We start from the raw sequence: 57,671 nt of genomic DNA on the forward strand, positions 1-57,671 counted from the left end.
GCGGTAGTAGTAAATATCAGCATCACTGTCCAGGTGTACCAGGCCAGCAAAAGACGGCGTCAAGTGTTCAACCGGATAGACCTGGTAGCGGAAGCTCATCTCCTCGCCGAATCCGACCTGCAGGTCAATCTGGTCAATACCGACTTCTTCTGCTGGTTCACGGTGCAGCGTCACTTCACCGCCACGTTCCCTGATAGCATCTGCCACCTGTTCAAGTGCGGGCTGCACCACTCGGTCGAGGTAGCGCATGACTGGCTTCTTGCCCGGGAAGGACATGGAGCGGGCAAGTCGATTGCGCCAGTCACCCTGTTGGCCATCCACGGCGCGGCCCGACATCGCCCCGTGGAGGGCTCGACGTGTCGAATCCTGTTGCAACAGCTCCAGTCGCAGCGACTTAAACAGGCCATACATCACCAGATAGATGACAAAGGCAAACGGCAGACCCATCACAATCGTTGCCGACTGCAGCGTCGGAATACCACCGACATAGAGCATGGAGATGGTCAGCACACCGACCACGACAGCCCAGAAAATACGGGTCCACTTCTTACCGTCCTGCTGTGTGTCGGTGATCTTCGAAGTGAAGTTACTCATCACCAGTGCCGCCGAGTCCGCCGAGGTGATGTAGAGCAACAGGCCAATCAGAGATGCGACTGCAGCCACCATCATCGGCGCCGGGTACTGCTCCAGCAGCAGGTAGAAGGCACGCTCCGGGTAATCCAGTGCAGTCTGGCCAAACTCCGAATCGCCATTGATGACCAGGTCCAGCGCCGAGTTACCGAATACCGACACCCACATCAGGACGAAGAGGAATGGAATGGTCAGCGTGCCGACGACAAACTGGCGCAGGCTACGGCCACGGGAAATACGGGCCAGGAACAAACCGACGAACGGTGCCCAGGCCACCCACCAAGCCCAGAAGAACAGGGTCCAGGAATTCAACCATTCCTGCGCTCCGGAGAACGCGTAGGTATCCATAGTCATGGATGGGAACTTGGAGACGTACTCGCCGACGTTCATCACCAGGGCGTCAAACAGGAACGCCGTGCGACCAGTGACCAGGATGTAGAGCATCAAGCAGATGGCCAGGCCAACGTTGAGCTCCGAGAGACGGCGAATCCCCTTGTCAACACCGGAAACCGCGGAGGCGATAGCCACCGATACAGCCACGACGATTAGAGCGATCTGCCAGGACGTACTCTCATCCACCCCGAACAGCACGCGCAGGCCGTAATTCAGCTGGACGACGCCGATACCCAGCGAAGTTGCGACACCGAAAACGGTACCGAGCATCGCTGCGATTTCGACCGCTTCACCAGCGGGGCCGTGGATGCGCTTGCCAATGATTGGGTAGAGCGCCGAGCGAATGGTCAGTGGCATGTTCAGGCGATAGGCGAAGTAGCCGAATGCCATACCCATCAGGGCATAGAGCGCCCAACCGGTCACACCATAGTGGAAGAGCGTGAACACCACTGCCTGACGCGCGGCTTCGATGGTCTCCGCATCTCCGGTCGGCGGGCCATAGTACTGTGCCACCGGCTCTGCTACCGAGAAGAAGAGCAGGTCAATGCCGATACCTGCGGCAAAGAGCATAGAGGCCCAAGAAAACAGGCCGAACTGAGGTTTGGCGTGATCGGGGCCGAGCTTAATCTGCCCCGTTCGCGAGATGGCGATGTAGAGCATGAAGAGCACTGCCACCGTCGCGGTCACGATATAGAACCAACCGAAGTTCTTCGATACCCAGGCGACAATGCCCGCTAGGGTGTCCGCTGCATTGTCCGGGGCAAAAATAGCCCACAGGGCAATGGCGAGAATACCAACGCCTGAAATAATAAATACAGGCCAGTTGACCTCAGGCTCAGAGGTCACACTCGCTTGCGCTTGTTGTGGAGGGACCGACTGCGATCGCTGCATTTCTTGCGACGATCCAGATTTTTCCTCCGTTACCTTCTCAGTTGGCGGAGTATCAGACATAGGAAAATCCTTCAGATTCGGGAACTAACCCAGCATACCTAGTTTGAATAATCCCTCAAGTCTTAGAATCGATTCAGAAGAATTCCTTAACCCCAATTTCAACACCATTACCTGCATCTTTATCTAGTTTTCACGGCGTTTAAAATCATTTCAACTGGAATTGAATGCCAATTGTATGCCATTCTATATATGTGAAGAGGATTTGAGATACGCCTCCGGCCACCTATTCTACTATCAATATATAGGTCCCGCCTTTAAATATCGCTTGAGGCTTATCGCAGTCCTTGAAAACCAGTCCGATATACATCGGCAAACAACCTACGGAGGTACACCAGAACATGGGAGCTTTCCCGGCTGTCTTCAACTTCGGTAAAAAGAATGGCAACACCACAGTCGAACACCGCGACGTCGTCATCGTTGGCGCGGGCTCTGCCGGCTCTGTGCTGGCTAACCGGCTGTCCGCAGACCACACTCAGCAGGTGCTCGTACTCGAGGCCGGCCGCATGGACTCCCTCTGGGACCTTTACATTCACATGCCTTCGGCATTCTCCTTCCCAATCGGCAACAAGTACTACGACTGGAAGTACGAATCCGAGCCGGAACCGGAGATGAACGGTCGCCGTATCTACCACGCCCGCGGCAAGGTCGTCGGCGGTTCCTCCTCCATCAACGGCCAGATCTACCAGCGCGGTAACCCCATGGACTACGACAAGTGGGGCGACACCAAGGGGCTGGAGAACTGGGGCTGGAACCACGTTCTGCCTTACTTCAAGCGCATGGAAAATGCGCTGGGCTCCGACAAGGATGACCCGCGCCGTGGCCACGACGGTCCGCTGCGCATGAAGCGCGGTCCGGCCGATTCTCCGCTGTTCAAGGCTTTCTTTAAGTCTGTGCAGCAGGCAGGCTACAACTACACCCCGGACGTCAATGGCTACCGCCAGGAGGGCTTCGGCCCCTTCGACGCGAACATCGACAAGGGCCGTCGTCTCTCCGCAGCTCGCGCATACCTGCACCCGGCTCTGCAGCGTCCAAATCTGGAGCTTCGCACCCGCGCAGAAGCCACCCGCATTCTCTTCGAGGGCACCAAGGCCGTCGGCGTGGAGTACGCCTGGAAGGGTCGCACACGTCAGGTGCGAGCAGACAAGGTCATCCTCTGCGGTGGCGCTTTCAACTCTCCGCAGCTGCTCGAGGTCTCCGGCATTGGCGATGAGAAGGTCTTGAATGCTGCTGGAGTGAACGTCGTCAAGCACCTGCCTGGCGTCGGCGAGAACCTGCAGGACCACCTGGAGGTCTACATTCAGTACAACGCCACCCAGCCGGTGTCTTCACAGCCGTACCTGGAGAAGTGGCGTTGGCCGTTCATTGGCCTGTGGTGGATGCTCACCCACAAGGGCCCGGTGGCGACGTCGCACTTTGAGGGTGGCGGCTTCGCTCGCTCCAACGACAACGAGCCCTACCCGAACCTGATGTTCCACTTCCTGCCGCTGGCCATGCGTTACGACGGCACAAAGATCGATAGCCCGCACGGTTTCCAGTTCCACGTTGGCCCGATGTACTCGGATGCCCGTGGCCATGTCCACATCACCTCCTCGGACATCAAGGTCAAGCCGTCGATTCTGTTCAACTACCTGTCCACTGATCAGGACCGCCGTGAATGGGTCGAGGCTGTCAAGGTCTCCCGTAAGCTGCTGGACACCCCGGCAATGAAGGAGTACACCGACGGCGAGATTTCCCCGGGCGCAGATGTGCAGACCGACGAGGAAATCCTCGAGTGGGTCCGCAAGGATGCCGAGACCGCACTGCACCCATCCTGCACCTGCAAGATGGGACCGGCCTCCGACGAGATGGCCGTGGTCGATCCGGAAACCATGCAGGTTCACGGCACCGAGGGCCTCTACGTGGTTGACGCTTCGGTCATGCCGGGCATCACCAACGGCAATATCTACGCACCGACCATGATGATTGCCGAAAAGGCCGCTGACCTCATCGCCGACAAGACTCCGCTGGCACCGCAGGACATTCCGTTCTACCGCGCCGGCCAGGGCATGCCGCTGGATCCACCGGAGAACAATAAGTAGTTCTTGAGGCGGTAGCGGGTAGCGCGGCGTCTATTGCGCAACGCCGTTCGTCGGCATTGGCCGGGTTCTCCCACATGGGGGAATCCGGCCTTAGTGTTACTCTCGCCCTATGAGCAGCACAACCTCGCAATCACCCGAAAACCTACGACGCTCATCAATCATCTTGGCTCCGATGGCCGGTGGTCCATCCACGCCCGAACTCGTCGCTGCAGTTTCCAATGCTGGTGGGGTTGGCACGCTTGCCGCCGGCTATCTCACTGTTGAAAAGCTCACTGAACAGGCACGGCAGACGTGCGCACTGCTTGACGACGGCAAAGGTTTCGGCATCAACCTCTTCTGCCCCAACACGGCTGACGCCGGTGGCGGAACCTCCGAGGAGGGGCTTGCGCAGTGGACCACGTTTCGCGGCCACTTAGCACCGGCAGCAGACCACTTCGACATCGACTTGCCCGATGCTCCGACCTGGTCAGATGACTACTTCTCGGCGAAAGTCGAGGCAATTCTCGCTGATGATTTTCTGCCCAACCCCGACGCGCTGGAGTTCGTCTCCTTCACCTTTGGCTATCCAGATAAAGAGGTCATTGCTCGGGTAAAGGAATCTGGCCGCAAAGTGGTGCTGAATGCGACCTCAATTGAGGGGGTGCGGGCGGCGGCTGCAGCCGGCGCTGATCGCATTGTTCTGCAGGGATTAGCTGCGGGTGGACACCGCGCATTCGTGAAGGGCAAGGACTCGTCCGACAACATTGGGGCCTCTGTAGAGAAGCTCGCCCAAGCAGTCACCGAGGCGAGTGCAGTTACCGATGCACCCATCATCGCCGCTGGTGGGGTGGGTAACCGAGAGGACGTCGTCAAGCTTTTGGGTGCTGGTGCGACAGCTATACAAGTTGGCACACGGTTCCTCACCACCGCAGAGGCGGGTACGAAGGAGACGCACCGACGGGCATTGCGTGAGCTCACGGAGCGCGACACCGTTTTGACCCACGCCTTTTCCGGCAAGCCCGCGCGGGCAATTGAGAACACGTTTACCCGGGCGTTTTCTAGGGTCGCGCCGGAACTTTATCCGCAATTGCACTACTTGACCACGCCAATCCGTGGTGCCGCGAATCAGGCCGGTGACCCTGAATATCTCAACTTATGGGCGGGTATTGCTTTTTCTCAGTGCGAGAACCAAACTGCGGGCGAGGTTGTTGCGGAGCTTTCCTGCTCAGCCGAGTAATACGAAGCCACCGAAGCTACAAACAGCACAATGACCAGCCACGGGCATATATCGCGGCTGGTCATTTGGCTTTATTTGTGACGATGGATTTTATGCCGACGGCGCAGTTGTGGCGTTAGGCGTCGAGCAGCCAATCGTTCGGGCTGAACAGCTCGAAGTGAATGTTATTGCGATTGACGCCACGCTTGGCAAGCTGATCACGCACGGCCTGCAAGAAGCCATTGCCACCGCAGAGGTAGAACTGCGCCCCCTCCGGCAGGTCAACATCGGTCAAATCCATCAGATCCGGCTCGTACCACACCTGCTGGCGGGCATTGACCAGTGCAGAGACTGCGTTATTGCGTTCTGCGCGCAGTGCGTCGGTGTTCTCGGCGCGGTCCGCGTGGAGGACGACAACATCACGCTTAGAGTCGGCGGCCACCAGGGCATCCAGCATGCCGATCATGGGGGTGGCGCCAATACCTGCGGAAATGAGCACTACCGGGTCATCGGACTTTGTATCCAACACCAGGTCACCTGCAGGCAGAGAAATTTCGATGGCATCGCCCGGCTGCACCTTTTCCCACAGCTGTGTGGAAACTTCGCCAGCCGGCAGGTCCTCGGAGGCATCGACACGACGAACCGCGAAGGTCAGAACACCTTCCTCGCCGCCGACCAGAGAGTATTGCCGTAGCTGGCCGGCGCCGTCCGGCATGGTCTGGCGCACAGAGATGTACTGTCCTGGGAGGTAGGAAACGGGGGTTTCGTCGTCAAGCTTGACGGAGAACACTGCGACGTCATCACCGCGCTCTTCACGGGAGACGACGTGAGCGGCGCGGAAGACATCGCCTGCTTCGACACCGAGGTCGTCATAGAGCCCCTTCTCGAAGTTGATGAGAACACGCTCCATCTCCAGGTAGACGGCATCCCACGCATCGCGGACAGCTCCCTGAAAGACCTCTGGGGTGAGGATTTCCTCGATGGCATCGAAGAGGTGCTTGTGTACGATTGGGTACTGCTCCGGCTTGATACCAACGGAGATGTGCTTGTGGCCGATGCGGGAAAGCAGTTCTTCCGGGGCGGGAGCATCTGGGTCGACCAGGGTAGCTGCGAAGGTAGCGACGGATGCCGCCAGCGCCTTCTGCTGAGCACCCTGCTTCTGGTTGCCGCGGTTGAAGGTATCGGCAATGAGCTCCGGGTGAGCAGCGAACATCCGGTTATAGAAGTTCGGCGTGATTTTCTCGATGTTGGCACCGACAACGGGCAGGGTTTGGGTGATGACTTCAGCCTGCTCTGGGGTCAGGCCGTTCTTGTTGACATTCAGGTTTGGCATGACTTCACAATAACACCATATTGCGCATTCCGTTTGCGTATTATCACCCAATGGTGTCCCTAACTACTCTATGCGGTTGAGTTTTACCCGTCTTGAACTGCACAAATGGCAATGTCGAAAACTTCACCAGAAAACTTCGACAGCACCATTTTTAGCTTTTTCAACCCGCGGTCAGGCCTTCAGCTCTGCACCTAAACCGGACGAATATTGAGCTGGGTACTCCCCTGCGGACCGCCTCCCTCGGGGCGATTGGCATCCACACCATTAGCCGATTTGGGCGGAATGAGATCAGCAATCAACACTGGATCCAGTGCGGCAAAGAACGCCTCCTGCGCAGCCGCTAACTTGCCACGCAACAGGCACGTCGGCAGTAATGGGCAGTCAGTGCCGACACAATCGACGACCTCGTTGTTTTCCAAAGTGCGCAGCAGCTTGCCGACGGATTTTTCCGTAGCCGACTCGCGCAGATAGATGCCACCATTGCGCCCCTTGACCGCCTCCAAGAAGCCGAGCTCCACAAGTCGTGAGACAACCTTGGAAACATGCGCGCGAGACGCATTGAGAGACTCCGCCACCTCGGCAGCGGTGTACTTGCGCCCCGGCTCCCCCATCGCCATCAAAGTGATGACACGCAGGCTCAAATCAGAGAAAAGCGTTAATTGCATTGCGTGTCACCCTTCATCGTTGTACTGCACAAACCACCCCCTTGCCAGCCACTTCGGGCAACAAGGGGGTGGTTCTATGTTCTAGCTTTTAGCAAGGCTAGCTAGCAAGATCTTAGTCCTGCAGGCTCTTCTCGATACGAGCCTTCAGAGCCTCGAACTCGTCCCAGACTTCCTGCGGAACGCGGTCGCCGAGGAACTTCAGCCACTCCTCGTTGTCCGGCAGGTCACCCTGCCACTTAGCAGCCGGTGCCTTCAGGGCTTCCTTGACATCTTCAAAGTCGATGTCCAGGCCAGTCAGGTCCAGGTCCTCTGCCTTAGCGGTGTGACCAACAACGGTCTCCTTGGCGCCAACACGGCCCTCAATGCGGTCGATGATCCACTTGAGAACGCGAGAGTTGTCACCGAAGCCCGGCCACAGGAAGCGGCCGTCTTCGCCACGGCGGAACCAGTTGACCAGGAAGACCTCTGGCATCTTGTCGCCGCCCTTGGCGCCCATGTCGATCCAGTGCTGCAGGTAGTCACCGACGTTGTAGCCAATGAACGGCAGCATTGCCATCGGGTCGTGACGCAGGGAGCCGACCTTGGCCTCAGCGGAAGCAGCGGTCTGGCCGGAAGCCAGGGTTGCACCGATGAAGGTTGCGTGGTTCCAGGACAGTGCCTGGGTTACCAGCGGCACAGTGTCCGGGCGGCGGCCACCGAACAGGATGGCGTCGATCGGGACACCCTGCGGGTCGTCGTACTCCGGTGCGGCGACCGGGCACTGCGAAATCGGGGTGCAGTAACGGGAGTTCGGGTGCGAGGACAGCTCGTCGGAATCCGGAGTCCAGTCATTGCCCTTCCAGTCAATGAGGTGATCCGGCTTGCCTTCCATGCCTTCCCACCAGACGTCACCATCGTCGGTCAGTGCGACGTTGGTGAACAGGGTGTTACCGGCCTCCATGGTCTTCATGGCGTTCGGGTTGGAGGAGTAGTTGGTGCCCGGCGCAACACCGAAGAAGCCGTTCTCCGGGTTAACAGCGTACAGGCGACCGTCCTCACCGAACTTCAGCCATGCAATGTCGTCGCCGACGACCTCGGCCTTCCAGCCCTCGATGGTCGGAGTCAGCATAGCCAGGTTGGTCTTACCACATGCAGACGGGAATGCAGCGGCGATGTGGTAGGCCTTGCCCTCCGGATTAGTGAGCTTCAGGATGAGCATGTGCTCAGCCATCCAGCCCTCTTCCTTGGCCATGACCGAAGCGATACGCAGTGCGTAGCACTTCTTGGCCAGGATGGCGTTTCCGCCGTAGCCGGAACCGTAGGACCAAATCTCCTTGGTCTCCGGGAACTGGGTGATGTACTTCTCATCGTTGCACGGCCATGCAACGTCCTCCTGGCCCTCCTCCAGCGGAGCGCCAACGGAGTGCAGAGCGTGGACGAAGTCTCCGTCCGGGCCAATCTTGTCCAGGGCATCCTGACCCATGCGGGTCATGATTCGCATAGAGAGAACCACGTATTCCGAGTCGGTCAGCTGAACACCCAGCTTCGGCTCCGGGTCGGTGATCGGACCCATGCAGAACGGAACGACGAACATGGTGCGGCCCTTCATGGAACCGCGGTAGTGCTCGGTCATTTCCTTCTTCAGCTCGACCGGATCCGCCCAGTTGTTGGTCGGGCCAGCGTCCTCTTCCTTTTCAGAAGCGATGAACGTGCGGGACTCCACACGAGCAACGTCCTTCGGGTTAGAGCGGGCAAGGAAAGAGTTCGGGCGCTTTTCCTCATTCAGCTTGATAAGAGTTCCCTTATCAACCAGGTCCTGGGTAAGGCGGTTCCACTCTTCTTCCGAGCCATCAGCAAAGACAACCTTGTCTGGCTGGGTCAGTTCTACGACCTCAGCAATCCAGCGCAGCAGTTCGGCGTTCTCGGTCGGGGCCTGGCCCTCGAGACCAGGAATAGAAGGTGCGGACATCAGTTCTCCTGACTCATTGATTCGCGTCTTAATTTAAGGCTACCGGGGGATACCGAAAGTTGCCGGGCCCCACATCGACAATCGGCTTGTTCCCGCATTTGCAAGCCGTTACATCACAGCTTTACAACAAATAATTTTCCTCGCCCCATTCTTGCGACCTGTTCATTTACGGCCATAACCAGTGAATAAGGCCAGCCTCACCACATAAATTTACAACCATTAACCCTTTGGGTGCAGTTACCCCCATTTGTAAGCAACCGAGACACGGGTACCCCCGCGCACCGTGGTTCCAAAGTCGTTAGTCCCAGCTGCCCCGAGCGGATTGCTCCCATGAGTACGCATCCCACTTCCCCGCGGCTGATGCCGGTTCCACTGCTGCTTCGCCCATCGCGTCAGCAGCCCTCACATCATCACTGCTCCAAGACTCCCAAGTGCCGTCAAAACGGACCGTCGTAACGTGATCCACCGTGCCGTCACCGTCCAGATCTGAATAGATTGACAACCCGGAATCGTCGGCAAGCGTAATTGACCCCTCGTCGTCGCCGAGGTCGTAGAGCTGCCCATCGACCTCCACAACCAGCCCGGCGCCACCAACGTCCGCCGACTGCCCATCAATCGGTGTCGCCGCCTCCAAACCACACGGCGTAGCGGGCGAACGCGCCTCCACCCCGCCATCGGACGCGGGTTGATCGGAAAAGTACTGCAGTAAAGAAAACTCATCCATCGTGATATCCCCCTATTTCTTTTCGCTGTCACAGCTATCGTGCAGGCGTTCCGGTGTACTCCGCCAGCTGCTCTATTCGCCATCCCGGACCCCGCGCACCAATGGCTTCACGCACCGTCATCTCCACGGACTGTGTCCATTTTCGCCGCAGATGGGCAAGATAATTTGCCCGCCACTGCGCGGTGCGTTGGCGTGCGTTACGACGAATCGTTGCGCCCACCGCCGCCACCGCAACACCGAGGCCTATTGCAAGTGCGACCAGCTGCGCCGCAGGCGTCGGCACCCCAATCCACATCAGCAATCCGTGGACGATCCGCACTGCACCGACCGCCACGCCAAGCGATGCCACCGCCACCAGAGCGTCCATGGCATAACTGGGGCGAGCCGGGCTTGCTGGAGCGGGCACTGAGACTTCCACACGAAGACCCAATTCGTCGCCACACCGCTGTTGCAGCCACGTCGCTGCGACCTCGGCACGACCCTGAAGTTCCGCCTGATCACCTGCGGGGCCGTCAGCCACTTCCTGGAGTGCATCCTGCACTGCACTCTCAGCTGCCAACTGCATCTTCCGCTGCAATCGCGCCGCCGCCCCGGCTCCGCGCGATCGCTCCTGTGCCAGCTGAGCTCGCACATTTCGAGCCCGGCGCGCACTCAGTGTTTCCCCCGGGTTTCTGGGCGGGCCTTCTGCCAGCAGAACCAGGGTTCTGGCCATCCTCTCGTCCAGCGCTCCCATCGGGATTGTGCTGTCGATTTCCTGACGCCAGGCCTCGGCATACTCACCATTGCCAATCAGGCCAACTGCAACACGGCCGGTGGCTTGGCTAATGGCTGCAACCGTGCTGACGCACTCCCGCGTGGGCTGCACCTCGCTGTCTGCAACATAGAGCACGACGGCGCTGCGTTTATCCACAAACTCCAGGCGACGTGGCGGAGTCGCAGTATCGACAATCTGCGAGAAGTCCGCGCGGTCCGCTGCGTCCCCGGCTTTGGTGACAAGAAGCGGTGGCTGCTCCGGCCCCTCGGCCGAGACCGGGAGTGGCTCAACTACGTCCGGTGCTGCCATAACAGCTCCTCCAGGCTGTCTCTAGCCGCGGGAAAGGCCGCCGCAATCTCAGTCAACTGCACTGCGAGTAGCCCGTCATCATTGTGTGATCCGCCTTTCGCCCCGTGGCGTTCAGCAATCTTCCGCAACGCGGAGCTGAACAAAAAGGTGTGTTCAGCTGTCTCGTTTGTGGCGATGTCGCAATACTCGTCGGCAAGCGAATGGCGAATCGGTTGTTGCTCGATGACCAGCGCGACAGAGACGGACAGCTTGTCGGTCAGCTCCGCGTGACATTGCGAAAACGCCTCGCGCACAGCGGTTTCGCGCACGCCCCTGCGCAATCGCGCGCAGATTATCGATGGCCGTTTCTCACGCTCAAGCGCCTTGGCGACGCATACCTCCGCACCGCTCGTGTGTGTGGTGTCCGAGTGCGTGACCTGCCGTTCTGACAGCCAGTCCACCACAGCGGCGCGCAACGACGACGATGTAGATCCTGTTGACGGCTGTGTTGTTTCCGTGACGTCAGTTGCGGAAATAAGGTCCATCCGGCCTAGTCCCCTCCCATAAATCCCCTGCGTGGTTTAGTTAAAAACCTGCGTAACCCCCATACGGCCCGTGGGCCAGAATCCGCGCCCTGAAACACTGCACTAGGCAGCCCCCAAGCACCGCTTCAACCAACGAATAAGCGCGGCTTCGCGTTCAGCCTACAGCGGACCGCGGATTCGGCAAGTCGACAAAACAACTTGCCCCGCCGTGCCGCCAGTTCGGGACAACGCGGCATCGTCAACCGAAGTGAAACCGCCAGGACAACAACAAAAATCCTAGGGGCAATGATTGGATAGTTGGCCGATGTCGTGGACAATAGGGAACGTGACTACTTCTGATTTTTCTGAAAATATCGAACAGCCTGCGGTTTCGCAGGAATCTGAACCATTGCCAACTCGCGGAGACGAGCAGACAGTACAGCCGCATGAGCGCCAGCCGAAGAAGGGCGAATTGCCTGCAGGTCGTCCGGAAAAGACCCAATTCGACGACGGTCTTGACTACCCGCGCATCGGCAATCTGTCCTTCCGCCGCGGCACTTTGACCCCCAACCAGGAAAAAATCTGGGAAGACAACTGGGACACTTACGGCAAGGTCCTCTCCGACGAAGTCATTGACGTGGAGGAATGGTTCGGCCGCAAGGGCCCGACCATCGTCGAGATTGGCTGCGGCACCGGCACATCCACCGTGGCTATGGCTCCGCAAGAACCGGACCACAACATCATCGCAGTTGAACTTTACCGCCCTGGCCTGGCGAAACTGCTCTCTGCCACCGTGCGCAATGAGGTGTCGAACATCCGCATGGTCCGCGGCGACGGCGTCGAGGTTTTGCAGCGCATGATCGAGCCGGAGTCGCTGGCCGGCGTGCGCCTGTTCTTCCCGGACCCGTGGCCGAAGGCACGCCATCACAAGCGCCGCATTGTGCAGTCCGGCACGTTGCGCCTGATTTCTTCGCGTCTGAAGCCCGGCGGCATTTTCCACGCTGCCACCGACCACGCGGACTACGCGGAATGGATTGAGGAACTCCGCGAGGTCGAGCCGACGCTCGAGCCCATCGCCTGGCCGTGGCCGGAATCCCCCATGCTTCTCGACCGACCGACGACCAAGTTCGAAGCCCGCGGCCTGAACCTCGACCACGACATCCACGAGTTCATCTGGCGCAAGAAAGAGGCATAGGAACATGAGCACTACCCAGAACACCTCTGCCAGCTACAACACCACCGAGACGCACCCCACCGCACTGCTCGTATGGGACGCCCCGAACTTGGACATGGGGCTCGGCGCTATCCTTGGCTCCCGCCCGACCGCCGCGCACCGCCCGCGCTTCGACGCCGTGGGTAAATGGCTTATCGACGAAGCCGAGCGCGTATCCAAGAAAATCGGCTCCGATGTCCTCCCCGAAGCCACGGTCTTCACCAACGTCAACCCGGGCTCTGCGGAGATTGTCCGCCCCTGGGTCGAGGCCCTGCGCAATGTCGGTTTCGCGGTCTTCGCAAAGCCGAAGATCGAAGAGGACACCGACGTTGACCCCGACATGATTGCGCACATCCAACGGCGTTACGACGAGGGCGTGTTGCGCAGCGTCGTCGTTGCGTCCGCCGATGGCCAGAACTTCCAGGAGCTGCTGGAAAAGCTCGCCTCCGAAGGGATTCCGGTAACCGTCATCGGTTTTCACGAGCATGCTTCCTGGGCGCTGACCTCCGATGCGATTCGCTTCGTTGACCTGGAGGAAATCAAGGGCGTCTTCCGCGAGCCGCTACCGCGTATCGACCTCGACCGCCTGCCAGATGGCGGTGCGTGGCTGCAGCCGTTCCGTCCGCTCACGTCGTTGCTCAAGGAGCGCGACGGTAAGAACGACGACTAGGGAGACCACCGCGACGACGAACAGGAAGACGAACAGGCTTCTTTTTTATGTCACGACTTAAAAATGTCCTCAAAACCGGCAATTCGAGCTGGCTACGATCGATAATCCTCGTAGCCCTCGTGATTGCCGGTATCGTCCTGACGGTAAGAAACTGGGACAGTGTCGTCCAAGGGCTGCAAATCCTTGCGGATGTTGACGCTAAGTGGCTGTTCATCTCCATTTTTTCCGTGGCTTTTTCGCTCTACGCGATGGCGGAAGTGATGCGTCTGCTGTTGCGAGCTGGAGACGTCAAAGCAGCCACTCGCCGTAGCACCAATGCGTTAACCCTCGCATCCAACGCGTGGGCGGTCACCGTTCCCGGTGGTGCTGCATTTTCCACGGCGCTGCAGATTAAGCGCATGATGCAGTGGGGCGCATCCGCGGTCCTTGTCAGCTGGTTCGTGCTTTTTTCGGGTGCGTTGTCGTTTTTAGGTCTGGCATTTCTAGGGCTTGGCAGCCTCTTCTTCGTAGGACAGGGCGGCACGACCGCAGTGCTCATCGCTATGGCAATTGTGGTGTTACTAGCCACCATTTTGCTGTGGCGGATTTCGCAGAACCCAGCTTTCCTCAACAAGGCGGGTGCATGGTGTCTACGTGTCTTTAACAAGATTCGAAAGAAGCCCGCAGACACCGATGTCGACCGACTTGAAGAGTCCATCAAACAGCTGACCAGCGTGAAGTTGCCCGTGCAAACTTTAGCTCTTTCCTTCACCTGGTCCTTTATCAACTGGGTGGCGGAAATTGTCTGTCTCTACGCCGCCATCCGGGCCGTTGGTGTCGATGACATCTCCGCTACGAAGGTGCTGCTGGCCTTCGTAACCGGCAAGCTCGCGGGTTTCATCCAGGCCACACCGGGCGGCATCGGCACTGTCGAGGCCGCTTTGACTGCGGCTCTCATCGCAGGCGGCACCACCGGCGCCGAGGCTTTTGCAGCGGTGCTGGTCTACCGCATCGTTTCCTTCGTCCTGGTGGCAATTGTGGGCTGGATTATCTACGCCCTCGGCTTCGACCATAAAGATCAGTCCGAGCATCAGCCTGTCGCTGACCGCTAATGGCTTCCTCGCCGCTGGTCGCTAGTCACCCACCAATCTGAGGGGTCGCTAGACTAAGAAGCATGAACACACGCGTATCGACGTTCTTGATTGACATCCTCGCCATCTTTATTTTCGCCGTGTTAGCGCGCCTGGCTCACAACACTCCCGAGGATCCTTTTACCTTCATCAATATCCTCGATACCTGGTGGCCGTTCGCATTCGGTGTCCTCCTGGGAACCGCGCTGATTAAGAATGAGCCGAACCCGCGTGCAGTGAGTTCAGGCGCAATTGTGTGGCTCGGTACTGTCGTCGTCGGCCTAGCTGTGTGGGCCACCCGCAATTCTCAGATTCCACACTGGTCGTTCATCCTGGTCGCGTCGGTCATGAGTGCCTTGCTGCTGCTGGGTTGGCGTGCAGCGTCGAATGCGGTTGCCCGTAAGTCTCTGGACTAAGCCTTCGGGCTCGTTTCTAATCCTTCGAACTAGTTCTTTGACTAAATCAGTTTTTAATTTCTGCGCGACGCCTCGATAATTGAAGAATGGACAATTCTTCTGACGAGGCTCTCGGCCATCAACCAACTGCCGAAGCCCTAACTGCTAAGGACCCCGCGGGGCCCAGCGAAGAACGCACATTCATGGGTCAGCCGTGGGGTCTCGCCAACCTCTTCGGCATCGAAATGTGGGAGCGGTTCAGCTTCTACGGCATGCAGGCCATCCTGGCTTTCTACATGTACCACGAGACCACCCAGGGCGGTCTCGGCCTGGATAAGGGCGCTGCTACCTCCATCGTCGGTGCTTACGGCGGTCTTGTCTACATGGCCGCACTCGTTGCCTCTCTAGTCGCCGACCGTATCCTCGGCTCGGAGCGGACGCTGTTCTACTCCGCCATCCTGGTCATGGTTGGACACATTTCCCTGGCGGTTATCCCCGGCGTGACGGGCTTGGCCATTGGTCTTGTTTCCATCGCGATTGGCTCCGGCGGTGTGAAAACCAACGCACAGGTCGTGCTTGGCCAGCTCTACGCCAAGGATGACCCACGTCGTGATGCGGGCTTCTCCATCTTCTACATGGGCGTCAACATCGGCGCCCTGTTCGGCCCGCTGCTCACCGGCTGGATCTGGGGCATGAAGGGCTTCCACTGGGGCTTCGGCCTGGCCGCTATCGGTATGGCTGCCGGTCTGATTCAGTACATCCTGATGCGCAAGTCCACCATCGCCGAGGCCGGCCATGACGTTCCGAACCCGCTGCCAAAGAAGCAGTACCCGGTATGGATTGGCATCGCAGTAGTCATCACTGTTGTCTCAGTTACGCTGGTTTCCACCGGTATTGTTCCGGTCACCGCCCTTTCCACCGTGGTCACTGTTATCGCATTGATTGCCGCTGTGGTGCTGTGGTGGCAGATGTACTCCTCGCCACTTACGACGGCTCCGGAGAAGACTCGCCTGATTGGCTTTATTCCGATGTTCGTCTCAGGCGTGCTGTTCTTCGGTATCTTCCAGCAGCAGTTCACGGTGCTGGCCATCTACTCAGATATCCGCCTCGACCGCGAGATCTTCGGTTGGGAAATGTCCCCGGCGTGGATTAACTCGATCAACCCAATCTTCATCATCGCCTTCTCGATGGTCTTTGCAGCTGCCTGGTCCAAGCTTGGTGACCGTCAGTGGTCCACCCCGGTGAAGTTCGGCGTCGCCAACATCATCATCGGTATCTCGCTGTTCTTCTTCATTCCATTCTCCGGTGGCGGTGAGAACTCCACTCCGCTGTATGCGATTATCTGGATTCTCTTCCTGTTCACCATGGGTGAGCTCATGCTGAGCCCGGTCGGCAACGCCCTTGCTACCAAGGTCGCTCCGGCAGCATTCCCGTCGCGCATGATGGCCGTCTGGCTGATGGCAGTCGCTATGGGTACTTCGCTGGCAGGCACCCTGGCTGGCTTCTACAACTACGAAGATGCCGCTGCTGAGAACACCTTCTTCATCACCCTGGGCATCGCCTCTGTTGTCCTGGGCCTGATTCTGCTCGCACTGCGCAAGTGGATTGTCAAGGAGTTCGTCGACGTCCGATAGGGCTGCAGGGCTGGCTCGCGCTCTGGCACAGCCCACGCCCACGCCCCTCCCCCCCCGCCTCCCCACTTCACGACACCTATGGCACCTCATGCCACCTCCACAGCTGGCACAAGGTGCCATAGGTGTCGTGAAGTGTCTTAAGCAGTCCCTGAACATGCTTCGCCACAAACTTGCCACCAGCACAACCGCCATCCACAGATTTTCCCCACCTCCCCACCAGCTAAAATTGAGGCCATGTTTGCCATCATTACCGTCACCGGCGAGGATCACACCGGCATCATCGCCGCCGTCACCACTGCTCTGGCGGAGCAGGACGTCAACATCGTCGATGTTTCCCAGACCCTCATGGATAAATGGTTCACCATGATCCTGCGGGTGGAGTTCAACGAGAAGGCCACCCCCATCAGCACGCTGCAGGGTTACATGGATTCCGTCGGCAAGCGGGAGGGGCTTGTCATTCGAATCCAGTCTGAGGCGCTGTTCAACGCCGTCAACGAGATTTAAAGGGCGCGACCAGGATGGATTTCAACTTCGCGCAATCTAAGTTCCTCGACACCATTGACATGATCGAGAAGTACCGTCTGGATATCCGGACGGTCACTATGGGAATTTCCCTGCTCGAGTGCTCTCGCTCTGAAATGGAAGCCACCGCACAGGCGGTGTATGACCGCGTAACCAGGCAGGCCGCTCGCCTCGTGGAGGTCTGCGAGGGTATCGAGGCGGAGCTGGGCATTCCGATTGTCAATAAGCGTATCTCCGTCACACCAGTTTCCCTCATCACGGCCGGTTGCGAAGGCGATCCCACCGTGGTGGCCAAGGCCCTCGACCGCGCCGCCCGCGATTCTGGCGTGAACTTCCTCGGCGGCTACTCGGCGCTCGTCGAAAAGGGTGCGACGACCAGCGAGAAGCGGCTCATCGACTCCATTCCCCACGCTCTGAGCGAGACCGAATTGGTGTGCAGCTCGGTCAACGTTGCGTCGTCACGCGCGGGCATCAACATGGATGCAGTGCGTCGCATGGGCGAGGTAGTAAAGGAAGCCGCGGCGCAAACCGCTGACCGCAGCTCGATTGCCTGCGCAAAGCTGGTGGTTTTCGCCAATGCGGTGGGCGACAATCCGTTCATGGTCGGCGCGTTCCACGGCGTCGGGGAGCCCGATTGTGTCGTGTCCGTCGGCGTTTCGGGTCCGGGGGTGGTCGATCGCGCGCTCGGCGATCTGCAGGGCGCCAGCTTCAACGAAGTCGCCGAGGAGATCAAGAAGGCGGCGTTCAAGATCACACGTACGGGTCAGCTGGTCGGCACGATGGCGTCGGAGCGCCTGGGCGTGCCTTTTGGCATCGTGGATCTCTCGCTCGCGCCGACCGCTGAGATGGGTGACTCCGTCGCTCACATCCTCGAACACATGGGATTGGAGCAGGTCGGCACGCACGGCACCACTGCCGCGCTCGCGCTGCTTAACGACGCCGTCAAGAAAGGCGGCCTGATGGCTTGTTCACGCGTCGGTGGACTGTCCGGGTCGTTCATCCCGGTCTCTGAGGACAAGGGCATGATTGATGCTGTCCGTGCGGGGTCGATCAGCATGGACAAGCTGGAGGCGATGACCTCTATCTGTTCGGTGGGCTTCGACATGATTGCAATTCCTGGTGACACGCCTGCGACCACGATTTCCGGCATGATTGCCGACGAGGCCGCCATCGGTGTGATGAACCACAAAACCACCGCCGCCCGCCTCATTCCGGTGCCAGGTACCAAGCCGGGCGATGAGGTGAACTTCGGTGGTCTGCTCGGATATGCGCCGGTCATTGATGTCAATGCCAAGGGCAATGCCGAGTTCATTGCCCGTGGCGGCTACATCCCCGCCCCGGTGCACGGGTTCAGGAACTAGCGGCTTCGGACGAGGCTCCTACGATTGCAGGCGGCGCCCATTAGCGTCATAGGCGTAGGAGCCACTACCGACGAGAATCAAAATGAACTCGATAAATGCCCAAATGCTGACGCCGATGATTAGGAAGAATCCGACCAGAAGGATAGCCGTAATCCAGCCGAATACCGTCAGTGCTAGTTGAATAGCACCACGCGAGTTGTGCCCCAGGTAGAAGTTGTGAACACCGAGGGTACCCAGGAAGAAGGCAAGCAGAGCCGCTGCAATCTTGGACTTATCCGAGACAGGAGCACCTGCGCCTCCGTAGCCCTGGTGCGGGTTTGGGCCACCGAAGCCAGCGGAATACGCCGGCGCCTGCTGGTTTGGGTAACCACTCTGATACGGGTTCGAGTACCCGTTGTGGAAATTGTGCTGGCTCGGGTCCTCATAGCCCTGCCCCATGTTCGGCTGCTGCGGTGGGTACGGATCCGAGTACGGCATACCGGAGCTGTAAGCACCCGAGCTGTCAGCGAACTTTCCCCGGGACCTCGGCATACCGTCTTCGTCGAAATCTCCATATGGGTTTGTCGGATTCGTCATTGCACCCTACCTTTTCGACTAGATTATCCGGTCATGAACAGCAGTTCCTTGGGCGATAATAACCGGTTCTGTCAGACTGCTTCCTGCAATTTTTGTCAATTTCTTTCGAAACTTTAGCGAACCTGTTGTTTTGAAACGTTAAACACCAGTTCTTGAGCAAGATTCTAACAGCAAGTACCCGTCGAGGTCGGGCGCGTCTCGCACATTTTTGAGCTGCCTCTACCGTCGCGCTAGCGATTGTTCAATCAGCTCACGAGTCCAGCCCTCAGTCCAGGCCAGCGGAGTCGTCCCCGGAATTGCCACATCATTGGTGGCGTAGGTCGCATGCGCACCCGCGCCGGCAATCATCTCCTGCGCTCGCGCAATCGCATCAGCCACTGCCGGAGGAACATCACAGAAGGAATCCGATGGCACGCAGACATTCTGAACCTTGTCATTAAGAGGCCCAAAGCCGTCTCGTGGACCGCGCATCGTTGCGCCCGGAACCACAGCCTGCACAATGCCGCCGAGGGGCTGCAATGACAGCTCGACACCCACACCAGCCAGCGGAACGCCCTGGTTCACGCCCTGATTGGGGTCACGCCGCGGGTCGCCCAACAGAGCCACGCCCGCGATGCGCTCGGCCGGAACGACACCGCGGCCATTGCCGATGTCAGAGGCCAAATCACCTGCAATAGCCGCACCCTGGGAGAAGCCCATCAGGACGAAGTCCGTCAGCGGGCACTGCCCGTGTAAGTCAGCCATTTCCTTAGCGGTGACATCGCGCCCGACTGCCTGCGAATCATCGTAGGTGAGTTGGTCGGGCAGCTGATGTGTCTTAATCTGTGCCGGGTACGGCGTAGTCCAGACCTTGACATCACCCTCCGAGTAGGACTGCGAAATCGAGTTCGTCAGGCCAAGCAGCAGCGAATGTGGGTTCGCGGTCGGGGCCATTGGGTCATCGTCAGCACGCGATTCCGCAGTTCCGGGCACCGCGATAACTTCTACCGCCGGGCACCACTCGGGCTGTTCGGCCAGAATCCCACCATCGTCGCCGGGGGTCGGTGGGGTTTGACCGCCTTGGTCGTCGTTAAGCCATTGCACTACGCCGAAGCCAATAGCGGCCACCAGCACAATGACCGCCAGAATTGTCAGCACTTTACGCATGAGTGCTAGCAATACGCCTTTTTAGCGGAGCTTGCAATAGTCTTCGCCACTTCTTCGGCACTTTCCTGTGAGCGCCCCTGTGCGACCAGCTGTCCGGCAATCGCCAGCGCGATGACCTGACGCTCCTCCTCCGGTGCGTCTGCGCATGCCGCGCGACCTGTGCCGATGAGCTGATCCTCCACCCCAGCAATATCAATTCCCGCTTTTTCCAGTGCTTCGAGGTATGAATCGTCCGCCTCGCTGAGCTTCATCTGCCCATCGGGCGCTTCGTCCACGCGCTTAGCTTGGGGATCTGTGATCTCCGGCGCAGACTTTTCGCTCGACTTCGGCGCAGAAGTCTTCGTGCTTGACGACGTCGTAGACGTCTTCGTAGTCGTTGACGAGGTGACCTCCGAAGACTCCACTGTGGAACTGCCACAGGCGGCCACTCCGAAGGTCAGCAGCGCAACAGCTGTGGTTGTAGCCAGTGTCCGGAAGGACTTGTTCATGGACATTTGTCTATCCCTTATTCAGTGCCCTGCTTTGGTTGGCTTACTTGTCATCACTGTTGTCGGCGGCTGGGGCTGGCGCTTCTGGCTTATTGCGCTCTTCAACAATCTTGCCGTTGAGCTGGCGAATCCAGCCACCCTCGAACTGCTGTTCAAGACCGCCGGCCTTGACTGGCTGCAGTGGGCCGACCGGGTAACCGAACGGGCCATTTTCGTAGCCAGTGCTGCCCCAGTGGTCAGTGATGTCGTTGGAGCGCACCGGCTGCGCACCAGTTTCCGGAGTCCAGTAAATGGCACCGTGTTCAAAGCGCTGGAAAGCGCCGCGGGCGAGCTTGACCTCGTCGCCGTCGACAGGCAGACCCAAATCGGACTCGGCGCCACCGAGCTCCTTGTAGACACGGCCGATTTCACCACGCACGATGCGAGGTTCTTCGCCGCCGATCTTGACGATGGTGCCACCCTGGAAGTCCTGGGCGACACCGCCCGGAATATCGCGGTGGTTGGCGACTGGGTAGCCCAGCGGACCGGTCTCGAAGCCGGCCTTGCCCCAGGCGTTCATAATGTCGCCGGTGACTTCGTGGGCTCCGCCTTCCGGAGTCCAGTAAATCGACCCCTTTTCGAAGTGGACGAATCGTCCCGAGCCATCCGGCGTAGCCAATTCGTTGGTCACTGGGTAGCCGAGCGGCGAGGACGGACCGCCGAGCTCGTTGTAACGCGAACCGATGCGCCCCCAGACCACATGTGCCCCGGAATCCGGGTGCCAGTAGGCGGTACCGCCGGTGAAGTCCTGAGCCACGCCATTCTTGGCGACGCCATACTCATCCGACAGGCAGGTGCCGATTCCCGGCAGCGATGCGACGGCCTTTTCAATCTCGCCGCCTACACGACAGACCGCGCCACGATCGGACTCCGGCAACTGGAGTGTATCGGCCAGCGTTGGCCAGGCCTGACTGACCTCGAATTGCCAGTACGGCCAGGTGTGAGTACCCGAGCTCCGGAAGTTCACAACCGGCTCGACGCCCTTTTCACGAGCATTCCGGATGAAGGTCTCACTGGTCATGCGGGAAAGCACTTCCAATGCGTAACCGGTCGGATTGTCCGGCTTCGTCGGATCGATCTGCGACGGCACGTCCCACTCACCGGTGTTGCCGTTACCCGCCGAGATGTACAGCGACACGCCCTTGAGCTTGTCGATGTTCAGCTTCGGATCATTGTCCTTCCAACGCTGCGAACCGAGCGGGCCCCACATCTTCGTCGCGTCATAGCCACCGGTGTTCTTCATCGCCAGAGCGATTGCCTGCGGCATGCCGGGCGAAGTCATGTCTAGGTAACCTGAGAGGCTACCGGCAAACTTCCACAGCTCCGGCGAGTGTGCTGCGACGTTGTAAGCACCGGTAGCGCCCATGGAGATACCGATGATGCCGCGTTCATCGTTGCCGCGGAAGCCGTTGGTGATAACCGGCACGAGCTCCTTAGTAATGAAGCTCTCCCACTTGTAGTTCTGACCGTTATCTGGCTGATCCCAGTCAGAGTAGAAGGACGATGTACCGCCGGCGGGCATAACCACCAGGACATTCTTGTCCTCGTAGAAGCGTTCGATATTGGTAGCGCGAATCCAACCGGAGTAGTCATCAAACGATGCCATACCGTCAAGGTGGTAGACGCTCGGGAATGTGCGCTCCTTGTCGCGGTACCAATCGCGCGGCAGCAAAATCTCAACCTGAATTGGCTTCTCCGGCATGGCAGCCGAGCGAATGTGCGCAATGACGTGGTGATCTGTGTACCACTCGACTTTGTCTACGCTGACTCCGCTGGGCAGGTTCGCCACTGCGGGAGTATCGACTTTAAATGGCGTACGCTCCGGCCCCGGCATCGGCTTCGGCATGCCCAGGCCAGGTAGCTGCGCACCAGCAGCTTGCGCTGCTTCAGCGGCCTTAGCAAGGTCTCCCAGGTCTCCAGATTGAGCTAACTGCCCCTGAACGGCCTGAAGTTCCTCGTAGCTGGGCAGACCTGGCTGAGCTGGCTCGGGAGCCGCCACTGCAGCAGGGGCACCGAGAGCGAGAGTCAACGGTAGTGCCAAAAGTGCGGTCAACGCCCGCGATGACTTCCGGCTGTTGCCGAGGCCACCACGGAGGAATCTAGCGGTTACGCGCATAAGAGGGCTTCCCTTTACAAAGTCGCTGGTTGAAATTATTTGAGACATTGAGTGTTGCACCGGCGCCGATTAGGCACCTGCAGATAGCATCACGCGGCGCTAGAGCTATGCGTTTACCGTTCCGCTTCTCAGAATTACGTGGTGACCAGCAACGTATCCGAAGGTTCCCCTCCTCCGGCGTGCCGCTGCAAGAAGAATCTCACACACGTTCTGCGAAACAAACGGTATAGCTACCTGAATAGCTTCACCCTTTACTTTAAGGTTCGACTCTCATGTTTACCCTCTTACGGGTAAAAACCGTGGAGACACACGCAAAAGGAACTGAATTCAAGCTTTGACAGGGCAACTCTTTGCGCCCCTCTAAGCCGTTACCCACACCTTCCGCTCAGCATCCAAACCCGGACTTGACACAGAAAAAAGACCAATCCCAACAAAAGGATTGGTCTTTTTCAAAATTGAGACTTCTTAAGAAGCTAGCCCCTTTACGCAGTTATCCAGCACCAGAGCTAGGTCAGCACACGAGGGCACCAGAGCGCTCTGAAACAAATACCGACTTAAAGCCCCAGCGCCCCAAGAATGTGCGGGCGAGCAAGCGCGGCATCACGGCCCCACAGCTCCCACGAGTGGATACCGTTCGGGCTGTAGACAAACTGCGCATTGAGGCCGGCAGCGCGAGCGTCCTGCTCAAAGCGCTGCGTCGAAGCGCGGGAGACGGACTCCATTACGGCACGCCAGACAGTGTCAGGGAGCTGCGGCACCGGACGGTTCAAAACCTCCGGGTCACTCCACAGGCTCTGAACACCCTGGGCGGAGGAAACATACATCGGCAGCCCCTGGAGCTGATCGAGCAGCATCGAAGGGTCATGAGCCTGGCGTTCCGCCGACGCCGGAACCGGAAGACCCCACATGCCAGTCGGATTCACAACACCAGTGCCGGCCACCATTGCAGTGGTACCCGTAGCAACTACCGGGTTGGACATCTGGTAGTAACCGGACAGCGAAGTGACCTGCTTGAACTGATCACGGTGACGGGCCGCCAGTGCCACTGCCGCGGCTGCGCCCATGGACAAACCAGCAATCGCGTTGCGGTTTGGATTAACACCAAACTCACGCTGCAAATAGACCGGGAGCTCCTGGGTCAGGAAGGTTTCCCACTTCTGGGTCTTGACCCCTTCAGCGGTCACTGCCGGAGCGTTCCAGTCGGCATAGAAGGAGCCGTCGCCAGCAGCCGGCGCAACCAGAGTGATGTTGTCATTGGCAAAAGTCTGAGCAATATGGCCCGACCAAATCCAACCGGACGCACCCTTATTAAAGCCCCACAGACCGTCGAGCATGTACAGGGAGGCATCGCCGCCACCAGTAGCCGCCTTGATCTGAACCGGAATATTGCGGTTCATAGCTGGCGAGAAAACCTGGCAGTACTGAACCCACCAGTTGTATGGATCCCACTCACAGCCTGGGCGCAGTCGATCACGGTTTGGATCAGCACTCGCGTCCTTCGCGGATGCGAGCATGATGCCGCCAAAGACCATCGCAACCGCTACGAGGGCAGCTACGACCTTCACCGTGAAGTTACGACTCACTGCAGTAAAGCTCATCGTTCTCCTCTTTACTTTCGGACTTACCTCCGCGCCAGACTTCTCGGAGGCAGTCGCTTGCGCGAGCTTTCGCTTTTCTGCTTCCAGTTGTGACGCGACAACTGGAGACTCCACAAAAGAATCTCGAGTATGTAACGATACTCAATCGTTTCCCTACAACCAAGTTAAAATCGTAACCATTCCGTAATATTTCTCACATTTCCCGACAAAACTATTCGCCACAAGGAGAAACACTGTTTACCAGCGAGGAATTACAGATTTGTAATTCTGCCCCCGACTGACCCGTAGGACTGACTGAGACATCTAAAACACGCCTACAAGAACCCCAAACACAACCTAAGTACTAACGAGATACAGAAAAAAGCCCATGCACCCCTCGATGCATGGGCCTTCAGCTACCAACCGAAACCGACGAGAAACCGACGAGAACCCGACGAGAAACCGACGGAAACCGTAGTTCGCTTAATGGGAAAAGAACAAGGAACTACCCCAGAGCCGGAACAGCGTAGACAGCGATGGCAATGGACAGCAGCCACAGGACGGCCAGTGCCTGCAGCGGACGGTCCTTGAGCGCAATCTCATCCGGGCTTCCCGCATCACCACGGTCGACGTCGGCTGCGAAGCGCAGGATGGCCACAGTGAATGGAACCATCGAAATCTCGTACCAAATAGCCGAAGTGGACGAAGTGCCCGGTGCGCGCCCCATCTCGAAGCCCCACAGCGCGTAGCTCAGTACCACGGCGGTCGCAGCGAGGGTCCACACAAAGCGCAGGTAAGTCGCGGTGTAACCCTGCAACGACTTACGAATCTTCTTACCTGTACGCTCCGCCAACAGCAGCTCAGCGTAACGCTTACCGGCTGCCATAAACAGCGAACCAAAGGCGGCAACCAGCAAGAACCACTGGGACAGGTTGATGTTGGCAGCAACACCGCCGGCCATTGCACGCAGCATGAAACCCGAGGACACCAGCGCAATATCAATCACCGGCTGATGCTTCAGACCAAAGCAGTAACCGAGCTGCAGCGCAATGTATACAGCCACAACAATTGCTAACCCCGGCCCCTCAGAGGCAAACCAGGACACCGCAATCGAACCAATAATCAGTGCGACCGCCATAATGTACGCCATGCTCACCGGCAGTACGCCAGCGGCAATTGGGCGGAAGCGCTTGGTTGGGTGCGCACGGTCAGCCTCGACATCGCGGGCATCATTAATCAGGTAAATCGACGATGCTGCCAAGCAAAAGGCCACAAACGCCACCAGGATGTCGACGGTCAGCGTGCCGATCGAACGTCCCGAGTCCATGATCTCGTTGCCGGCTGCCAGTGGAGCCGCAATGACTAGGACATTCTTCACCCACTGCTTCGGGCGAAGCGCCTTGATCATGCCGTCCAGCAGATTCTTCGGCGGATGCCCCTGCGGGTGCGCAGGCTCATCGATACCGGAAGTGTGCGGCTCGGACCCAATCCTTGATTGAGAAGTTTGCCGCTGATTGGCCGACACATTGGCCAAGTTGTCGTTCTCCGCCTGTGTCACTGTGCATTCCTTTCCGCAATGGAGGGCTGTCCACCCTGGTTATGCTGCGCCTTTTTCGGCTCGATGACCTTATCACCTATCTTGTCCACCGCAAGAGCAGTGGCTGTACCCAGCGCCGCTCCGAGAGCGACATCGGTTGGGTAATGCACTCCCAGAACTAAGCGGGAGAGCATAATCGCCGGCACCCCCACGGCCGGTGCTGCCGGGTAACCCAACTTTGCAATCCCCACCAGCGCCGCCGTCGTCGACGTCGCGTGCGAGGACGGGAAACTCAGCTTGCTCGGTGTGCCAACGCCGATTGCTATACGACGGTCATGGGGACGCGGGCGACGGACAATGCGCTTAAGCACCACCGATGCCGCATGCGAGGTAAAGGCGGCCACACCGACCTTTGCCCAGCCAATGCGTCGCTCCTTATCCACCGCTGCCCCGAGAGCAGCGAGCCCCATCCACCCAAGGGCGTGTTCACCGAAATAGCTCATGGCACGCGCGGTGGGCAGCACACCCGGGACGTCGTTAAGCGTGTGCTGAATATTAACGAGAACGTCGGACTCACCAAACGGATCGCCTTTAATTTTCGAAGACATTCGCCCAGGCCTTCCTACTGGTCAGATCGTCATAGGCTGCGCGGTAGCGTGCCTGCATTTGCTCAAAACGCTCCTCAACCTGCTTTTGCAGCTCCCAAGATTCTTCCAGCAGAGCCTTGGCCTTGTCGCGGTCACGCTGGCGATACACCACGCCACGGCCGTCAGCGGTAGTAACTGTGGCACCGTCCAAGCGAGACAGGGAGAACCAACGAGCCTCTAGCGGCGCCAGGTTCGCCTGCGGCACCTCGTGGTGCTCGGAGTTTTCCGGGCGCACGCTGTGCAGCAGCCCCTTGGCCAGCCAACCAACCTTCTTCAGCTTGCCCAGACGACCACCGACATCCTTTGTCGGAACCCCCGGAATACCGGAGGGCTTTGGCAGATCACCTGCACTCGGCAGCACAACCGCGTCGGGGAAGCTCTTGCGCAGGGCATTGATGCGCGGCAGCGACGATTCGAGAATGTCGAACAGATGCTCCGGGCCTGCCAAGAAGTCCTTCATGGCTTCGTTTTGGATGGCAACAGTGGAGTACTCCAGGCACAGGAGGTGCTTGAACGTGGCCTTGCGCATGGAACGCACGATGCCGGCAGCATCGCCCTCGTGCTGAAGAGCCGCGACGATCAAGCGGTTGCGCAGGTGGAAGTACGCCTGCCAATCAATCGCATCGTCCTTGTCCGACCAGGCCATATGCCAAATTGCAACGCCCGGCCACGTGGCCGTCGGGAAGCCTGCCCTGCCTGCGCGCAGGCCGTATTCGGCATCGTCCCACTTAATAAACAGAGGCAGCGGCTGACCGATTGTCTCAGCAGCGACGCGCGGAATCAGGCACATCCACCAGCCGTTGAACTCAACATCGATGCGACGGTGAAGGTCCTTCGAATCAACAACCTCACCGGTTGCGTTAGTGCCGTGCTCCCCGCGATCGCGCAGCGGGTGCGCATAAAAGTCGTGGTCATAGTGGACGTGTGGCGCGGAGGTCCACATGAAGTCATGGCGGCCGATGACTTCACCCATCGAGTGCAAGTGGCTGCGCTCCTGCAGGTTCAGCATCTGACCGCCAACCAGCATCGGGGACTTCGCGAACCGGCCGACGGCGACCGCACGGAGGATGGAATCCGGTTCGATAGCGATGTCATCATCCATGTAGAGGATGAACGGGCTATCAGTCGCGCGCTTCGGATCGGAGTCCGGACCCCCCAAGGCTTCATACATAATGCGGGAGTAACCACCGGAGCCACCGAGATTTCCCTGCGGGAAGATACGCAGGCGATCACCAAAGTGCTCGGAAACAGCATCAAAGCCAGGCTCGTCTGCCGGGTGCTTGGTGCCCTGGTCAGGCATCAAAACAGTGTCAATAATGGCATCGACTTCCGGATCCGAGGACAGTGCCTCAAGTGCAGCAACCGCATCGGTCGGGCGATTAAACGTCGGGATGCCGATAGTGACGCGCCCCTCCGGTGCCGGATGCTCCGTGCCGTCCGGGTACGTCTGGCTCGGCGCCTCGATATCGGAGTACCAACCTGCAGAGTGGATCACTACGTCCGTCTCGCAGGTCAGGTCGAACCAGATCCAGCCACCGTCTTCAAATTGCGTCAGCGGTACTGGGATTTCGCAGACGTGGACATCCTTGCCGTCCACCTTGGCTTCTGTGCCTTCAGCAGCAGCGCCCAGGTCACCGACAACCTCGCCCGTCACAGCGATGCGAGCGCCATCAATCTTCGAACGGTAGATATCCACGCGCGCTGTGCCAGACAGCTCCAGGCGCAGGACAACATTGTCCAGATTCGTCCACCGGCGCCAGTAACTGGCCGGAAAAGCATTGAAATAGGTTTCGAAACTGACTTCATCGCCCGCCGGAATGGTGGCTGACGTGCGTGAATGCGCTTGCACACGACCGGCGTTAGTCTCCGGCTCAACCAAGTAGAGCGAGCGGACATCACGCGGCTCACCCAACTTTGGCAGCAAAATCCGCTGCAGGCGTTCAACGGCAAGGCTTGACGACGTTGTCGGGGTATGTGTCCGCTTTTGTTCAGGCTGTGATGCCATGAGACGTATCAACCACTTTCCGAAAGGTCTACCGGGGATGTTGCCGCCGATAAGTTACCGACGTTTCTATCTCATAGCATCCTAGTGCCCGTGGCGGATTGCCTCTTGTTGCCACGCTAGCGACAGCCCAGAATGTGAAAGCCCCTAAGCGCTGCGGACTATCTGCTGCGCATAGGGGCTTTTCGTTCAGGTTCTAGTTTTAAGCTCCGAGGAAACCTTCGATGCGGGCCTTGGAGTTCTGGAGGTTACGATCCCAGGTCGGCCAATCGTGGATACCGGTCTGCTCGTATTCAAACGTGGCATCCAGACCGGAGGTACGAGCACGCAACTCAAACTCGCGGGTGGACAAGCGGGACAGCGACTCCAGCGCAACGCCACCGGCCTTCGGGACGACACGGTAGAGGTTCTTCGGATCGCGAACCTCATCCGGAACACCATTTGCCGAGGTAATAACCAGATCCAGCCCCTTCATCTTCTCGACGTTCAGGTACGGATCATTGCGGACACGCTCCGCTGACATAGGCGCACCCCACATGTCGAAGGAGCTGTAGCCAGCCGACAGCTGAGCAGCCTCAATTGCAGTGGTCATACCCGGCGCAGTGGTGTGCAGGTAACCGGAGAAGGCAAGAGCCTGACCGAACTGGTCTCGGTGGTTGTATGCCAGCGACAGTGCAGCAGATGCGCCCATGGACAGACCTGCAATGGAGTTACCAGTGCGAGAAATGCCGAACTCACGCTCAAGGTAAACCGGCAGTTCCTGAGTCAGGAAAGCCTCCCACATGTTTACAAACGGACCGTGCACACTAACCGACGGACGCTTCCAGTCGGTGTAGAAGCTACCGCCGCCACCACCTGGAATAACCAGGTTGACGTTGGACCCCTCAAAAGTACGTGGAGCGTTACCGTGCTCCACCCAGTCTGAGGCATCAGCCGGGCTACGCAGGCCATCTAGCAGGTAGAGAGCCTTGTTACCGCCATTGGCAGAGGCCACAATCTGGACCGGAATATCACGATCCATGGCCGGCGAATAAACCTGGCACTTCTGGGTGAAGTACTGGTATGAATCCCATTCACAACCCGGGCGCAGCGAACCTCGGTCGCCCGCCGCGCTCGCGGCCGGCGCCATGGTCAATGCAGACGCAGCTACAGCTGCTGCGGACGCAACGGCTGCAACCTTTCGGCGCCAACCACGGAAAGTAGAGGTGATTTTCACGTGTGCATTCTCCTCACAATGTGCGACTCCCCACGACCGGTGGGAGCTATCAGGCGTGTTTCCTCTTCAGGGAATTACCTTAAGAAACAATAAATCTTCGACAAACTTACCCGCATTCACTGTTGTTTTCCAGCAGAACACGTCGAAACCCCACCTTTCGGCGGGTTCCGGTATTCGCGTTTCTACTGCGCAAGCTCGCGCGACTCCCGCGCCCCACGCCAGGTAATAATCGCGCCGGCTACCGCGATCAGCACAATGCCCAGCGCCATGGACCAAGTCACTCGGTCACCGGAAAACGCCCAGCCCAGGATTGCACCGATAACCGGATCCAGTGCAAAGAGCGTGCCGACGACCGCCGCTGAGACAATTCCCGCAGCGATGGTGTCCATCACGTAGGGAATAACAGCACCAATGAACCCAGAAATAACGATGGTGGCCCACATCGAACCGTCGACAAGCGGTGCGGCGGAAACGGAAAACGGCGCGAGCACGATTGCTGCGACGACCACTGACAGCGCCAGATCCGGCATGCCGCCGCCCTCGGAACTGCCCATTCGGGCGGAGAAGAGTGTGTAGGCGCCGAAGAAAATCGCGCCGATCGCGGCGTAACCAATGCCGATAAGGTCCAGGTCATTGGAGGGCTGGGCGATTAGGGCAACGCCGATGAAAGCGACGATGGCCCACAGGCGGGATCGCCACATTTTCAGTCCCAGGAAGGACACGACGCAGGGGCCGAGGAAGTCGATGGTGACGGCAACGCCCTGCGGGAGGCGGGCGATGGCGGCGTAAATCATCATGCTCATCATGCCCATAGCGATGCCGTAGACCACGATGTTGATGGCGCGAGCGCGGGTCATCCCGGACAGCTTTGGCCGGAACAGGACCACCATGATGATGGCGGCGGCAGTCATGCGCAAGCCCGATATGCCCGGCGCGCCGACCGTGGAAAGCATGCCAGTGACCAGCACGGCCGCGGCCTGGGTGCCGAGAGAACCGATGAGAACCAGAATTACGGGAGCCACTGGCAGGGTGAGAAACTTGTTCACACGCTGTAGCAATGGCCCCTGCTGGGGAACTTCGGTTTGGTTTTCTTCGCGCGACACTCGCGCAATACTAGCGCGGGAGCCGCAAGCGGCAAACTAGTGCCCGCGCTCCTGCTGGATCGCTTCGCCGTCGTTGAAGAACGGCGCAATCTTGTTGTCGAACATCGACAGTGCGGAACCGATTGCCATGTGCATGTCCAGGTACTGGTAGGTACCCAGGCGACCACCGAAGAGGACCTTGTTCTCCTGCGCTTCTGCTGCGGCGAGCTTGCGGTAAGCCTCCAGCATCTCGCGATCTTCCGGGGTGTTGATCGGGTAGTAGACCTCGTCGCCATCATCGGCGAAGCGGGAGTATTCCTTAACAATTACCGTCTTGTCCTTGACGTAATCGCGCTCCGGGTGGAAGTGGCGGAACTCGTGGATACGGGTGTACGGCACATCTGCGTCGTTGTAGTTCATCACTGGGGTGCCCTGGAAGTCGCCGGTGTTGACAACCTCCATCTCAAAGTCCAGGGTGCGCCAACCCAGCTTGCCCTCTGCGTAATCGAAGTAGCGGTCCAGCGGGCCGGTGTAGACGACCGGAGCATCCGGGGAGACAGCGCGCAGCTCGTCGCGCACCTCGAACCAGTCAGCGTCGACAACGACGTCAATCTTGTCGGAGGTCACCATGTTTTCCAGCCAGGCGGTGTAGCCGTCGACAGGCAGACCTTCGTAGGTGTCGTTGAAGTAGCGGTTATTAAAGGTGTAGCGAACGGGCAGGCGGGTGATGTTTCCGGCCGGCAGGTTCTTCGGATCCGTCTGCCACTGTTTGGCAGTGTAGTGCTTGACAAAGGCCTCGTACAGCGGGCGGCCAATCAGGGAGATGGCCTTTTCCTCAAGGTTCTTCGCATCCCGCGGATCCAGACCATCAGTCTGGTCCTTAATCAGCTGGCGAGCCTCGTCCGGGCTGTAGTACTTGCCGAAGAACTGGTTGATTAGCCCCAGCCCCATCGGGAACTGGTACGCGGTGCCCTTGTACATAGCGAACACGCGGTGCTGGTAGTCGGTGAAGTCAGTGAACTGGTTGACGTAGTCCCACACCCTCTTATTAGAGGTATGGAACAGGTGCGCACCGTACTTGTGCACCTCGATGCCAGTCTCCGGCTCTGCCTCCGAGTAGGCGTTGCCGCCGATGTGGTTGCGGCGTTCGACAACGAGCACGCGCTTGCCCAGCTCATTGGCGGTCCGCTCAGCAACGGTCAAACCGAAGAAACCCGAGCCGACCACGATGAGGTCGTAGGTGTTGTCCTTGATGTCCTGTAGGGACTTCGGAGCAAATTCATTGGCAGTGATGTTCTTTTCGCTACTCACGCCTTAAAACCTATTGCATTTCCATCCGGTTTGCGGGTGTACACGCGGGCTTTACGACGTCCACGTGAGCCCAACCCAACGTTCATTTGGTCACATTATTTGATAATTTTCCCAAAATTAACGGGGAAACACAGATGTCTCACTAGATTTTTTTAGTCACACTGGTAACATCCTCCTCAGAATTTTCTGTTGCTTTGCAACTTTCCTTCCCTTCGACCCCGAGGTAGGCCTCGGGTCGATAACCCTGTACCCCATTTTTTTGGAGCTTTTACCGTGCCAACTCGCCGTCGCATCAATGCCCCGTCGATGGGCCGTCGCACCTTCCTCTATGGACTGGCAGCTACTACTGCCGCAGCTCCACTAGCAACATGGGGCATTCGCCAGGCCCCTACCCTGGTTGAAAGCCCAGGCGTAGGCCCCATCGCAGCCAAGATCTCGACATCGCCGCTGGTTGACGCTGTCACGATGATGATTGACGACGCAGCCGTCGGCACGCATGCCATTACCGATGCCCTGCACCCGCTTCGCGGATTCGTGAAGGACATCACCCGCGACGAACCGTTCTCCCAGTTCGCCCTGACCTGGCCGGGCGATGACAACCTGCAGCTCTACGTTCGCGCCGAGCGTGAAGACGGCAGCTTTGGCCCGTGGTTCCACGCTGATTCTCACGGCCCGATGAATAACTCCGGGCAGTCCGGCACCGAGCTGCTGTTCGTTGAGCCCACCAGGCGCGTGCAGGTGTCGACTGTCGGACTGAACCTCCTCGAGGGCCTAGATCCACGCAACATCATTGGTATCGACAATCTTGACCCCGCAACCATCGGCGGTTCCCTGCAGGACCTCGTCAGTGCTACGGCCGCGTTGTCCCTCAACGCCGTCCAGGCAGTTTTCATCGACGGCGTAGAGCAGGTCGGCGAGGTTATTCAGCCAGTTGCGTACGAGTCGTCGATTGCCGGTGCGCCAAATGTAATCAGCCGTGCAGCATGGGGCGCAGATGAGTCCATCCGCAGCGGTTCGAGCTCCTACAGCACTTTCAAGGGCACGTGCATCCACCACACCGCGGGTTCCAATAACTACTCAGAGTCGCAGGGACCAGCCATTGTCCGAGGCATTTACGCCTACCACGCAAAGACGCTGGGCTGGGGCGATGTTGGCTACAACGCGTTGGTCGATAAGTACGGCAACATCTACGAGGGGCGCTACGGCGGCCTGGACAAGAACATCGAAGGCGCACACGCAGGTGGCTTCAACAACGGCACCTTCGGTATTTCGGTGATGGGCAATCACGACCAGCTGGAGATTCCGGATGCGGCCGTCACTGCACTCGGCGAGATGGTCGGCTGGCGCATGAAGGTCGGTGGCGTCGATCCGATGTCCACCGCCGCACTGACCAGCGCCGGCTACTCGAAGGCACGCTACAGCTCCGGCCAGACCGTGAACCTCCCGGCCATCTTCGGCCACCGCGACACCGGCTACACCTCATGCCCGGGCACCTTCGGCTACCAGCAGATGGATGCCATCCGCGCTGCAGCCAAAGCCAAGTTTGATGGCGCCGGCGGAGCGGGTATCGCCGGCCGCTCGACGGATTCGAACAACCAGGACGGAGAGGCCGCCAGCATTCCGTCGATTCCGGGCACCGGCGAGTCGGGCGACAACGGCGGTTCCCTCGGAAACGTGGAAACGCCCACACCAGGCGAGGTTCTCGGTGAGTTTCTAACTGATTCCCTGCCAGCCAACCCTGCCGAAGCTACGCAGGCCTGGTTCGCACCTCAGAACTAAGTCTCCCGCTTATCCACAACAGGCATAACCACATCACATTTGTGGTGTAGCACCAGATCTTCGCAATCACCCAGGAGTTATTACCGTGTTTAGTCGCCGCCGCATCAATCGCCGCGCAGGTGCCAAGCAATCCTTGGTGCTCGCTGCCGTGGCGACCCTTGCCCTGACACCCGTTGCCGTTGTCGGCGCAGGTGCCGCTTATGACCTCATCGAGGAAAACGGCGCCAGCCCCATCGACGCGGTTGTCCAGAGCAAGTCGCTTGCAGACAGCGCCTCTGTCCTCGTCGAAGACGCGGCAATCGCAACGCAGTCGCTTGCCGACGAGGCTCATCCCAACCGCGGTGTCGTCAAGGAAATTACCTCCGATACCGAGTTTTCCCAGTTTGCGCTGACGTGGGCCGGTGACCCTGATATCGCCAGCTTCGTCCGCGCCGAGCGCGCCGATGGCTCCTGGTCCGACTGGTTCAGCGTCGACCCAGACTACCCCGCTGAAGGCAATGGCAACGGCCTGAACGGAACGGAGCTCATCTACATCGAGCCAACCAAGCGTGTTCAGGTTTCCACCCACGGGCTCAACATCTTCGGCCCGGGTTCCGGCGTGGATCTGAAGGACATCAAGGGCGCCGAGAAGTTGGATCTGTCCAAGCTCAACCTCGACGAGATTAATGCTGAGGGCGCCAAGAAGGCTGTGGAGGCCGTTGACGATGCCGCTTCCGACTACCAGCAGACTCCGGATGCAGCTCCTGAGGACGCACTCGATGACCCGACCGCTCCGAGCGCTAACGACGCTGCAGGTCTGGACTCGCCGAACCTCCCAGTGAAGTGGACGGATATCGAGCCAGTCGCCGATGAACTGCCAATCGACCAGGTCGGCGCAGTGCTTATTGACGGCCAGGCTGCCGCATCCGGCATCGACCCAATTGTGGACGCCAAGAATGTCACGGGCATGCCGAAGGTCATTACCCGTGCCGGCTGGGGTGCCAACGAGAATAACCGCTGTAAGGGCGCGGACTACGACAGCAAGCTTGTCGGTGCCACCGTGCACCACACCGCTGGCTCAAACAACTACACCGAGAGCCAGTCCGCTGGTATCGTCCGCGGTATTTACCAGTACCACGCACAGACTCTGGGCTGGTGCGACATCGGATACAACGCCCTGGTCGACAAGTACGGCAACATCTTCGAGGGCCGCTACGGTGGCCTGGATAAGAATGTCCAGGGCGCTCACGCAGGTGGCTTCAACACCGGTACTTTCGGCATCTCCATGATGGGTAACTACACTTCGGTTGCTCCCAGTGAGGCTGCACTGAACTCGGTGGGCAACATGATTGGTTGGCGTCTGAAGGTCGCCGGCGTCAAGCCGGCCGGCCAGATTCAGATGACTTCGGGTGGCACCAGCTACTCCAAGTATGGTTACGGCAAGCAGGTCACTCTGCCGACCGTCTTCGCGCACCGCGATGTTGGTAACACCACCTGCCCAGGTGATGCTGGCTACGCCCAGATGGGCAAAATCCGCTCGATTGCCGAGAAGAAGTACAACAGCCTGACCAGCGGAAAGATTGACAATGAGGGTCCAGATGGCTTGATTGATCTCCTCGTTCCGCAGGATGAAAAGGGCGATAAGACCGCCGAGGACACAGACTCGCAGTCGACCGAATCGACCGAGTCAACCGAGTCGGGCTCGACTACCTCTACTACCTCGACCACTTCGACCACTTCGGCATCCACGGGCACGTCTACGACCTCTTCCTCCGAGAAGTCCTCGAGCGCATCGAGCACCACTTCGTCGACAACGTCGAGCTCCGACTCGACCACCTCGGGTACTTCGAATACCTCGGAGCCAACCGACGCCACGAACACTAGTGACACTGCTACGGCTGACTCCTCCGCACCGTCGGCAAGCGAGCAGAGCAACTCCTCCTCGCCGAGCGCATCCGACGAGCAGCAGAAGGCACAGGCTCTGGAGACAGTCTCGGGTGCACGTTCGATGCTGGCCTCGGCGCTGGGCATGCTCGGCGCACCGGGTCTGGGGCAGACCGCCGATGCCATTCTGGGTGCGGTTGGACGCTCGATTGAAAACGGACCGTCGATTGCTGACCTGCCGGTTCTGATTGACCAGATCATCACTATCAATGAGCAGAACGACCTGGCTGCCGAATGGCGCCAAGTTTCCGAGGAAATGGGCTCGGTTCTCGGCTACGCAATGTCCGGTATCCAGAGCGGTTCTACCGTGGCGAACAATGCTGGCCAGGCCGATGCCCTGCGCTACGTGAAGTTTTCCAACGGCGTAATCACCGACTCCGACACCACCGGCGCTCACGCTATCTGGGGCAAGATTGCTGATGAGTGGGCCCGCCAAGGCTTCGAGGTCGGCAAGCTGGGCGCTCCGACGAAGACCCAGGTGGTCGATGGAAACATCGAGCGCGCTGAGTTCCAGAACGGTTCAATCACCTTCGACCGCACCACCGGCGAAGTCAAGACCGAGCTGAAGTAAACGCTGCAGTAAACCCGAAGCAGACGCTGTCGAGCACTGGTCAGCCAGCTGGCGCGGGGAAAAACCTCGAGGCTAGCTAGAACCAGCGCTCCAGCACACGAGCAACACCGTCATCATCATTGGTGGCGGTGATTTCGTCTGCAATCTCCTTGACGTTGTCAGCCGCATTGCCCATGGCCACACCCGTGCCCGCCCACGACAGCATCTCGATATCGTTCGGCATGTCACCGAAGCAGACCACATCTTTCGCGGTCGCTCCGACCAGTTCAGATACGTATTCAAGCCCGGCGCGCTTAGTCACGCCCGGCGCGGACACCTCCAAAAGCCCGTCCGGCATGGAGTAGGTCACGTGCGCCAGGCTCGCGTCAATTGCGGGGGCGACCAGTTCATATAGCTGGGCACTGTTCACATCTGAGTTTCGCAGCAAGAGTTTCGTCGCGGGTTCTGACAACACGGCCTCTTCAGCAAGCTCACCGTGCTCATCCGATTCCCACGCATGGTCATAGGACGGTGCCACCACAAAAAGCTCATCGATGGCATCATTCGCCGATGTCCCAGCGCGCTCTGCCGCAATGCCGATTCCACCGATGGATCGCGTCGCTTCGCGCGCATGCTTAACGACGTATCGCAGCGTCTCTGGCTTCAGTGTGTTGGCGGCAACTACTTCATCACGGCCGGAGTCGTAAATCACGGCGCCATTGGCGCACACGCACAACGGCTGAACCGGCAGCTGCTCGAGCACTGGCTGCAACCACCGGGCCGGCCTTCCCGTGGCCAGCACCAACGGGGTGCCGCGGCGTAGCATTCGCGTGACGGCCTGTCGCAGGCGGGGAGTTACCCGCTCCCGCGAGTCGATGAACGTCCCGTCAATATCCGAAGCTACGAGTAGTGGATGTAGTCTCTCGGTCACGGCGAACTACTTGCCGTCCTCACTGTTGCCATCTTCACCGTCATCGCAGAACCGGTCGTGCAACAACTGCAGCGTTGCAGCTACTCCCCCATGCTCGACAGTGTCAATTACCCAGTCCGCGTTCTTCAGCAAGGCCCAGTCCGCATCGGCCATAACTACCGGCATGCCGACACGCTGTGTAGCTTCCTCAAAGTTCGAGCGACCGGCGAAAAGAATCGCGGTTTCTTCCTTGCGAGCCTGCTTGCGCAGCGTGCTAACCACCGCATTTGTGACGTCCAGCTTGCTGGCGCCCTCCGGAAGTTCCACGACCTGCAGGTCAACCGATTCCAAAGCCGATAGATTCGGCTTATCTCCCGACTCGTGCAGAACAACGATTGTGGCTCCGACATCACCGAGCTGCTGCAAGGCCTTGATAGTTTCTTCGCTAATTGTGCCCGCGTCGTCGGCAAGCGATGCGGGGTAATCGAAGATAAACGTCTCCGGCTGAGCGGCGATGAGCCTGTTCAAGCGCTGTGGAAGCTTGTCGCGAATCATCATCGACTGGCCGATAAGACGGTAAACGGTCTGCTGCGTCTGTTCAACACCAGAGGCGGAGGCCTTCTCGAGCTGCACGTACGCTTCGCGGAACGTCACACGCATCGAATCCGTGGCAGTACGCACGGACTCCTTGCTCTCCTTGGCGCCGGCGACGACATCATCAGCCATCTGTTCCACAGACTGACGGAACTGCGCCAACAGCGCGGTCGTCTGTTCCCTTCGACGAGCAGACTCCGCGCTCATCGTGTGCGAGGCATCGAGGAACTGCTGCCTGGTCTGATCGCCGAACTCACGCGCACTATCGCCGAATTCACGCGCCGACTCGGCTAGCTTTTCCTTGAATGCAGCCAGGTCACCGCGCAAATGACGGATACGCTGGCGCTCTTCTTCGACTTTCAGGTCCTCTGCCTGTGCCTCTTCGAAAGTCGGCGCGCCACCGCCAAGACGAGCCGGCACCCAGTAGGCGCCCTTCGGCAGGGGACCTTCTTCAGCTGCGTACTCGTCCCAGAGCTGACGAACGCCCTGATCCATGATTTCGTGCAGCTTCTCGGTGGCTTCTGCCGGATCCCCCTCCGGTGTCCACGGTGGCAAAACCGTAATGTGAATCGGAGTATTGCTGCGGCCGAGATGCTTGGGGTGCCCCTTCGTCCACACGCGCTGGGATCCCACAATCAGCACGGGGATGATGGGCTTGCCGGTGCGCTGCGCCATACGCACTGCGCCGGACTTCAAATTCTTGACCTCGAAACTGCGCGAGATAGTCGACTCCGGGAAGATACCTACCAACTCGTCGTTTTCCAGCTTCGCGCAGGCCTCTTCGAAAGACTTGGAGCCGTCAGTGCGGTCGACCGGAATGTGCTTACAAGCACGCATGATTGGTCCGGCGACCGAGTGGTCGAACACTTCTTTCTTCGCCATAAAACGGACAAAACGGCGGTGCTTGCGGAATGGAAGACCGACATAGGTGAAGTCCATGTATCCGGTGTGGTTAGTAACGAGAACGGCCCCAGAGTCTTTCGGCACGTTTTCCCAGCCCTTAACGGTGAACTTCAAACCTTGGGCAAAGAAGACGGTGCGCGCCAATCCGATAATCGTTAAGTACACAGGATCCTTGAACATGGCCTTTACTCTACAATCTTTCGCACCCCTTAGCGGGGCAATATGTACTGGTATCTGAGACTCGTGAATAAATGTCGTTACAGGCTCATATTCATGTGTAAATGCGAGCGCAGTTCCAGTCATCGCCTCTCAAATACGCCACACGCCCGCCGTGCACCCATTGCCCACCCATCAGCCATCTTTAATACCCCCATTATGGGGGGGTTCATTGCCAGCTGACTTTCAGTCTAAAAGCAGTAAATCTCTATTAACATAGCCATCTACCTGCGGAAAATCGGACAACATTACTGGCGCGATTTTCGTGACTTTTTGCCCCATTATTTATATCTACGTAACCGTAGGTTAGCGCTTACAAGTAAGCCAAGTTTTGGTAACCTGAGCCGTGAGCCGAGAAATTCTCTTCGACGAAAAATCAACGCCCCCACCGGGAAGGATTGGAAAATGTCGTCCTCTTCATCTCTCGCCCCATCTGCAGTTCTAAACAAGGAACAGCATGAAAAGACCTGGGAGAAATTCGGTACCGAGCAATACGACGTCGTCATTATCGGCGGCGGTTCTGTAGGCGCTGGCGCTGCGCTCGATGCCGCAACCCGTGGTTTGAAGACTGCGGTCATTGAAACTCGTGACTTCGCAGGCGGTACCTCTAGCCGCTCCTCAAAGATGTTCCACGGCGGTCTGCGCTACCTGCAGATGTTGGACTTCCGCCTGGTAGCTGAATCCCTGCGCGAGCGCGAACTGTCCATGTCGCATCTGGCACCGCACCTGGTTAAGCCACTGCGCTTCGTCTTCCCTCTGACTCACCGCGTATGGGAGCGTCCGTTCATGGCATCGGGCTTCTTCCTTTACGACGTCATGGGTGGCGCCAAGCAGGTTCCGATGCAGAAGCACTACTCCCGCAAGGGAACCCTGAAGCAGGCTCCGGGCCTGAAGGAAGATGCCGTGGTCGGCGGCGTTCGCTACTACGACACTCTGGTTGACGATGCCCGTCACACCATGACTGTCCTGCGCACCGCTGCTCACTTCGGCGCTGACGTCCGCACCTCCACCCAGGTTGTCGACTTCGTGAAGGAAGGCGAGCGCATCGTCGGCGCGAAGCTCCTTGACACCGACACTGGCGCGACCACCACTATCCGCGGCAACGTTTTCGTCAACGCCACCGGCATTTGGTCCGATGAGATTGAGAAGCTGGCTGGCGTCACCGGCAAGTTCCGCGTCCACACCTCCAAGGGTGTCCACATTGTTATTCCGAAGTCCGCTCTTGAGGGCTCGGTGGCAATGACCTTCGTGACTGAGAAGTCCGTCCTGTTCGTTATCCCGTGGGGTGAGTACTGGATTATCGGTACCACCGACACCGACTGGACCATGAACCTGGCAAACCCGGCAGCTACCCGCGCTGACATCGACTACATCCTCGATCACGTCAACGCCAAGGTTCGTCGTCCGATTACTTACGACGACATCGTCGGTGTCTACTCGGGTCTGCGTCCACTGGTGGAAGGCGACTCTGACTCCACCACCAACCTCTCCCGTAACCACGCTGTTGCCCACGTTGCTCCGGGCATGGTCTCCGTCGCAGGCGGTAAGTACACCACCTACCGCGTCATCGGTGCCGATACCATTGACGCTGCAGTCCAGGATGTCCCACGTAAGGTGCCGGAGTCCGTCACCGCTGATGTCCCGCTGCTCGGTGCTGATGGTTACCACGCACTGAACAACCAGAAGGCAGAGCTGGCCAAGCAGTTCGGTATCACCGAAAAGCAGGTCGAGCACCTGCTCAACCGCTACGGCTCCCTTATCTACGAGGTTCTGGCTCCGGCAGCTGAGGACAAGTCCCTGCTCGAGCCACTGGAGGCCGCTGAGCAGTACATGCGCGCTGAGGTTCTCTATGCAGTGACCCACGAAGGCGCAAAGCACCTCGACGACATCCTGGAGCGCCGCCTGCGTGTCTCCATGGAGTACGCACACCGCGGTGTCGACAGCGCCCGGGCCACCGCTGAACTGGTTGCCCCAGCTCTGGGTTGGGACAAGGAGACGATGGAGAAGGAAATCAAGGTCTTCATCGAACGTGTCGAAGCAACCCTGGCAGCTGAACGTGAGCTGACTGACAAGGCCGCTAACGAGATTGCTGCTCATGCAGTGGAAACTCGCGCGGACGTCGACGTCAGCCTCGACCGCTAGTTCATTTCCCACCCTCCCCTAGGTGGCCATACGAGTTAGCTCTTGAATGGCCACCAGCGCTGTAGCCACAACGAAATAGCTTCCTTCTCGGGAAAACGGCTTCGCACTTCAAAGGGCTGATGGGGTCGAAATAAAAGTGCCGGCGAAAAATAGTTTCTCGCCGGCATTTCTTATACCTAAAGAATTCTACGTTGCAAGATTCATCGTGACCTTGCCCGGTCACGACTCACAGAGAGTTTCTACATCTCATGGAGACAATCACAGGATCCCAGGCATTCCTCTGGGAGTTTTTCGGAACCGCCATTCTGATTCTGCTCGGTAACGGAGTCTGCGCCTCTATCAACCTCCGGACTACCCGCGCAGCAAATGCTGGTTGGATGGGCATTGCCTTCGGTTGGGGCATGGCTGTTTTCGCTGGCGCATCTATTGCCGACGTATCCGGCGGGCACTTGAACCCAGCGGTAACCGTCGCCCTGGCAGTCAAAGGCAGCCTGGCTTGGAGCCTGGTCCCCTACTATGCCGCAGGCCAGCTGTTGGGCGCATTCGTAGGTGCAATCCTGGCATGGGCCGCGTTTAAGCAGCTGTTCGATGCCAATGGCGTTGACGACAACGGCAATCCGACCAATGCGAATGCCGAAACCGGTGGCAACTTCTTCACCGCGCCGGTTCATCCAAATAACTTCTGGAATGCCGTCACCGAGTTCATCGCGACCTTCGTTCTGCTCGCATTCATCCTGTTCGGCCCAGCCGGCGGCGAGCTTGGCCCGCTGACCTACTTCGGTGTCTCGTTCATCATTGTGTCGATTGGTCTTTCCCTTGGTTCCCCGACTGGATACGCTATCAACCCTGTTCGTGACCTCGGCCCCCGTTTGGCCTACGCTTTCGTGCTCCCGATTAAGGGCAAGGGCGATGCGAACTGGGCATATGCATGGGTCCCGATTGTCGCACCGATGCTGGCAGCTGTGGCTGCAGGCGCTCTTGCCTTTGCCATCGGATAACGGGAATATGAGAGTAAACGCACAATAAAATAGCGCAAGTCCGAAAACTCACATTTACACACAATTTCGCTAGGAGTATCCCCCATGATGCACAGCAAATATGTCCTCGCCATTGACCAGGGAACTACTTCCACCCGCTGCATCATCTTCAACCATGACGCAGAGATCGTCACTATCGCCCAGATGGAGCACAAGCAGATCTTCCCGGAAGAGGGCTGGGTCGAGCACGATGCCCAGGAGATTTGGACCAACACCCGTCGCGTAGTCAGTGAAGCTCTCGCTGATGGCGACATCTCCTCCCAGGACATTGAGGCAATCGGTATCACCAACCAGCGCGAAACCACTGTCGTCTGGGACAAGAACACCGGTGAACCGGTCTACAACGCCATCGTCTGGCAGGACACCCGCACGAACGCCATCTGTAAGGAGCTCATGGGGGATGAAGGCGCGGACCGCTGGCGTGAGACCACGGGCCTGCGTATCAACTCCTACCCGGCAGGCCCGAAGGTGCGCTGGATCCTCGACAACGTCGAGGGCGCTCGCGAAAAGGCCGAGGCTGGCGACCTGCTCTTCGGCACCATCGACACCTGGCTGCTGTGGAACCTCACCGGCGGCGCAGAGGGAGACAACGGCGAATCTGCAGTCCACGCAACGGACGTCACTAACGCATCCCGTACTCTCCTGATGGACCTCAAGACCCTCGAGTGGGATGAGGACATTTGCCGTGAGATTGGCATTCCAATGTCGATGCTGCCGGACATCCGCCCGTCGGTAGGCGACTTCGGCCGCGTTCGCGCCCGCGATGCGCTGGCCGGCCTGCCCATTACAGGTATTCTCGGCGACCAGCAGGCCGCCATGTTCGGCCAGGGCTGCTTCGGCGAGGGCGACACCAAGAACACCTACGGCACTGGCCTGTTCATGCTGATGAATACCGGCGAGAACCCGAAGTGGTCCGAGCACGGCCTCATCTCCACCGTCTGCTACCAGGTCGAGGGTGAGAAGCCGGTCTACGCTCTCGAAGGCTCTGTCTCCATGGGCGGCGCACTTGTTCAGTGGCTGCGTGACGAGCTGCAAATGATTCCAAATGCCGCTTCCATCGAGAACAAAGCAAAGAGTGTCAAGGACAACGGTGGCGTGTACATCGTGCCGGCATTCTCCGGTCTCTTCGCTCCTCGTTGGCAGCCGGACGCCCGTGGCGTCATCGTCGGCCTGACTCGCTTCGTTAACCGCAACCACATCTCCCGCGCTGTGCTGGAGGCTGCTGCGTACCAGACCCGTGAGGTTCTCGATGCCATGGTCGCAGAATCCGGTACGGACATCACGACGCTGAGCGTTGATGGCGGCATGACCATGAACGAGTTCCTCATGCAGTTCCAGTCCGACATCCTAGATGTCACTGTCACGCGCCCGAACAACATTGAAACCACTGCTCTCGGCGCTGCATATGGTGCAGGTCTGGGCGTTGGCTTCTGGTCGAGCTTGGATGAGGTCAAGGCTCACATCACGATTGACAAGAAGTGGCGTCCGAAGATGGAGGCCGAAGAGCGCGATCGCCTGTTCCACCAGTGGAACCGTGCCGTTGAACGCACCTACGGCTGGGTCGAGGATACCGATGCTGAGGAGGCACCGAAGCCTGAATAAGCCCTCGTAAGAGCCTAAAAATGGCTCGGAAAACCGATTCGGTTTTCCGAGCCATTTTTATTATAAATTCAGGGCTTGTTTGTTATAATAAAATTATTATCACTACCATCCACTCCTCGATTGAAAATAGAAAAGAGCAATCATGCGTCGCGCATCGATTTTCACTGCGAGTGTGACCACCGCCCTGACTTTGGCACTGGCCACCCCGGCAGCATCAGCAGCCCCAACGGACTTCATCAAGAACCCGCTGGAGCCAACCCCTGACCCGCAGTCCACTGCAATGGTCGAACTGCCAACTACCCCGGCGCCGACCACTACAGTTGACGGACGCCACGTGACGGTCACCGACGGCTACATGACCTCACAGGATGGCAAGGGCACCCAGATTTACTGGAAGTCCAACACCATTCCGAACGCCAAGGCCACTGTCGTCGTCGTGCATGGCGCTGCAGAGCACCTGGGTCGCTACGAGTGGGTAACCGGCAAGCTTCTGAACGCCGGCTACAACGTCTACCGCCTCGACCACCGCGGCCACGGCCACACGGGTCAGGTTGAAGGCACTCCAGTTGCTCGTGGCCACATCGATGATTTCCACTCGCTTGTCGATGACCTGCACATGCTTGTAGAGAAGGCCAAGGCGGAGAACCCGAGCACGAAGACCTTCCTGCTCGGCCACTCCATGGGCGGTCTTGCTGTGGACTTCCACGGCATCAAGTACCCGGGCAGTGTCGACGGCATCGTCGCCAACGGCGGTGGCGCTCTGTTCAACCCCTACGGCGGCACGGACAAGGGCGAAACCATCACCCCAGAAGCCATGACCGATGTCCAGCGCGAAGCACAGCCGACGATTTACCAGCGTTTGCCGTTCCAGGACATGACTACTTTCAACACGCGCATGCTCAAGGAAGTACCGAACCGTACCGAGATGCGCGTCCCATCGCTGCCGGGCACTGACCTGATTCAGGTTGGCAACCCGCTGGGTGCGAAAACCTCTTCTTCCCAGGCAGTGCGTGATGAATACGGCACTGATCCGTACAACAACTCCAAGCTTTCGCTCGGCATGGGACAGCAGATGGCGTTTGCCGCTACCTACAACGGCACCAACTCCGTCGACTTCGTTGAGCCGACCCTGGTCATGATGGGTGGCCAGGATGAGATTGTGCCGCCGTTCTTCTCGCGTGACTGGTACAACGGTATCTCGTCCACCGACAAGCAGCTGATCGAGTTCGAAGGCCAGTTCCACGAGACCTTCAATGAGCCGGCACAGCATGAGGCCATTGCGACGGCTATTGCCTGGCTTGATGCGCGCATCTAATTGAGCGCTAAATAGGAACCGAACCGGTTCCTAACAGTTACGAGTTCTTCATAGAGCTAACCCGGTGGAATGGGGGCGATTGTCTTCTGACAATTGCCCCCATTTTCTTTGCCCTGTTCTCTGCCAGCTGTATAGGCGTTCAGTACTTGGCAATACAAACTACTGGGGGTATAGTTGGCATTACAAGGTACTAGGTATGAAAAGCATTATGCTCAAACAACTTCCTTCTACCGCCGGAAAGAGAGCACAACGCCATGCCCAAACGCCCACAAACACAACTGAAGAAGGGAGTACTCGAGCTCGCCATTCTCAAGCTGATTTCTCGCGAAGAGCTCTATGGCGCGGCACTCGTCGCAAAGCTCAACGCCTACTCCCACCTCAGCGCGCCCGCAGGAACCGTCTACCCCCTACTCTCGCGGCTTACCACCAACGGCTTGATTAGCAATCGCTGGGAGGAATCCCCCAAGGGGCCGCCCCGCAAGTACTACTCACTAACAGACAAAGGACAGCAAACACTCACGCAGCTACATCAGGATTTCATCGACCTATCCGCCGACATGACCGCACTATTTTCCGAGGAGCCCCAATGAACACCTACCTCACCGCCATCGACCACAAACTGCGTGAAATCGGCATGCCGCACGCGCAACGCCAGGCAATCATTTCCGAGCAGGAGAGTCTTCTGCAAGAGCTTAACGACGTCCACGCAGACCTGGCCGAAGAGCTGGGAACGGCGACCGAATACGCCGAGCGAGTCGCCGAACAAGTTGGTGAACCAAGCACCTTGCGTAGGTACCTCTCCAAACCGCTTCGGGTATTTTCCAAGCAAGGTCGCGCTTCCCTGTGGAACGTGGACGACCCGCGGATCCTCCAACCTCACCTGCTGGGTTTCGGCTGGTCTATCAATTGGGCTGCAGTAGCGACCAAGCTGGGGATTGTCCGCCCGGACGATATTGACGGTGAGGTTGTCTCTGAAATTCCAGCTCGCGCACTGCAGGCGACCGCTTTTCTCCCCGCGGCTGTGACGGTTGCGCACGGAGTCGCACTGGCCAGGTGCTGGAAGCAGTTGCCTTCCGAAGTCCACACAAAATGGAAGCTAAACGGCGAGGCAGTTCAAAAGACAGCACCGAAGGAAACTCTGCTTCTTCCCCTCGTGGTTTCTACGGTCGGAGCTGGATTCTCAGCTGCTTCGCTGCTCAAGGCAGATGACCGCGAAGATACTCTGCGCGTCGCGTCCCTAGGCGCGCTCGCAAGCACAATTGCGCCATCTCAGCTGATCGGCGTTCTCACGGAAGAAAACTCCAAGCTCAATCCGGCCTTAGTCCACGCTGGTGTTGCTCTGACGTCGGTCGTGGCTTCGGCCGCATGCCTTGTCTTTCCCCTCTTCGCGGGGCTGAAGGCCACGTGGCAGAAAGCTGGAGCAGCTTAAATCACGGTGCAGGAGACATCAGCAGGTGAAAGACTCATCAGAAAGATTGTTGTAATCCGAATGTTGTAAACAACCTCTACCACCTCGAGTGAGGCTATCCCCTGATTCAGTTGTGTTTTCGGTTGTGTTTCTACACTCAACCTTCCTGGTGTTTTTACCTTCTCAATCTCCCAAGTAATTTTTTAGCGCAATTACACGACTCACGCCCGAAAAAGTCACTTCACGACACCTATGTCACCTCGTGCCAGCTGTGGAGGTGGCATGAGGTGACATAGGTGTCGTGAAGTCGCGGATGAGCTGGGGTCGGGGCCGCACCTACTTAACCGGCTCGAGAACTTCCTTGCCCATCATGAACGGACGCAGCGCCTCCGGAATCACCACAGAACCATCGGCCTGCTGGTGGTTTTCCAGAATGGCGACCAGCCAACGCGTCGTAGCCAGCGTGCCATTCAGGGTGGCGCAGTACTGCGACTTGCCATCGGCATCGCGGTAGCGGGTCTTCAAACGACGAGCCTGGAAAGTCGTGCAGTTCGAAGTCGAGGTCAACTCGCGGTAAGTGTTCTGCGTCGGCACCCACGCCTCGGTATCGAACTTGCGGGCAGCCGATGCACCCAGGTCGCCACCAGCAACATCGATGATGCGGTACGGAACATCGACCGCGGCCAGCATCTCGCGCTCCATGTTCAGCAGCTTCTGGTGCTCTGCCTCCGCCTGCTCCGGCGGACAGTAGGAGAACATCTCCAGCTTGTCGAACTGGTGCACGCGCAGGATTCCGCGGGTGTCCTTGCCGTAAGAGCCCGCTTCACGACGGAAACAGGAAGACCAACCAGCATAGCGACGCGGCCCCTCCGACAGGTCAATAATCTCGTTGGAGTGGTAGCCGGCCAGCGCGACTTCCGAGGTACCGACCAGGTAGAGGTCATCTTCCTGCAGGTAGTAAATCTCATCGGAGTGCGCACCGAGGAAACCAGTACCCGACATGGTCTCCGGACGAACCAGCACCGGCGGCACCATCAGCTGGAAACCGTTCTGAGTTGCCTTCTGAGCAGCCAGGTTCATCATGGCCAGCTGCAGCATGGCACCGTAGCCGGTCAGGAAGTAGAAGCGGGAACCGGAGACCTTGACGCCACGCTCCATATCAATAAGTCCCAGCGACTCACCGAGGTCCAGGTGGTCCTTGGGCTCAAAATCGAACTGTGGAATCTCGCCGATTTCCTCCAGCACGACAAAGTCATCTTCGCCACCGGCGGGCGCACCCGTAACGATGTTGCCAATCAGGTACTGCAGACGCTCGACCTCAGCCTCGGCTTCCTTCTGCTCCGCTTCGGCTGCCTTCACGGCGTCGGAAAGCTCCTTGGCCTTCTCCAACATGGCCGGACGCTCTTCCTTCGACGCCTGACCAATCTTCTTACCGAAGCCCTTCTGCTCCGAACGCAGCGCGTCGGTGGAGGCAATAACCTCACGGCGCTTAGCGTCAGCTTCCAGCAGCTGATCGACCAATGCCGGGTCCTCACCACGGGTGCGCTGGGACTCGCGGGCTACTTCAGGGTTTTCGCGGAGAAATTTGAGATCAATCACGTCACCTAGAGTACCTGGTTTACGTCGATAAGCAGGTACGCGCGGGTTAGAGCGCCGCCTCCGCTCCTGAAGCGACCAGCAGCGCGCCGAGGACGAGGAAGATCGCGCCGGCGACAGTGTCAATCCACGGCCCTGCCAGCACCATTCGCTTGACGACGGCATCCGTCGACACCACGATTGCGATAAATAGGAAGAAAGTGATTTGGGAGACGATTAGCACCAGCGTACAAAGCACGAGCGTCCCCACAGATGCGCCCGCGGGAATGAACTGTGAAAGCACTGCCGTGAGAAAGAGAACAATCTTCGGGTTCGACATGTTGGTAAAAAGGCCCTGGCGGAACGTCGCCTTCGGCGACCGGAGCGCCTCGCTTCCCAGGGCTGGTGCGGCACCGGCGCGCAGTTCGCGGAGGGTATTGATACCTGCCTTGGCCATACTGATGCCCATGTAAATGAGATAACAGCCACCGACAAGCTGGATTACGCCCATCAGCAAAGGATTGGCGGTGATGACAGCTGCGAACCCAAAAACTGTGAGGGTCATCCAGATAGTGGCGCCAGTACTGATACCAGCAACCGCTGCGATGGCGTGCTTTCGGGATTTGGTGGCAAGGCGCAGGATTAAGAAGACGTCAGGCCCTGGTGAGGCCATACCAATAATGTGGACGCCCAGCAGGCTGAGTAGTGCAGTCCAGGTCAAGACTCGTGTCCTCGGGTAGCGAACGAATACCGGACTATTGTAGTGCTTAAAGCTCTTGAGCAAATTTGGACCGCAAACTCGGGCAGAGCGTCGATGACTGAGCTCCCTGCCACGGCATCAACGCTCATGGCAGCGTTGTCGCTTTTAGCGTTACCTTGTCCACAGGCTCATTGGCGGTGCACAATGGGGTCACTATGGCTGATGACAATATGAACCAGGATCGCGCGCACGCTGCCGCCACAGACACTGACTCCGGTGCAGGTACTGGCGCAGATGTCAGCGCTGGTGCATCCTCCGCAGCCAGCAACGATGCCAACGCTTCGAATAACTCGCGCGGAAGCTGGGGAATGCGCGCTTTGTCGACGGCAATGCTGGTTGGCGCCGCGGGAATGGCATTCGCGCTGCAAGCGGGAGTCATCGAGCCACCGAGTGGGCCACTTGGGGGCAAGGGTTCGTCGGCAAGCGCGTCATCGTCGACAACGACAACCATCGTCGACAAGGAGACGACGGCGTTCACCAGCGCAACCGCGGGCAACTGTCTGGACTGGAATCTGGCAGAAGATTTGAATGTTTCTGACTTCCGCGTCGTGCCCTGTGAGCAGCCACACGCTTATGAGGTCGCCAAGAAACTGAACCTCGCCGACTACGAGGAACATCCGGGGCAATACGCAAAAACTGCCAACTACCCGACAGCGGACAATTTGGTGGCTCTGCAAAATGGCGTGTGTCGCAACACCGTGACTGAATACCTGGGCGGCCAGTACGATCCGGACGGTCGATTTATCACGGCGCCAATCATTCCTTCGCCTAGCCAGTGGGAAAAGGGTGATCGAACCTTCCTGTGCGGTATCCAGGTCGTCGATGAAGACGGCAACACGGCGCACATGTCCGGTCCTGCGGCCGGGCAGGACCAGTCCCGCGTGTTCGAGGGCGGCCGCTGCGTGACGTTGGACGAAAGCGGCGCCATCCGCCAGGTGCCTTGCGTGGAAGATCACCTGATGGAGTCGACGGGAATTGTCAATCTCCGCGACCATTTCGGTGACAACGTCCCCACTGACCAGGAGCAGAATGATGTGCTCGCGGAACAGTGTGTGACTCTCGCGCAGAATTACCTCGGCGGTGACGACCCGCTGTATAACTCAACGCTGTTGCCATTTTGGACGTCCCTGTCGCAGGAGTCGCTCAATGCTGGCTCGCGCAGTGTGAATTGCTGGTTGATTAAGGACAATGGCCAGGGCGGATTCTCCACTCTCAACGGCCACGCTAACGAGTCCTTCACTATCGACGGCCAGCCGCCCGTGGCTCCACCACCGCGCAATCCGCTGCGGGAGGAGCAGAGTGACGCTGGCGCTGGCACAGGTGACGTCGGTGAGGTCGGCGCCGACAGTACTGGTGCTGAAGCAGGCGCTGTGGATAACGCAGTCGCTCCCGCAGGACAGTAGAACAACAGGACATTGCGAGGCAGCACCATAAATGGTTGACGTTAGCCCTGAGCGGTTCGATGCGCTTGTCGATGAGGCCATCGACCGCATTCCCACGCAGTTTCTCGATCAGCTCGATCAGGTCATCATCCAGGTTCACCCGTATAACCTCGACGAGCCCACACTGCTGGGACTCTACGAGGGGATACCTCTGACCGAGCGTTCTAACAACCACTGGGGTCCGCCTGACCAAATCAGCTTGTATCGCGACATGCTCTGCCGCATCAGCCACACCGAAGAGGAGCTGGTGGAGCAGATTCGGGTCACTCTCCTGCATGAAATCGGGCATTATTTCGGCCTCGAGGAGGAAGATCTGGACCGTCTCGGCTACGGATAAGTGTGTCCCGCCCTGCGAGGTCTCGTTCCTCTCGGCTTCTTCACGGCAGCTTTCTTCCTTGTAACCTTAATAATCATGAGCGACAACTCGAGCGAGAAGCCAGAAATCAGGGTCGGCGATAGGGAGCGCAACGCTGCCATGGAGCGTCTCGGCAATCATTTCGCTGACGGCTACTTGGATGTCGATGAATTCTCCAAGCGCGCCGAAGCTGCCGCAGTCGCTAAAACCCGCTCCCAACTACAAACACTCTTCGCAGACCTGCCCGCTGAGGTCTCCCCCGAGAGTTCACAGGGCACCCCGGCTAATCCGCAGCATCAAAGTGTCGATCAAGAGCTGCAAAACCTGATGAAAAAGGGCCGCCAGCTCAACATTATTGATTCTGCTGCAGGCGTTATCGTTTGTGTCACTATCGTTCTGATGTTTGCCACCAATATCGATAACGCGTGGCTCGGCTTCATCGTCGCTGCGGCAGTTGCCCTTATCGGGCGCGCCGCCTTGAACATCAATGATGACGAAGAGGAGCTCCTCAACGAAATCAACGAAGAGGAATCCAAGCGTCGCACGGAACGCCTGCGCCTGGCAGCTCAGAAGCGCCGCGAGATTCAGGAAGGCCAGCAATAACGGCCAGCGGTGACAGTCGCCGCCCAGCTGTCGTCTAAGGCAACTCGCTGTCGCCCCAGCGACGCACATCCCACGCGCGCGGTTCAATGCCAGCACGCTTGCCGACGGCCGCTGCGTTCGGAACCAGCTCAATTCGCTCGGTATTGGCAATGCGGTGTCGCAGTGCGTATTCCGGATCCACCCCGGTCAGATACTGCCCAATCAGACGAATAGCCGCGCCGTGGCTGACAATGACGACATCCTTGCTGCTGCCCTCCCTGGACTCCTTGGATTCACCACCTGTCGCTCCTGCCTGCTCCAGCAGCTGCTGTAGCGTCGGCAGGTATCGGTTCAGCACGTCAGCACCGGATTCACCGCCGGGAAGACGATACTCCAGCTCCCCATTGAGCCACTGGTAGAAGGCGCGCATGTACTCCATGTGCGCATCGCGATCATTGCGCCCCTCAAGGTCGCCGGCCTGAATCTCGTGGAGACCACCCTCATGGCGGATGCGAACGGAAGTCTCTCCCAGGTGGTGCAGACTCGCGACCGCGCCTGCACCAGTTTGGCGTGCACGCAGGGCATGGGATGTGACGATGTCACCGATTCTGTGGACGTCGGGAAGCAAAAGACGTCCCAGACTGCGTGCCTGCCTCACGCCGAGGTCGGTGAGCGGTGCGCCCGGCAATGCGGTGTCCAGACGGCGATTGATATTCCCTGTGGTCTGCCCGTGACGGATGAAAATGATGCGCTGTGAATCAACCGGCATGACAGATTCGGGACGGTCGGGGCGGTCATCGAGGAAAGGCAGCTGTCCAACTGGATTTTCGGGCGCGGCGGGTGTCATGTTTCTTACCTTCGTCCTTCCTTAAGTGCGTCGACCCATTCGATTGACTGGGAGATGTCCGGTGGCGGGGTCATAATGCTGCGCCGGCCACCCTCAGCGACCGGCCAGGATCCCAGATAACGCAGGTCTTCGGCGTATTCGTGCAGTGCCGCGAGAGCCGCCGCAACCTGTGCATCATCAACGTGGCCGTTGCAGTCAATGTAGAAGCGGTAGAGGCCGAAGAGCTCTCGTGTCGGCCGCGACTCGATGCGGGTGAGGTTGACCTGTCGCACTGCGAACTCATTCATGGCGCGCATCAGTGTGCCGGGCTGGTTCGGCAGCGTGAAGGAGACCGAGGTCCGGTCGGCACCGGTGCGCGGCGTCGGCACACCAGGGCGCCCCACCAGCAGGAAACGGGTTCGGGCACCGCGCACGTCGGCGACCTCAGTGGCCAGCGCCTCAAGTCCGAGCAGCTCACCCGCGCGGGCCGGGGCAGCGCAAGCGTCGTGGGTACCCTCGGCGACCTGGTGAGCCGCCGCCGCATTGGAGCTGGCCTGATGAACTTCCACGCCCGGAAGGTTGGCATCCACCCACTGTTTGACCTGCGGATACGCCACAGGATGTGTCGTAAAAGTACGCACCTGTTCCGCCGTCGTACCGGGACGGACCAGGATAGAGAAGACCACCCCGACCTCGGTTTCACGGAAAACCTGCAGCTCCGGCCCAGCAGCGAGGGCATCAAAAGTTGGTGTGACGGGACCGTCCACGCTGCTTTCGATAGCCACGCAGGCAAAGTCCGCTTCCCCTCGGCGCACGGCTCCAAGCGCGGCCGCGGGACTATCCACCGGCACCGCATTGACCGCGGATTCCCCTGCCGGATCAATCTCGCCAGCACGCGCCATGTCCCACAGCGCCTGCTCGGTGAATGTGCCCGCAGGACCCAAATAAGTAACCGTCGTCATAAGCTCAGATTAGAAGGCTTCTACACTTATTGCATGACCTTTTCTTCCGAGATGCCCGCCCGCGCCCTCACTGAAGCCGTGCGCAGTGGCGCAATCTCGGTATCGGAGATCGTTTCGGAATTCGCCACGCTTGCCGACGACGCCGCGACCAATCCTGCCCGTTTCGGTATTGCCACGTCCTTGGCCGAGCACGCTGTCGACCGCGCACGCAGTCTCACTGCTCAATCAGAGCCCGCCCGGCGCGCTAGCCACGGCCTCCCGCGTGACCTCCTGGGACTGCCAGTGGCGATTAAGGACCTATTCACCATCGCCGGTGTCAAATGCACGATGGGCTCCGCCAACTTGGCTTTCACCGCCACCGAAACCTCGGAACCCGTGGCGAAACTTCTGGCTCGCGGCGCCATCCTCACGTCGACTACACACACCTCCGAGGTTGGGATGACGGCCTACACCGAGCCGATTGGCTACCCGGCTCCGGAAAACCCCTATTTCGCCGCGCCCAATCAGCTGTCCAATCAGCCGGATACCGCGCCACGCACTCCCGGTGGTTCCTCGGGCGGCAGCGCGGTGGCTGTCGCAACTGGTGTCGTTCCCGCAGCTCTGGGCTCTGACGGTGGCGGTTCCATCCGCGTGCCTGCCGCCTGCTGTGGCCTCGTTGGGTTGAAACCGGCACACGATATTGCGGGTGGAAATCTCTCCACGCCCGCTTTTCTCACTCGCACAGTCGATGACGCAGCGCTACTGGCCGGGGTGCCCTTTTCCGCAACCTCGCATGTTTTCCGACGGTCCCAGCGCCCCCTTCGCATCGGTGTCACTGTCAGCCCGTTTCATGCTGAGGTGGACGTCGATAAGCGCTGGGCAAACGGTGTGTGGGCGGCGGCTGACCGTCTTGCCGACGCCGGGTATGAGGTGGTGGAAGTGCCCAGCCCCTATGACCCGGCAGGTCCGGACGTGTTCGAGATCTTTCGACGGACCATCACGCGAATGGCCACGAAATTACCGCGCGCGGACTACTCCGAGATCGTGCAGTGGATTCGCGCCTGTGGCCAGGAGATTTCCGCAGCGGAGGCGGCGGCGACACATCAGCAGCGGATGGCTCTGCCCGGCGCGATTCGATCGCGTTGGGAAGTCAATGCGGTGATTACGCCAACGCTGGCGTTTGATCCGCCACGTATTGGGCATTTCTCTGCGTTGGCGCCGTGGGAGGACTTTGACGAGCAAACCCGGTGGACTCCGTGGTTATCGCTGTGGAATCTGACTGGGTGGGCAAGCGTGTCCGTGCCAATTGCTGTGCCGGGCACAAGCGGCAGCACACCCAACGCGGAGCTCCCCGCCACCAGCGTCAACATCGGTGCGGTGCACTGCGGTGAGGCAGAGCTACTGGAGATCGCTAGCGTGCTGAAGGCTGCTAACGCCAGCTAACGCACGTACTTCGCTGCCATTGCCGCTGCCTGTCCGGCGTATCCGCCACCAAATAGCACCGCGTGCATGAGCACGGCATAGAGCTGGTGGAGTTCGCAGCTCTCGGCGAAATCCGGCAGGGGATGTACAGATTCGTAGCCACGCAAGATCTCGTCGAAGTGCGTTGCCCCGAATAGCGCCAGCAGTGCCAGATCTTCCTCCCGGGCTCCGCCGTGTGCCGCGGGGTCAATCAGGATCGCGCCGTCTGCATCCCACATGAGGTTTCCCCACCACAGGTCACCGTGGACACGCGCAGCGTCTGGCTCGTTGTCGAAATCTCCAGCCAAGAGCCGGTCAATGAGCTGGTCAAAGATATCTAGCTGACGGTTATTGTAGGAGTTTTCCAACTTTCCCAGCGCAGGCAGCAGACGTCCTTTCGCCCAGTATTCACCGAAGTTCTCCCGTGGAGTCAGGTCCATCTGTAGTGGCTGATCCAGCGGACCGAAGTAGCCGTGCCCCTCCCACTCATCGGGGCCGGCACCCCAGCCAGCGGCGCCCAGATTGTGGGTAATAGCCAACGATTTTCCAAACTCGTACGCTGCCTGTGGATTCGGCGCCATCGACTCAATTCGACGCAATGTCAGCGCATGCCCGCTCACGCCCAGCACATCCACTACGCGCGCACCGCCGTCAGATTCGCCCTCGCGCAGCCAGTCCAGCCCCGCCGCCTCACAGGCGAAGAACCCTCGAGGGACACCATGTCGGCTCTTGACATAAACATCCGACTCGTTGACTGCACGTTCGTAGTTCTGGTTCATTGCGGACATATTTCCAGCATATTCTTCTTCGGTCCCAAACCCTTTCAGCACGTCGCACGCAGGGTAACGCCAGCGCTACCAATACTTGTATTGCTGTCTCGGTTCTCTTAGTGCACTGTCGTTGCCTATTCTTAATTGGTATGGAAGGCAACTTCGACGACTCGCGCATTGCCCGCGACCGATACGGCAGGCCGCTCAAAGATCGCTATGGTCGCCCCATCTACCGCCGTGTGGACGAGGCGTCGCCGAAGCATGCTCGCTCCCGTGCGGCCGATTCGCGTGGCGCTTCACGACGCCCCATCCCTCCCCGCCCGAACCGCCCTTCTCGGGCAGGGGCAGCCCGCCCAGCGCCTATGCCTCCACGCAGGTCTAGGCCGCAACCAGAACGTCGGCAGGCGCCACTGAACGAAACGCGCATTGAGTCCCGTCCACCGATGAACCGGACCGGTAGCGGACGCGCTGGCAGCGATCCGCGGTTTCCTCCACCCGGCTATAACCCGGATGCGGATTTCCAATCTTCCTCGCAGGGTTCGTCGCAGGACTACTACAGTGCCCCACAAACAGCGAGTTCTGGCCGTGGTGGACGCCGCAGCAGTCGTGGCGGAGCCGGTGCCAGGTCGAGCTTCCGCATGCCACGCATGCGGCTGCCACGCTTGCGCTTTAAATCCATCATCCTGGTTGTCGTCATCTTCCTTGTCGCCACGATGGCACTTGTTGACATCCGCCTGACCAGGGTCGACGCGTTCTCAGGTCTGGCAAATCGCCCTGCCAATACGATGTCCTCCAACTGGTTGCTCGTCGGTTCGGACTCTCGTACGGGCTTGTCAGAGGAAGATGCCGCCAAGCTATCGACGGGCAGTGGTGATTTCGGCCAGCGCACAGACACCATCATGATTGCCCACATTCCGGTGTTCGGTAAGCCGAAGTTGGTCAGTATCCCGCGTGACTCCTTCGTGGATATCCCGGGCAATGACAAAAACAAGATCAATGCGGCATTCGCATTTGGTGGCCCCCAGTTACTCATCGACACCGTAGAGAAAAACACTGGAATTCACATCGACCACTACGCCGAAATTGGCTTTGGCGGTTTCGCCGGTGTCGTCGACGCTGTCGGTGGCATCGAAATGTGCCCTGAAGAAGCCATCGACGACCCGCTGGCAGGCCTGAATATTCAGGCCGGTTGCCAGAAATTCGATGGCGCGAGTGCCCTGGGTTACGTGCGCACGCGTGCTACCGCCCAGGGAGACTTGGACCGCGTAGAGCGGCAGCGTGAATTCATGAGTGCGCTGATGGGACGGCTGAAGTCACCTGCGGTATGGCTCAACCCCTACCGCTGGATTCGCCTGGCCAATGCTGGCACTAAGGCCGTGCTCGTCGGCGATGGTGACCACGTCTGGCATCTGACCTGGCTGATGTTGCGCATGCTCTTCGGTTCCGATTCTCTTACCGTGCCCACCTCAGGCGCCATGGATACCGGTTATGCGGGCAATGTGCTGCTCTGGGACGAAATCGAAGCGCCAACACTTTTTGCGGAGCTGAGATAGCCAAGAGAGTAGCTAAAACTGCTTCAGATAACTTAGAGGCAACTAACGCGTGTGGCTCAGTTTTTCGCTGAGCCACACGCGTTAGTTCTTAAACCAGTTCCGCCAGGCTGTCTAGGTACCTAGTTCCGAATGGTCACCTGACGGGACACGATGGTCTCACGGGACTTACGCTCCTCGGCGGTCAGCGGCTCTTCGCTGGCCAGCGCCTCAGCGATACGCTTGTCGGCCTCTTCCACGGCAGCAATCCAGTGGTCGTGCGGCTTGGTGTTATCCAGGTCCCAGACCGGCACCAGCACGCCATCGGTACGGAAGACACCGGCGAACTTCGTGCCCTCTCCCAGCGAGAGGTTGTCCGCAGCGTGCACGCGTGCCAAGGCATCCAGCAGCGGCTTCTCATCTTCACGACGCACCCAGCGGATGTGGGCGCGCTCGCCCGGATCAATCCACCACACAGCACCAGCGACCTTCGCATCCAGGCGGTATGACGGGAGAATCGCGTCGTTAGCCACGGCCAGGTTCTGCTCGATCATCGGGGTGCGTTCAATGCCCTTGGGAATCCACCACTCGAAGTCCTGGTGGACCTCCATGTTGTCGAGATCCACGGCGGTCAGGACGTCGGTAAGCGGTGCAGCTTCGCCGTCAGTAGCGGCGGAGAGCTGCTGACCCGGCTCTGCATCGCAAGCCCATGCCAGCGCACGGGAGAGATCCGCAGCGCCGTCATTGGTGCGAGCCTGCGTCTGCAGCGCGACGAAAGCCTCATTGCCCTGGTCAGCGGCACGCGTCAGTGCGGCTACGCCACCCGGCAGCACGGTGCAGAGCTTGATGTCACGCTCAGCGTCAGCGACCGTGACCGGAATGACCACAGCCGGAGCGAACTCGCGGACAGCCACGATGTCAGCCTCT

48 protein-coding genes (2 of these 48 running past the window's edge) are annotated in these 57,671 nt (G+C 59.0%); 22 read left to right on the plus strand and 26 right to left on the minus strand.

The window, feature by feature from the left end; translation table 11 throughout:
- Window positions 1-1,974: the 5' portion of a choline BCCT transporter BetT gene (gene betT, locus HMPREF3042_RS04335; RefSeq protein WP_070437253.1), read on the minus strand. Its footprint begins 207 nt before the window's first position; 1,974 of the gene's 2,181 nt are visible here — the first part of the coding sequence; its start codon is at window positions 1,972-1,974; the stop codon falls past the left edge of the window.
- 338 nt (window positions 1,975-2,312) lie between these two features.
- On the opposite strand from betT, the gene betA reads away from it, so the two are divergent.
- Together betA and HMPREF3042_RS04345 are read left to right on the plus strand one after the other, a co-directional pair.
- A complete protein-coding gene (betA, locus tag HMPREF3042_RS04340) occupies window positions 2,313-4,052 on the plus strand; it encodes a choline dehydrogenase (protein ID WP_070856165.1) in 1,740 nt (579 codons plus the stop codon).
- Between the two features lie 109 nt (window positions 4,053-4,161).
- Entirely contained in the window at window positions 4,162-5,268 is a 1,107-nt protein-coding gene (locus HMPREF3042_RS04345; protein WP_070856167.1) for an NAD(P)H-dependent flavin oxidoreductase, read from the plus strand.
- 115 nt (window positions 5,269-5,383) lie between these two features.
- Here HMPREF3042_RS04345 and HMPREF3042_RS04350 read toward each other — a convergent pair whose 3' ends face one another.
- The 6 genes from HMPREF3042_RS04350 to HMPREF3042_RS04375 all read right to left on the minus strand — a co-directional run bounded on the left by HMPREF3042_RS04350 (window position 5,384) and on the right by HMPREF3042_RS04375 (window position 11,504).
- Entirely contained in the window at window positions 5,384-6,580 is a 1,197-nt protein-coding gene (locus HMPREF3042_RS04350; protein WP_070856169.1) for a globin domain-containing protein, read from the minus strand.
- Window positions 6,581-6,771: 191 nt separating this feature from the next.
- Window positions 6,772-7,245, minus strand: a complete 474-nt coding sequence (locus tag HMPREF3042_RS04355) for an Rrf2 family transcriptional regulator (RefSeq protein ID WP_070549952.1) — start codon at window positions 7,243-7,245, stop codon at window positions 6,772-6,774.
- 112 nt (window positions 7,246-7,357) lie between these two features.
- A complete protein-coding gene (locus HMPREF3042_RS04360) occupies window positions 7,358-9,193 on the minus strand; it encodes a phosphoenolpyruvate carboxykinase (GTP) (protein ID WP_069359740.1) in 1,836 nt (611 codons plus the stop codon).
- A gap of 298 nt (window positions 9,194-9,491) precedes the next feature.
- Complete coding sequence (locus HMPREF3042_RS04365) at window positions 9,492-9,917, minus strand: DUF6802 family protein (RefSeq protein WP_070856171.1); 426 nt, start codon at window positions 9,915-9,917, stop codon at window positions 9,492-9,494.
- 34 nt (window positions 9,918-9,951) lie between these two features.
- A complete protein-coding gene (locus tag HMPREF3042_RS04370) occupies window positions 9,952-10,980 on the minus strand; it encodes a hypothetical protein (RefSeq protein ID WP_070856173.1) in 1,029 nt (342 codons plus the stop codon).
- Window positions 10,962-11,504 (minus strand): hypothetical protein, encoded by a 543-nt coding sequence (locus HMPREF3042_RS04375; protein ID WP_048734274.1) that lies wholly within the window; start codon window positions 11,502-11,504, stop codon window positions 10,962-10,964. The genes HMPREF3042_RS04370 and HMPREF3042_RS04375 overlap by 19 nt, the downstream gene beginning before the upstream one ends.
- Window positions 11,505-11,829: 325 nt before the next feature.
- Here HMPREF3042_RS04375 and trmB point away from each other — a divergent pair, with 325 nt between their 5' ends.
- The 7 genes from trmB to HMPREF3042_RS04410 all read left to right on the plus strand — a co-directional run bounded on the left by trmB (window position 11,830) and on the right by HMPREF3042_RS04410 (window position 18,387).
- Window positions 11,830-12,678, plus strand: a complete 849-nt coding sequence (trmB, locus tag HMPREF3042_RS04380) for a tRNA (guanosine(46)-N7)-methyltransferase TrmB (RefSeq protein ID WP_231367157.1) — start codon at window positions 11,830-11,832, stop codon at window positions 12,676-12,678.
- Between the two features lie 4 nt (window positions 12,679-12,682).
- Window positions 12,683-13,366 (plus strand): NYN domain-containing protein, encoded by a 684-nt coding sequence (locus HMPREF3042_RS04385; protein WP_070566676.1) that lies wholly within the window; start codon window positions 12,683-12,685, stop codon window positions 13,364-13,366.
- Window positions 13,367-13,413: 47 nt separating this feature from the next.
- Window positions 13,414-14,457, plus strand: a complete 1,044-nt coding sequence (locus tag HMPREF3042_RS04390) for a lysylphosphatidylglycerol synthase transmembrane domain-containing protein (RefSeq protein ID WP_222866939.1) — start codon at window positions 13,414-13,416, stop codon at window positions 14,455-14,457.
- Window positions 14,458-14,519: 62 nt separating this feature from the next.
- On the plus strand, window positions 14,520-14,891 hold the full coding sequence (locus HMPREF3042_RS04395; RefSeq protein ID WP_070856175.1) for a DUF3054 domain-containing protein: 372 nt from the start codon (window positions 14,520-14,522) through the stop codon (window positions 14,889-14,891).
- Between the two features lie 86 nt (window positions 14,892-14,977).
- A complete protein-coding gene (locus tag HMPREF3042_RS04400; protein ID WP_070856178.1) occupies window positions 14,978-16,504 on the plus strand; it encodes a peptide MFS transporter in 1,527 nt (508 codons plus the stop codon).
- Between the two features lie 234 nt (window positions 16,505-16,738).
- Window positions 16,739-17,008: an ACT domain-containing protein gene (locus HMPREF3042_RS04405; RefSeq protein ID WP_016421638.1), complete on the plus strand. Its 270-nt coding sequence runs from the start codon at window positions 16,739-16,741 to the stop codon at window positions 17,006-17,008.
- 14 nt (window positions 17,009-17,022) lie between these two features.
- Window positions 17,023-18,387: a PFL family protein gene (locus HMPREF3042_RS04410; protein WP_070856180.1), complete on the plus strand. Its 1,365-nt coding sequence runs from the start codon at window positions 17,023-17,025 to the stop codon at window positions 18,385-18,387.
- Between the two features lie 18 nt (window positions 18,388-18,405).
- Here HMPREF3042_RS04410 and HMPREF3042_RS04415 read toward each other — a convergent pair whose 3' ends face one another.
- From HMPREF3042_RS04415 to glf, 11 genes are all read right to left on the minus strand, one after another.
- Complete coding sequence (locus tag HMPREF3042_RS04415) at window positions 18,406-18,963, minus strand: TM2 domain-containing protein (RefSeq protein ID WP_070559861.1); 558 nt, start codon at window positions 18,961-18,963, stop codon at window positions 18,406-18,408.
- Window positions 18,964-19,182: 219 nt separating this feature from the next.
- A complete protein-coding gene (locus HMPREF3042_RS04420) occupies window positions 19,183-20,109 on the minus strand; it encodes a cutinase family protein (RefSeq protein ID WP_070429907.1) in 927 nt (308 codons plus the stop codon).
- 5 nt (window positions 20,110-20,114) lie between these two features.
- A complete protein-coding gene (locus HMPREF3042_RS04425; protein WP_070856182.1) occupies window positions 20,115-20,603 on the minus strand; it encodes a DUF732 domain-containing protein in 489 nt (162 codons plus the stop codon).
- Window positions 20,604-20,640: 37 nt separating this feature from the next.
- A complete protein-coding gene (locus HMPREF3042_RS04430) occupies window positions 20,641-22,752 on the minus strand; it encodes an alpha/beta hydrolase-fold protein (RefSeq protein ID WP_070856184.1) in 2,112 nt (703 codons plus the stop codon).
- Window positions 22,753-23,306: 554 nt separating this feature from the next.
- The gene (locus HMPREF3042_RS04435) at window positions 23,307-24,350 is read right to left on the minus strand and encodes an alpha/beta hydrolase (protein ID WP_070856186.1); all 1,044 of its coding nucleotides are present in this window, start codon (window positions 24,348-24,350) and stop codon (window positions 23,307-23,309) included.
- Window positions 24,351-24,834: 484 nt separating this feature from the next.
- Window positions 24,835-25,854 (minus strand): decaprenyl-phosphate phosphoribosyltransferase, encoded by a 1,020-nt coding sequence (locus HMPREF3042_RS04440; RefSeq protein WP_070856236.1) that lies wholly within the window; start codon window positions 25,852-25,854, stop codon window positions 24,835-24,837.
- Window positions 25,855-25,883: 29 nt separating this feature from the next.
- On the minus strand, window positions 25,884-26,474 hold the full coding sequence (locus tag HMPREF3042_RS04445; RefSeq protein ID WP_049171825.1) for a phosphatase PAP2 family protein: 591 nt from the start codon (window positions 26,472-26,474) through the stop codon (window positions 25,884-25,886).
- Window positions 26,458-28,518, minus strand: a complete 2,061-nt coding sequence (locus tag HMPREF3042_RS04450) for a glycosyltransferase (protein ID WP_070856188.1) — start codon at window positions 28,516-28,518, stop codon at window positions 26,458-26,460. The genes HMPREF3042_RS04445 and HMPREF3042_RS04450 overlap by 17 nt, the downstream gene beginning before the upstream one ends.
- Before the next feature lie 199 nt (window positions 28,519-28,717).
- Entirely contained in the window at window positions 28,718-29,731 is a 1,014-nt protein-coding gene (locus HMPREF3042_RS04455) for an alpha/beta hydrolase (protein WP_070856190.1), read from the minus strand.
- Between the two features lie 182 nt (window positions 29,732-29,913).
- The gene (locus tag HMPREF3042_RS04460) at window positions 29,914-30,834 is read right to left on the minus strand and encodes an EamA family transporter (protein WP_231367158.1); all 921 of its coding nucleotides are present in this window, start codon (window positions 30,832-30,834) and stop codon (window positions 29,914-29,916) included.
- A 36-nt stretch (window positions 30,835-30,870) separates the two neighbouring features.
- Window positions 30,871-32,067 carry a UDP-galactopyranose mutase gene (gene glf, locus HMPREF3042_RS04465; protein WP_070856238.1) on the minus strand — a complete coding sequence of 399 codons (1,197 nt, stop codon included), beginning with the start codon at window positions 32,065-32,067 and terminating at the stop codon, window positions 30,871-30,873.
- Between the two features lie 330 nt (window positions 32,068-32,397).
- Here glf and HMPREF3042_RS04470 point away from each other — a divergent pair, with 330 nt between their 5' ends.
- Window positions 32,398-33,903 carry an N-acetylmuramoyl-L-alanine amidase gene (locus tag HMPREF3042_RS04470; protein WP_070429913.1) on the plus strand — a complete coding sequence of 502 codons (1,506 nt, stop codon included), beginning with the start codon at window positions 32,398-32,400 and terminating at the stop codon, window positions 33,901-33,903.
- A gap of 85 nt (window positions 33,904-33,988) precedes the next feature.
- A complete protein-coding gene (locus tag HMPREF3042_RS04475) occupies window positions 33,989-36,397 on the plus strand; it encodes an N-acetylmuramoyl-L-alanine amidase (RefSeq protein WP_070856192.1) in 2,409 nt (802 codons plus the stop codon).
- Between the two features lie 76 nt (window positions 36,398-36,473).
- Here HMPREF3042_RS04475 and HMPREF3042_RS04480 read toward each other — a convergent pair whose 3' ends face one another.
- The gene (locus HMPREF3042_RS04480; RefSeq protein WP_070437289.1) at window positions 36,474-37,307 is read right to left on the minus strand and encodes a Cof-type HAD-IIB family hydrolase; all 834 of its coding nucleotides are present in this window, start codon (window positions 37,305-37,307) and stop codon (window positions 36,474-36,476) included.
- Between the two features lie 6 nt (window positions 37,308-37,313).
- On the minus strand, window positions 37,314-38,963 hold the full coding sequence (locus HMPREF3042_RS04485) for a lysophospholipid acyltransferase family protein (protein WP_070437291.1): 1,650 nt from the start codon (window positions 38,961-38,963) through the stop codon (window positions 37,314-37,316).
- Window positions 38,964-39,404: 441 nt separating this feature from the next.
- On the opposite strand from HMPREF3042_RS04485, the gene HMPREF3042_RS04490 reads away from it, so the two are divergent.
- The 6 genes from HMPREF3042_RS04490 (at window position 39,405) to HMPREF3042_RS04515 (ending at window position 46,524) form a co-directional block, all read left to right on the plus strand.
- Window positions 39,405-41,141, plus strand: a complete 1,737-nt coding sequence (locus HMPREF3042_RS04490) for a glycerol-3-phosphate dehydrogenase/oxidase (protein WP_049171859.1) — start codon at window positions 39,405-39,407, stop codon at window positions 41,139-41,141.
- A 248-nt stretch (window positions 41,142-41,389) separates the two neighbouring features.
- Window positions 41,390-42,139, plus strand: a complete 750-nt coding sequence (locus HMPREF3042_RS04495; RefSeq protein WP_179078173.1) for an MIP/aquaporin family protein — start codon at window positions 41,390-41,392, stop codon at window positions 42,137-42,139.
- A gap of 84 nt (window positions 42,140-42,223) precedes the next feature.
- Window positions 42,224-43,780 carry a glycerol kinase GlpK gene (gene glpK, locus HMPREF3042_RS04500; protein ID WP_049171835.1) on the plus strand — a complete coding sequence of 519 codons (1,557 nt, stop codon included), beginning with the start codon at window positions 42,224-42,226 and terminating at the stop codon, window positions 43,778-43,780.
- Window positions 43,781-43,922: 142 nt separating this feature from the next.
- Window positions 43,923-45,095 (plus strand): alpha/beta hydrolase, encoded by a 1,173-nt coding sequence (locus HMPREF3042_RS04505; protein ID WP_049171838.1) that lies wholly within the window; start codon window positions 43,923-43,925, stop codon window positions 45,093-45,095.
- 254 nt (window positions 45,096-45,349) lie between these two features.
- Window positions 45,350-45,685: a PadR family transcriptional regulator gene (locus HMPREF3042_RS04510; protein ID WP_049171840.1), complete on the plus strand. Its 336-nt coding sequence runs from the start codon at window positions 45,350-45,352 to the stop codon at window positions 45,683-45,685.
- A complete protein-coding gene (locus tag HMPREF3042_RS04515; protein ID WP_070856194.1) occupies window positions 45,682-46,524 on the plus strand; it encodes a DUF5808 domain-containing protein in 843 nt (280 codons plus the stop codon). Before HMPREF3042_RS04510 ends, HMPREF3042_RS04515 begins: the two co-directional genes overlap by 4 nt.
- Before the next feature lie 315 nt (window positions 46,525-46,839).
- Here HMPREF3042_RS04515 and serS read toward each other — a convergent pair whose 3' ends face one another.
- A complete protein-coding gene (gene serS / locus HMPREF3042_RS04520; RefSeq protein WP_016421664.1) occupies window positions 46,840-48,102 on the minus strand; it encodes a serine--tRNA ligase in 1,263 nt (420 codons plus the stop codon).
- A gap of 46 nt (window positions 48,103-48,148) precedes the next feature.
- Window positions 48,149-48,799, minus strand: a complete 651-nt coding sequence (locus HMPREF3042_RS04525) for a LysE family translocator (RefSeq protein ID WP_070856196.1) — start codon at window positions 48,797-48,799, stop codon at window positions 48,149-48,151.
- A 194-nt stretch (window positions 48,800-48,993) separates the two neighbouring features.
- Here HMPREF3042_RS04525 and HMPREF3042_RS04530 point away from each other — a divergent pair, with 194 nt between their 5' ends.
- From HMPREF3042_RS04530 to HMPREF3042_RS04540, 3 genes are all read left to right on the plus strand, one after another.
- Complete coding sequence (locus HMPREF3042_RS04530) at window positions 48,994-50,241, plus strand: septum formation family protein (protein ID WP_246822312.1); 1,248 nt, start codon at window positions 48,994-48,996, stop codon at window positions 50,239-50,241.
- Window positions 50,242-50,272: 31 nt separating this feature from the next.
- The gene (locus HMPREF3042_RS04535) at window positions 50,273-50,617 is read left to right on the plus strand and encodes a metallopeptidase family protein (protein WP_016421667.1); all 345 of its coding nucleotides are present in this window, start codon (window positions 50,273-50,275) and stop codon (window positions 50,615-50,617) included.
- Between the two features lie 75 nt (window positions 50,618-50,692).
- Complete coding sequence (locus HMPREF3042_RS04540; protein ID WP_070856198.1) at window positions 50,693-51,238, plus strand: DUF1707 SHOCT-like domain-containing protein; 546 nt, start codon at window positions 50,693-50,695, stop codon at window positions 51,236-51,238.
- Window positions 51,239-51,272: 34 nt separating this feature from the next.
- Here HMPREF3042_RS04540 and HMPREF3042_RS04545 read toward each other — a convergent pair whose 3' ends face one another.
- Both HMPREF3042_RS04545 and pheA read right to left on the minus strand, forming a co-directional pair.
- Window positions 51,273-52,064 (minus strand): histidine phosphatase family protein, encoded by a 792-nt coding sequence (locus HMPREF3042_RS04545; RefSeq protein ID WP_070429920.1) that lies wholly within the window; start codon window positions 52,062-52,064, stop codon window positions 51,273-51,275.
- Window positions 52,065-52,069: 5 nt separating this feature from the next.
- Window positions 52,070-53,005, minus strand: a complete 936-nt coding sequence (gene pheA, locus HMPREF3042_RS04550; RefSeq protein ID WP_005510446.1) for a prephenate dehydratase — start codon at window positions 53,003-53,005, stop codon at window positions 52,070-52,072.
- A 33-nt stretch (window positions 53,006-53,038) separates the two neighbouring features.
- Between pheA and HMPREF3042_RS04555 the strand changes: the two genes are divergently transcribed.
- The gene (locus HMPREF3042_RS04555) at window positions 53,039-54,427 is read left to right on the plus strand and encodes an amidase (protein ID WP_070856200.1); all 1,389 of its coding nucleotides are present in this window, start codon (window positions 53,039-53,041) and stop codon (window positions 54,425-54,427) included.
- On the opposite strand, the gene HMPREF3042_RS04560 is transcribed toward HMPREF3042_RS04555, so the two are convergent.
- The gene (locus HMPREF3042_RS04560; RefSeq protein WP_070856202.1) at window positions 54,424-55,233 is read right to left on the minus strand and encodes a fructosamine kinase family protein; all 810 of its coding nucleotides are present in this window, start codon (window positions 55,231-55,233) and stop codon (window positions 54,424-54,426) included. The two genes, HMPREF3042_RS04555 and HMPREF3042_RS04560, sit on opposite strands and share 4 nt — an antisense overlap.
- Before the next feature lie 131 nt (window positions 55,234-55,364).
- Here HMPREF3042_RS04560 and HMPREF3042_RS04565 point away from each other — a divergent pair, with 131 nt between their 5' ends.
- Window positions 55,365-56,768 carry an LCP family protein gene (locus HMPREF3042_RS04565; RefSeq protein WP_246815149.1) on the plus strand — a complete coding sequence of 468 codons (1,404 nt, stop codon included), beginning with the start codon at window positions 55,365-55,367 and terminating at the stop codon, window positions 56,766-56,768.
- A gap of 119 nt (window positions 56,769-56,887) precedes the next feature.
- On the opposite strand, the gene HMPREF3042_RS04570 is transcribed toward HMPREF3042_RS04565, so the two are convergent.
- A protein-coding gene (locus HMPREF3042_RS04570) for a DUF5926 family protein (RefSeq protein WP_070429924.1) crosses the window boundary here: on the minus strand, window positions 56,888-57,671 show its 3' portion. 134 nt of this gene lie beyond the right edge of the window; the window shows 784 of its 918 coding nt (coding positions 135-918); its start codon lies off the right edge, out of view; the stop codon is at window positions 56,888-56,890.

This window comes from Corynebacterium sp. HMSC074C05 (assembly GCF_001838325.1).
GTDB classification, from domain to species: domain Bacteria; phylum Actinomycetota; class Actinomycetes; order Mycobacteriales; family Mycobacteriaceae; genus Corynebacterium; species Corynebacterium amycolatum.

Excerpts from the sequence above, each read along its gene's own strand:
- HMPREF3042_RS04345 (WP_070856167.1), top strand. The coding sequence starts at position 4,162 with ATGAGCAGCACAACCTCGCAATCACCCGAAAACCTACGACGCTCATCA.
- HMPREF3042_RS04400 (WP_070856178.1), top strand. The coding sequence starts at position 14,978 with ATGGACAATTCTTCTGACGAGGCTCTCGGCCATCAACCAACTGCCGAA.
- HMPREF3042_RS04560 (WP_070856202.1), bottom strand. The coding sequence starts at position 55,233 with ATGTCCGCAATGAACCAGAACTACGAACGTGCAGTCAACGAGTCGGAT.
- HMPREF3042_RS04435 (WP_070856186.1), bottom strand. The coding sequence starts at position 24,350 with ATGAGCTTTACTGCAGTGAGTCGTAACTTCACGGTGAAGGTCGTAGCT.
- HMPREF3042_RS04410 (WP_070856180.1), top strand. The coding sequence starts at position 17,023 with ATGGATTTCAACTTCGCGCAATCTAAGTTCCTCGACACCATTGACATG.
- HMPREF3042_RS04490 (WP_049171859.1), top strand. The coding sequence starts at position 39,405 with ATGTCGTCCTCTTCATCTCTCGCCCCATCTGCAGTTCTAAACAAGGAA.
- HMPREF3042_RS04350 (WP_070856169.1), bottom strand. The coding sequence starts at position 6,580 with ATGCCAAACCTGAATGTCAACAAGAACGGCCTGACCCCAGAGCAGGCT.
- HMPREF3042_RS04375 (WP_048734274.1), bottom strand. The coding sequence starts at position 11,504 with ATGGACCTTATTTCCGCAACTGACGTCACGGAAACAACACAGCCGTCA.
- HMPREF3042_RS04565 (WP_246815149.1), top strand. The coding sequence starts at position 55,365 with ATGGAAGGCAACTTCGACGACTCGCGCATTGCCCGCGACCGATACGGC.
- betA (WP_070856165.1), top strand. The coding sequence starts at position 2,313 with ATGGGAGCTTTCCCGGCTGTCTTCAACTTCGGTAAAAAGAATGGCAAC.
- HMPREF3042_RS04450 (WP_070856188.1), bottom strand. The coding sequence starts at position 28,518 with ATGGCATCACAGCCTGAACAAAAGCGGACACATACCCCGACAACGTCG.
- pheA (WP_005510446.1), bottom strand. The coding sequence starts at position 53,005 with ATGACGACGGTTACTTATTTGGGTCCTGCGGGCACATTCACCGAGCAG.
- HMPREF3042_RS04485 (WP_070437291.1), bottom strand. The coding sequence starts at position 38,963 with ATGTTCAAGGATCCTGTGTACTTAACGATTATCGGATTGGCGCGCACC.
- HMPREF3042_RS04510 (WP_049171840.1), top strand. The coding sequence starts at position 45,350 with ATGCCCAAACGCCCACAAACACAACTGAAGAAGGGAGTACTCGAGCTC.
- HMPREF3042_RS04530 (WP_246822312.1), top strand. The coding sequence starts at position 48,994 with ATGGCTGATGACAATATGAACCAGGATCGCGCGCACGCTGCCGCCACA.
- HMPREF3042_RS04395 (WP_070856175.1), top strand. The coding sequence starts at position 14,520 with ATGAACACACGCGTATCGACGTTCTTGATTGACATCCTCGCCATCTTT.
- HMPREF3042_RS04495 (WP_179078173.1), top strand. The coding sequence starts at position 41,390 with ATGGAGACAATCACAGGATCCCAGGCATTCCTCTGGGAGTTTTTCGGA.
- HMPREF3042_RS04385 (WP_070566676.1), top strand. The coding sequence starts at position 12,683 with ATGAGCACTACCCAGAACACCTCTGCCAGCTACAACACCACCGAGACG.
- HMPREF3042_RS04535 (WP_016421667.1), top strand. The coding sequence starts at position 50,273 with ATGGTTGACGTTAGCCCTGAGCGGTTCGATGCGCTTGTCGATGAGGCC.
- HMPREF3042_RS04390 (WP_222866939.1), top strand. The coding sequence starts at position 13,414 with ATGTCACGACTTAAAAATGTCCTCAAAACCGGCAATTCGAGCTGGCTA.
- HMPREF3042_RS04555 (WP_070856200.1), top strand. The coding sequence starts at position 53,039 with ATGACCTTTTCTTCCGAGATGCCCGCCCGCGCCCTCACTGAAGCCGTG.
- HMPREF3042_RS04405 (WP_016421638.1), top strand. The coding sequence starts at position 16,739 with ATGTTTGCCATCATTACCGTCACCGGCGAGGATCACACCGGCATCATC.
- HMPREF3042_RS04505 (WP_049171838.1), top strand. The coding sequence starts at position 43,923 with ATGCGTCGCGCATCGATTTTCACTGCGAGTGTGACCACCGCCCTGACT.
- HMPREF3042_RS04540 (WP_070856198.1), top strand. The coding sequence starts at position 50,693 with ATGAGCGACAACTCGAGCGAGAAGCCAGAAATCAGGGTCGGCGATAGG.
- HMPREF3042_RS04425 (WP_070856182.1), bottom strand. The coding sequence starts at position 20,603 with ATGTCCATGAACAAGTCCTTCCGGACACTGGCTACAACCACAGCTGTT.
- HMPREF3042_RS04545 (WP_070429920.1), bottom strand. The coding sequence starts at position 52,064 with ATGACACCCGCCGCGCCCGAAAATCCAGTTGGACAGCTGCCTTTCCTC.
- HMPREF3042_RS04515 (WP_070856194.1), top strand. The coding sequence starts at position 45,682 with ATGAACACCTACCTCACCGCCATCGACCACAAACTGCGTGAAATCGGC.
- HMPREF3042_RS04415 (WP_070559861.1), bottom strand. The coding sequence starts at position 18,963 with ATGACGAATCCGACAAACCCATATGGAGATTTCGACGAAGACGGTATG.
- HMPREF3042_RS04430 (WP_070856184.1), bottom strand. The coding sequence starts at position 22,752 with ATGCGCGTAACCGCTAGATTCCTCCGTGGTGGCCTCGGCAACAGCCGG.
- HMPREF3042_RS04360 (WP_069359740.1), bottom strand. The coding sequence starts at position 9,193 with ATGTCCGCACCTTCTATTCCTGGTCTCGAGGGCCAGGCCCCGACCGAG.
- HMPREF3042_RS04445 (WP_049171825.1), bottom strand. The coding sequence starts at position 26,474 with ATGTCTTCGAAAATTAAAGGCGATCCGTTTGGTGAGTCCGACGTTCTC.
- HMPREF3042_RS04370 (WP_070856173.1), bottom strand. The coding sequence starts at position 10,980 with ATGGCAGCACCGGACGTAGTTGAGCCACTCCCGGTCTCGGCCGAGGGG.
- glpK (WP_049171835.1), top strand. The coding sequence starts at position 42,224 with ATGATGCACAGCAAATATGTCCTCGCCATTGACCAGGGAACTACTTCC.
- HMPREF3042_RS04365 (WP_070856171.1), bottom strand. The coding sequence starts at position 9,917 with ATGGATGAGTTTTCTTTACTGCAGTACTTTTCCGATCAACCCGCGTCC.
- HMPREF3042_RS04420 (WP_070429907.1), bottom strand. The coding sequence starts at position 20,109 with ATGCGTAAAGTGCTGACAATTCTGGCGGTCATTGTGCTGGTGGCCGCT.
- HMPREF3042_RS04355 (WP_070549952.1), bottom strand. The coding sequence starts at position 7,245 with ATGCAATTAACGCTTTTCTCTGATTTGAGCCTGCGTGTCATCACTTTG.